Genomic DNA, 49,843 nt, shown 5'->3' with positions numbered 1-49,843 from the left:
GGTGGCAGCATGCGTATCCAGGCGACCATGGCCGACAGATAGATAAACAACAGCGGCTCATCGCTCAACACGAGCAGGCCATGGGCAATGGCGTCCTTGCCCAGTGTCAGCAGTTCATCAAGTTCGGTCTGGGTAACGTATTGCAGCCACTTCTCACTGTTCGTCTGGATATCCGCCAGCAGGCTGTACAGTTGCGTGAAGTTGTCCCAAAGGCTGTAAAGCGCCTTACCCATCCCTTGAAGAAACGCCTTCTCCAGCATCCTGCGTTGATCAAGCGGGTTGGCGTCTGTGTAGTCCTTCCACTGCGCTTGGAAGGTGCTTTCCCACGCTTCGCGCAGGCGAAACTCCAGCGCGTCAATCACCGTTTGATAAGACGCATACAGCGCCTTGACGTGATCGGTTGAAACGTTGGGATAGAAGCTGACGCGGTACTGCTGGTCGCGCTCACACTCGTTGATTTCGAGAATGCCGCTCGGGCCGATGGTCTTGTAGATCGGCTCGCCCAGTGGGCCGCCGTTGGGGTCGACGCGCTGCAGCACCACCGGCGTGTTGCCGATGGGTACGAAGCGCGTGCTTTGAAACATGTGCACCAGGGTCAACGTGCCATTGGCCTGGCAAGAAGCAACGGTGCTGCTCGGAAAAAGGGAGCGGTTGATCGGCGCTACCAGCGCCACTTCGTCCCCCACCTTGAAGACCTGCTCGACGTCCAGCGCTGAAAAGCTCCAGAAGCTTTCCGCCCAGTCATCGAACGTGTTCAGGCATTCCCGGAAATCACGAAAGACGCTCTCGACATCGACCGTCTTCACATCCATTGGGGTCAGGGCCAGCCTGCCAATGGCCGGGTTCAAGAAACAGCTCCAACAACAAGAAAATACATCTGCAATCCCTCGCACTGTGTAATCAGGCGAGGGACTTTGCAGATCTTTTCAGGGGTGGGGAGTAGAGCTTATCCGGTCGTTATGTGGGACGTTTCGACAACTTTCGTCTTCTCGCGACCCAGCACCAGGCTGCACAGTGCCGGCAGGAACAACAGCGTCAGCACCGTGCCCACCAGCACCCCGCCGATCAGCACGTAGGCCAGGGATGACCAGAACACCGACAACGTCAGCGGAATAAACGCCAGCGCCGCCGCCAGCGCGGTCAGGATCACCGGCCGCGCACGCCGTACGGTGGCCTCGATGATTGCCTCGTGAATCGGCATGCCGTGGTCCTGGTTCTGGCGGATCTGGTCGGTAAAGATCAGCGTGTTGCGCATCAGGATCCCACCAATCCCGATCAGGCCCAGGATGGCGTTGAAGCCAAATGGCTGGTTGAACAGCAGCAAGGTCGGCACGGCACCGATCAAGCCCAATGGCGCAGTGGCGAAGACCATGAACATCACCCCGAACGAGCGCACTTGGAACATGATCACCGTGAGGGTCAGCAGGATCATGATCGGGAACAGCGCGGCCAGGGCAACGTTAGCCTTGGCGCTTTCCTCGACCGGGCCGCCAATATCGATCTGGTAGCCGGCGGGCAGTTTGGCGATCAGCGGCTGCAGGTCTTTGTACACGGCCATTTCCACGTCGGGCGGTTGCACGCCGTCGACGATATCGGCGCGCACTTCCACGGTGGTCGCGCGATTGCGGCGCTTGAGGATCGGTTCTTCCATTACCGCCTGGAAATGCCCGACCTGGGCCAGCGGCACAGAGGTGCCGGCGCTGTTGGTGAGGGTCATGTTGTCGAGGTTGCCGAGGTCCTCGCGCTGGCTCCCCTGGGCGCGGGCGACCACGGAGACGGTGCGGTTGCCTTCACGCACTTCGGTGATCGGGTTGCCGCTGAGCAGGGCATTGAGCTGGGATTTCACCTCGTTGGGGGTGAAGCCCAGCAGGCGCAGGCGGTCTTGGTCGAGCACCAGCCGATAACCGCTGGAGCGCTCGCCCCAATCGAGGAAGGCGTCCTTGGTCAGTTTGTTGGCGGCGACGACTTTGCGCACGTCTTCGGACACACCACGCAACACATCCAGATTCGGTCCAGAGACCCGGAACACCACCGGGAACGGCACGGGCGGGCCAAACAGCAGTTGGGTTACGCGCACCCGCGCCGAGGCAAACTCACCCGCGGCAATCCGTTCCCGCATGCGCAGTTTCAAGGCGTCGCGGGCATGAGAGTCCGGGGTCTGCACGATCAGCTTGGCAAATGCCGGGTCCGGCAGTTCCGGGTTCAACGACAGGAAAAAGCGGGGTGCGCCGCCCCCCACATAGGTGTCGACCAGGGTGGTTTGCGGCTCTTGCAGCAGGGCTTTTTCCAGCTGCGCGGCCACAGCCTCGGTGCTTTTGAAGGCGCTGCCGGGCGGCATATACACCTCCAGAATCAGCTCGGAGCGGTCGGAGTTGGGGAAGAACTGCTTCTTCACCACGCCCATGCCCGCCACACACAGCACGAACGCGCCGACGACCAGCCCGGTCACCAGCCAGCGCCGCCGCACGCAGGCTTGCACCAGGCTGCGCAGTTTCTGGTAGTAACGCCCGGCGTAAATCGCATCGTGGCCGCCGGGCACCGGTTTGATCTGCGGCAACAGCTTTACACCCAGGTACGGCGTGAAGACCACCGCCACCAACCACGACGAAATCAGCGCAAAGCCGACGATCCAGAAAATATTGCCGGCATATTCCCCGGCCCCGGAACGCGCAAATCCTACCGGCAGGAAACCTATGATGGTCACCAGCGTACCGGTCAGCATCGGCGCCGCCGTGGAGCTCCAGGCAAAGGTGGCGGCGTGGATCCGGTCGAAGCCTTCCTCAAGCTTCACCACCATCATCTCGATGGCGATGATGGCGTCATCCACCAGCAAGCCCAGGGAAATGATCAGCGCGCCCAGGGTAATGCGGTCGAATTCGCGCCCGGTGAGCAGCATGATCACAAACACCACTGACAAGGTCAGCGGCACAGCCGCCGCCACCACCAAACCGACGCGAAAGCCCAGGGCCAACAGGCTGATCACCATGACTACAGCCAGGGCGACGAAGAATTTCAGCATGAATTCGTTCACCGCCAGGCTGATGTTTTTCGCCTGGTCGGAGACCTTGGCGAAGTTCACGCCCAGGGGCAGGTCGGCCTGAATCTTCGCTTCCTGGGCCTTGAGGCTCTTGTCCAGTTCCAGGCCGTTCCAGTGTTTCTCCATGATCACGCCAAGCATCAACGCCGGGTCGCCCTGGTGGCGGATGCGGTAGCTGGGCGGGTCTTCATAGCCACGGCTGACGGTCGCCACATCGGCGATGCGCAGCACGCGGCCGTTGACTTCCAGCGGCACGTTTTCAATCAGTGACAGGCTGTCGAACGCGCCGTCGATGCGAATATAGGCGCGAGCCCCGGCCGTCTCGACGAAGCCCGAGGGCGCTACGGCATTCTGTGCGGCGAGGGCGGCAAAGATCTGGTCCGGCTTGATGCCCAGGGTCGCCAGGCGCTCATAGGAGAACTCGACAAACACGCGTTGTGCCTGTTCGCCGAGGATGTTGACCTTCTTCACGCCCGGCAGGTTGAGGAGACCCTGGCGCAGTTCTTCGGCCATCTGTACCTGTTGCCGATGGGGCAAGTGTTCGGCTTCCAGGGCGTACAGCGCGAAATACACATCGGAATACTCATCGTTGAAGAAGGGACCGATCACGCCCTTGGGCAGTTTCGCGGCCTCATCGCTGAGTTTTTTGCGGGTCTGGTAGAACAGGTCCTGGATTTCACTGGGGCGCGTGGACTCCTTGTAGGTCATGCGCATCGATACGAAGCCCGGTTGGGCGATGGTCTCGACACGGTCGTAGTAGTCCAGTTCCTGCAGGCGCTTTTCCAGGCGATCGGCCACCTGTTCCTGCATTTCCTGGGCTGTTGCGCCGGGCCAGGCGGCGGTGATGGTCATCACCTTGACGGTGAACGACGGGTCTTCGGCGCGCCCCAGTTTGCCGAACGAGAAAATCCCGGCGGCGAGGATCGCAATGATCAGGAACAACGTGACCGCGCGATGCTTGACCGCCAGTTCGGAAAGGTTGATACCGCGCATGCTCAGTTGTCCTGTTTGCGGTTGAGGGCCAGCACCTGGGAGGGCAGCAGGCGCACGCCATCACCGCTGTGCAGCAGGTGTGCGCCGAGGGCAACGATGACTTGGCCGGGGCTTACGCCGCTGTCGAGCAAGGCGTCTTCCTGGCCAAGACTGGCGACTTTCACTGGCGCGAAACTGACCTTGTCATCTGCGCCGATCAGCCAGACGCCGGTACCTTGGCCTGAATCCAGCAGGGCGCCGATGGGCACCCGGGTTTGCTGCGCCTGGCCGTTGCCTTGCAGGCGTACGGTGATGGTGGAACCGAGGGCAAAGCGGTCGACTGCCCCGTGCAGGACGTAGCGGGCGCGGTAGGTGCGGGTGGTCGGGTCGGCGCTGGCGGACAGTTCGCGCAAGGTGGCGGTCACCGCCTGGTCCGGGGCCCCGAAGGGGAAGGCCAGGGCTTTCTGCGAGGCCTGGTCGCGCTGGTTTTCCGGCAGGTTGACGATGGCTTCGCGCGCGCCGTCATGGGCCAGGCGCGCGACGATTTGCCCCTCGGCGACCACCTGGCCGCGGTCCACTCGCACATCGGTAATGATGCCGTCGCCATCAGCCTTGAGCACGGAGTAGGTGCGGCGGTTTTCAATCTGGCTGGCGTCGGATTGTGCCGAAGCCAGCTCGGCTTCGGCGACGCGCAGGTTGGTTGCCGACTGGTCGAAGATCTGCCGCGATACGGCGCCGGTGTTGGCCAGGCGTTGGTAGCGGTTTTCGTCGTCACGGCGCTGGCGCAGTTGCGCCTGGGCGGCGCTGACGCGGTTCTTGGCCGAGCGCAGGGCCAGTTCGAAGTCGCCGATGTCCAGCACCAGCAGGGTATCCCCCCGGGACACGTGCTGGCCGGGATCGACCTTACGCTCGATGACTTTGCCGCTGACCCGGAAGCCCAGGTCGCTTTCGGTCCGCGCGGCAACCACGCCGGTATAGGCGCTTTGTTGGGTGCCGGCAGCTTCGACCTTGGCCGCAAGGACCGGGCGCGGCAGCGGGGTTTCTGCGGCCGTATCGGCCTTGCCGTTGCAGCCATTGAGGATGATCAACAGGGCCAGGGGCATGAGAAGACGCAAGGGAAGAGGGTGCATGGCGGGCTCCGGGGTTACCTTTGGGCAAAAAATTATGGACATAATTTTTTATGCATATTATGGTCGAAATATAAATTAATCCAGCCCCCGGATGCTCCTCATGACAAACGCCCCGGCGCCATCGCGAAGCTTGCTGTTTTTATTGGTGGCCCTGACGGCGCTGGGTGAAGTGTCGACCCAATTGATCATTCCCGGCCTTGGCGCCATCGAGCAGGCACTGGCCGCTCCTGCGGGCTCGTCATTGATGGCGCTGTCGGCGTTTGTCGCCGCATTCGGCCTCGGGCAATTGCTGTTCGGCCCGCTGTCGGACCGCATCGGCCGTCGGCCGGTACTGATCGGCGGTCTGGTGCTGTATGCGCTGGCGACCTTATCGATGTTGTTGGTCGATGACATCGAGCACTTCATCGCCGCCCGCGTGCTGCAAGGCCTGGGCGCCTGCGCCGCGTTGGTACTGGCGCGCACGGTGGTGCGTGATGTATGGAAGGCAGAAGCAGGGCCGGCGCTGGCACTGACCATGATCGGCATGCTCTATGCCATCGTGGTGGCGCCGATGGTCGGCGGCCTGTTGATCAAATGGCTCGGCTGGCGTGCGCCGATCATGCTGGCATTGGCGATTGGTAGCGTGGTGCTGCTAGTGGTCCTGCTGTTCTTTCGCGAGAGCAATCACTACCTGGACCCCAAGGCCGGCCACTGGCGCTCACTGGGCGGGCAATACCTGGATCTGCTCAGGGGGCGCCAGTACCGTGCGTTCGCCGTGGCGTTGGCGTGTACCTATGGCGCCATGTTTGCGGTGATCGCGGGCTCGTCGGCGGTGTTTATCAACCTGCTGGGCTTCAGCAGCCTTGAGTACGGCATCAATTTCGGCCTGATCGTGTCGATGTTGATCGTCGGTTCCACCTACACCCGGCGCAACATCATGCGCCTGGGCCCCCAGCGGATTGTGACAATGGGCGTGGCGATGGTAGCCGTTGGCGGGGTCTCAGCCGTGGTCATTTATGCGCTGTTCGGCCTGTCGGTGCTGGGTCTGGACATTCCGATTGCGCTGGTGACCCTCGGCGGCGGCCTGGTCTTGCCGGGTTCGGTGACGGGCGGGGTAATGCCCAACGCCCACCGCGCAGGCCTGGCAGCCGGGCTGATGGGGTTTGCGCAAATGTTCGGCGCCACCTGCAGCGGTTTGCTGTTGAGCCTGCTACGCGATGGCAGTGCCGCGCCGATGATCGTCATCCAGGCGTGCTTTACGGCGACGGCCTTTGTGGCGTTTCACCTGTTGCGTCAGCGTCAGGTCAACGGATTGTCCTATACATAGGACAGTTACAGCCGTATTTGCCGGCTAGTGCTCATCGGCCCGAGGTCTTATGGTGGACTCACTTTGGAGGGTCACCATGAAAAAACTCATCGGCATCTACACCAGTCCCCGCGCCCACTGGGTGGGCGACGGATTCCCGGTGCGCACACTATTTTCCTACGACACCATGGGCAAGCACATCAGCCCATTCCTGCTGCTGGACCACGCCGGCCCGGCCGACTTTCCTCCCACCGAGCAACGACGCGGCGTCGGCCAGCACCCTCATCGGGGCTTTGAAACCGTGACCATCGTCTACGACGGTGAGGTCGAACACCGTGATTCCACCGGTGCTGGCGGCAAAATCGGCCCTGGCGACGTGCAATGGATGACCGCCGCCAAGGGCATCCTCCACGAGGAGTTCCACTCCGCCGCCTTCGCCCGCAGCGGCGGGGCGCTGGAGATGGTGCAACTGTGGGTCAACCTGCCGGCCAAGCACAAAATGGCCGACGCGGGTTACCAGACCCTTGTCGACGGCGACATTCCGGTACTGCCGCTGGCCAACGACGCCGGACAACTACGCCTGATTGCCGGTGAGTTTGCTGGCACCCAGGGCCCCGCCCGCACGTTTACGCCCATCGACGTGTGGGACCTGCGCCTCAACGCCGGCAAAGCGGTCACGCTGGACCTGCACACAGGGCGCAACACCGCCCTGGTCATCCTGCGCGGAACGGTGCTGGTCAATGGCGAGGAAGTTGCTCGCCAAGGGCAATTGGCGTTGTTCGAGCGCGATGGCAGTCAACTCACACTGGAGTCCAATGACGACGCCAAGGTGTTGCTGCTAAGCGGCGAGCCCATCGACGAACCCATCGTCGGGCATGGACCGTTTGTGATGAATACCGAACAGGAGATTCATCAAGCGTTTGCTGATTTTCAATCGGGCAAGTTTGGGCAAATGCAGATATAACGGTCCGGTGTAATCTCGTGTGGGAGCGGGCTTGCTCGCGAATGCGGTGCATCAGTCACAGAAACTTTGACTGGCCGACCGCATTCGCGAGCAAGCCCGCTCGCACATTTCGGTTGTGCTATACCCGATAACTCCATTTCATGCGATCTTCTCCGCATTCGCCCTGGAGTCGCCTGGATGCCCTCACTTATCGCTGATCACCCGATGCTGTGCGCCCTGGCGCTGATCTTTATCGACATCGCCGTGTGGCGCTTGATTTCCGTCAACCTCGCCAACTGGAAGCTGGCGGCGCGGTTGGTGATCTTTGCGGTGTTCAGTGCCGTGCTGTTCAACGACGGCATGAACCCCATGCAACTCGCGCCTTATGCGGACAACACCGCCTTGCACCTGGCCGCGACGGCGTTGCAGATCGGCTGGTGGCTGTTCGCGGCGCGTACGCTCACGGTGTTGCTCGGGGCGGTGATGATGCAGCGTGTCGGGCATACCGGGCGCTTGCTGCAGGATTTGATGGGGGCGGTGATCTTCCTGATTGCGATCATTGCCGCCATGGCGTACGTGCTCGACTTGCCGGTCAAAGGCGTGCTCGCCACTTCCGGTGCGGTGGCGATCATTGTCGGCCTGGCATTGCAGAGCACCTTGAGCGACGTGTTTTCCGGGATTGTCCTCAATACCACTAAGCCGTATCAGCTGGATGACTGGATCTCCATCGACGGCACCGAAGGCCGGGTTACGGACATCGACTGGCGTGCCACGCGCCTGCAAACCTCCCAGGGCAGCATGGCGGTGATCCCCAATTCCCTTGCGGCCAAGGCCAAGATCATCAACTTCTCGCGCCCGGCGGATATGTTCGGCCTGGCGGTCAGCCTGCAGGTCAGCCCCCATGCGCGCCCGCAAACGGTGATCGAAGCGCTGGAGCGGGCAATGCAGGGCTGCCGGCCGTTACTGGCCAAGCCGGCGCCAAGTGTAGCGTTCAAGGCCTCGGCCAGTGGCGGCGTCGAATACGAAATCAGCGGATTCGTGCCGGCCATGACCCTCAAGCGCGAGGTGCGCAACCAGCTTTACGACTTGGCGTTCAGGCACCTGCAAGCGGCCGGGGTAGGGCTGCTGTCGGCCAGCGAAAGCACGGCGCCACCGAGCATGTCGGCTGCGCGCGCCTTGCTCGAGCGGTCGTCGATTTTCTCTACCCTGCGCCAGGAAGAGAAAGACACCTTCAGCCAGAACATGACGTTGCATACCTACCGTGCAGGCGAGATGATCCTGCCTGCGGGGGAGGTGAGCGATCACCTTTTTATCGTTGAGTCCGGGGTCGTGTCGGTGATGCTGACCAAGGGCGGGCACTCGTTCGAGGCCGGGCGCATGGGACCTGGGGAGGTGATTGGCGAGGCGGGGATCCTGTCGGACCAGGCCGCGCTGGCGGATTTCTCGGCCAAGACGTCCTGCACCTTGTATCGCATCGAGAAGGAATACCTGAAACCCTGCCTGGATGCGCGCCACGACATCAGCGAATCCATGAAGGCGTTGCTGGATTTCCGCCTGCATGCCGCGCAGGCCTTGACCCAGGAGGCGCCGGTGGTGCCGGTGAAGAAGGGGTTCCTGCAATGGTTGCGCAATCGCGGGTTGTAGCCGATCAAGGCGCCATGGCAATGCGGTAACGTTGGTCAAAATCGTCTGCCAACTGCGCCAGCGTCACGTCGCCCAGCCGTGCCAGCAACAGCGCCTGTGCCTCATCGAAGGCATCCGTCAGCGCTGCGTTCACCGCTTGTTCCACCAGGCACTCCGGGTGGTCGGTGGACAGGCCGATGGCGAATATCGACGGCGTGCCCAGGGCGTTATGGACGTCCAGCAAGGTGATTTCATTCAAGGGTCTACCCAGGCTCCAGCCACCCTGGTGACCCTTTTCCGAGCGTACATAGCCTTTTTCCTTGAGCAACCCAAGCGTGCGCCGCACCACTACCGGGTTGGTGCCGAGCATCTGCGCGATGGTCTCTGAGGTGGCGCGCTCCTCATGCCGGCCCATATGGATCAGCACGTGGAGCATGCGCGAAAGTCGGGTGTCGTTTCTCATCAATAGGCCTCAGGTCGATTCGCACGAAAGTATCGTTCGTAACCTAAAAAGTTGCGAGACTATTGACGCGGTATTTTTACGTAACTTATGGTGTGTCGTGAAAGCATTCGGATAACCGGATGCACAGGACTGGGGGTCACCTTCATGCTGTACGACGTCATAATCGTGGGCGGCAGTTATGCCGGCCTCTCAGCGGGCCTGCAATTGGCCAGGGCGCGGCGCCAGGTACTGGTGATCGATGCGGGGCAACGGCGCAACCGTTTTGCGGCGACCTCCCACGGTTTTCTCGGCCAGGACGGTCAGGCCCCGGCCGCCATCGCTTCGCAGGGGCGCAGCCAATTGATGGCGTATTCGACGGTCACTTGGGCCGAGGACCGCGTGATTCAGGCGAGTGGAGAATTACAAGGCTTCGCCGTTCGCACCGCATGCAACGGCACGTTTCAGGCCAAGCGCCTGATCCTCGCCACTGGGGTAGTGGACGAGTTGCCCGCCATCGACGGCCTTGAATCACGGTGGGGCAAGCACGTATTCCATTGCCCTTACTGCCACGGCTATGAGCTGGACGAAGGCCACATCGGTGTCTTGGCCACCTCACCCCTGGCCATGCACCACGCACTGATGTTGCCGGATTGGGGCACTACCACCTTATTCACCAACGGCGTGTTCAGCCCGGATGCCGAGCAACAGGCGCAATTGGATCGACGCGGGGTCAACGTGGAATGCGGTGCGGTACGGCGTATCTGTGGCGAGCGCGCCGACCTGGAGCTGCACGATGGACGGCTGTTCAGCCTCGATGGCATCTTCACGATGTCCCGCACCCGAATCAGCCCTTTGGCCCCGCAACTGGGCTGTGAACTGGCCGATGGCCCCACCGGTCCCTACCTGCACACCAATGACATGCGCCAGACGTCCCGGCCTGGCGTGTTCGCCTGCGGCGATACGTCACTCGCCGCTGGTTCGGTCGCGCTGGCCGTGGCGGAGGGTGTGCGCGCCGGTGTGGGCGCGCATTTTTCCTTGATCAACGGTTGAGGTACACCGGGCTGTCGCTGGACAGCGAGGCCTTTACCGCCAGTGTCATCTCGGTAATCAGCACTTCTTCGCGGTCTTCGCTCAGGGCTTGCAGCGTGAGGGCGACCACGTCCTGAGGCGTACTTTTGGGCGCTTGTACCTCGGCCACCATGTCGGTGTCGATGTAGGCGGGGTGCACGCCGATCACCAGGGTGTTCTGCTCGCGCAATTCGCCGCGCAAGCCATTGGTGAGGCCCCACTGGGCAGACTTGGACGTGCTGTAGCCACCGGCACCCGGAGGGCTCAGCCAGCTCAGTACCGACAGCACATTGATCAGCGCACCGCCGCCTTGTTTGGCCAGGATCGGCGCAAAGGCACGGCTGACGCGCAGGGTGCCGAAGGTGTTCACATCAAAGTGGTGCTGCAGGTTCTCGACGCTGTCTTCAGCCAGCAACGAGCCGTACTTCAGGAACCCCGCGTTGTTGATCACCACGTCGACGTCGGTGCACTGCTCGGCAGCGCGCTGCACGCTGGCTTGGTCGGTGATGTCTAGGGCCACCGGCGTGCTGCCGGGGATGCTCACGCTGCTCGGGTCCCGCGCGCCGGCATAGACCTTGGCTGCACCGCCGTCCAGCAAGGCGGTGACGAACGCTTTGCCGAGGCCGCGATTGGCACCGGTCACCAATACTACTTTTCCACGAATATCCATGATCAGCTCCAGGCGACACATTAGGTTTAATGATGAAACCGTTTTTATTCTGTGCCTTTTGGTCCTATAATGCAACCTAATTCTGCGACTGCTTGGAGGGCCGACGATGAAACGCAAATGCCTGGAGGGCAATGGCTGCCCGGTGGCCCGTGCCCTGGACGTAGTGGGTGACTGGTGGACGCTGTTGATCATCCGCGATGCGTTCGCCGGGGTGACGCGCTTTGGTGACTTTCAGAAGCACCTGGGCGTGGCAAAAAACATCCTCGCCACGCGACTGAAGGACATGGTCGAGCAAGGCCTGTTGCAAACCAGTGAAGTCGGCGCGCGCAGCGAATACCAGCTCACGGACAAGGGCCGCGCGCTGATGCCGGTGTTGGTGACCCTGGCGCAATGGGGCCAAACCTTCACCGAGCCTGAGGGTGTGGGGGGGCAACTGCTGGACGCACGCTCGCTCAAGCCGCTGCGCAAGGTCGAGATCGTTGCAGAGGATGGTCGAGTGCTGGGTATCGACGATATCGCCATCCAAACGACCGGGGCTTGACGCGCTTCAGCCGTCCACCAACTGCTGGAACAGCGGCGTCAGCAGGTCGATCAGCACCTGTGGATCGGCCTTGGCCAGCGCCGACAACTCCAGCATCTGGCGCATGACCTGGAAACCCGACACCAGGGCTATCACCAATGCGGCGCGCTCTTCGTGGTGGGCGCCCTTGAGTGCAGCGGCCATGGTTGCCTGATGACCTTTTTCCACTTGCTCGCGACCGATGATGGCTGCGCGTTTGCTGGTCGCCGAATGCAACATGATCAGGAAACCTTCCAATGGCTTGTTGCCGGCTTCGGTGATGCTGACCAGTGCGGTGGCGATGGTACGGCCGAGGTTTTGCGCGCTGAGGTTATCTGGCGTCAGGATGATCGGGCTGGCCATGGTGTCGGCGATCACTTCGGCAAACAGCGCTTCCTTGGATCCGAAGTAGCGGTTGACCAGCATCGCGGTCACCCCCGCGCCAGCGGCGATCTCGATCACCCCCGCGCCGTCATAGCCCGATTGGGCAAACGCCTTGCGCGCGGACAACAGGATGGCTTCGCGGGTGACGGCGGCATCGCGCCGTCGTGGAATCGGGTTGGGCATTGGCGTCCTGATAGGGCTGGTATCTGTGGGCGCGCAGGTGATGCGCGCCGACAGGGTACAGGGTCTATTTGCTGTCGAGGAAGCCCAGCACTGCGGCATTGAACAACGCCGGGTCCTGCAGGAACGCAAAGTGGCTGGTGTTTGGCAGAATCAACAGGCCGGCCTCGGGAATGGTCGCGGCCATGTATTCGGTGTGCTCACGCTTGATGGCTTCGTCATGGTCGCCGTCGGCAATCAGGATCGGGGTCTTGATGCTCTGCAGTTGCGCGTCGGTCCAGTTCGGCTGGCTGGCCCACATATGGCTGATTTGCTCCACGAACGCGTCGTACTCTTTAGGCGTCGGCGACAGCTTGGCGTACTCCTTGCCAGCGCGTTCGATAAAGGCGGCTAAGGTCGGGTTCTTTTCCACGGCGTCTTTTACACCCGAGGTCTGGGTGTTGGCGGCGAAGGCGAATACTTTGCCGATACGATCCGGGTGACGCAGCGCCAGGTCGATACCGATGATAGCGCCGTCGCTCCAGCCGACGATGTCGGCGCGGGGAATGTTCAGGCTGTCGAGCACGGCCACCACGTCGTCGGCCATCAGGTCATAACCGTAGGGTTTGTCATCCCGCGAACTGCGCCCGTGGCCACGGCTGTCGATACTGATCACCGTGTGCTTGGCCGCCAGCGCCTTGACCTGGTTGCCCCAGTAATCGGAGTTGGACAAGCCGCCATGCAGCAGCACCACTGGTGAGCCATGGCCGGTGCGGGTGTAGTAGACCTTGATGCCGTTGACGGCGGCGTAGCCGGTCTTTGCGCCCGCGACGGGGGCCGGCGTCGGCGGCAGGATTTCCCAGCGTTCAGCTGCTTGGACGGCGGAAAAAGACAGCATCAGGCAGGCAGCTGCCAACAGGCGACGTGACATAGCGGTTCCTTGTTTGCGATGAGTAGGGGCTGAACTCTAGCATCGGCTCCAGCACGGGAAATACGCATTTTTGCCTATCAACACTGGCTGGTTGAAAGAAAAAAATACAGTTATATCAATGGAATAAAAGCGTCTAAACGGCTTTTTGGGTAACCAGGCCATTGGCACAATCGATCAGCGTCTCGCTGGCTGGCAATCGCGGCATCCCAACCCTCATCGTAACCCGAACCGTTTTCCCCAAGGACCTTTTCTCCAGCGCTTGTGAATGAGGTGGCGTCGACGTGAGGGATGAAAATGGGATCAGCCTACCGTCGGATACACAATCGTTCGGGCAGGGTCATTTTGTTCAATACCCAGGTCGACATGCCCTTTACCGTGGCCTTACCGTCAAGGGTTCGAATAAAAGGGAACTGCAATGAGCTTGATCATTTCCATGGCTGCCTTCGCCCTGGCCACCTCCATCACGCCGGGGCCGGTCAATGTGGTTGCGCTGAGTTCGGGGGCGCGCTTCGGCTTTGTCGCCAGCCAAAAACACGTATTCGGCGCTGCGGTAGGCTTCACGTTGCTGTTGGTGTTGATTGGCCTGGGGTTGCACGAAGTGGTGGTGCGCTGGCCGATCTTGACCCAGTTGATCCAGTGGGGTGGGGTGGCCTTCTTGCTTTACATGGCCTGGAAACTGGCAGCGGATGACGGCCGGTTGGACGCCGAGGGCTGCGCCACGGCGCCGTCGATGTTGTATGGCGCGATCATGCAATGGCTCAACCCCAAAGCCTGGCTGGCGTGTGTGGCCGGCATGGGCTTGTTTGTGGCGGATGGCGATGCCGCACAAGTCTGGCTGTTTGCGGCGCTTTATCTGGTGATCTGCTACCTGTCGGTGGCGTGCTGGGCCTACGCCGGCACCTTCCTGCGTCGCTACCTCGGCAACCCTCAGGGCGTTCGCGTGTTCAACCGCTCAATGGCCGCGTTGCTGGTGGCCAGTGTGGGTTATTTATTGATGGCTTGAGCTGCTCGCGGTATTGCCCCGGTGTGGCGGCGAAATGCTGTTTGAACGTGCGCTGGAAATGCGCCTGGTCGGCAAAGCCCGCGGCCAGCGCAACATCGGCGATCAACTCACCCTGGCGCAATTGCGCGCGGGCAAACTGGATACGCTGGTTGACCAGGAACGCATGGGGCGTCAGCCCGTAATACTGCTTGAACGCACGGATCAGGTAAGACGGCGACAACTCGGCTGCCACGCAGATATCTTCCAGTTTCAGCGCGTCGGTGCAGTGTTCGCGGATGTAGTCCGCGGCCCGCACCAGCTTGTGGTTGACCTCGCGTACCGGCGTGTCGGAGGGGTTGAGGCGCTGTTGCACCTCAGTGAAGTAGCTCACCAGCGCACTCTGCTTTTGCAAGTGTTCGGCCTGTTCATCCACCAGTATCCGATACAGCTCCAGCAAGCCCTCGTAGAGCACGGCGTCCCGGGTGTAGGGCGTGTTGAATGGCCGGTAACCCATGTCCGTGCTGAAACCCAGTTGGTGCTGCAAGTCCGTCAGCCAGGGCGTGTCGACGTACACCATCTGATAGGACCACGGCTCATTGGCGATGGGATTGCAGGCGTGTACGTCGCCGGGGTTCATCAACACCACCGTGCCGGCGCTGATCTCAAAGGTGTCGGCGCCGTAGTGGTAATAGCTGCGTCCCGTGGTGACCACGCCGATGGAAAAATGCTCGTGCGCATGACGGCTATAGGTCACCTTGCGGCCATCGGCGATGGTGCGTGCTTCGATGAAAGGCAGGCGCTCGTCGCGCCAGAAGCGCGGCAAGCGCGAGAGGTGAGCAAGGCTGTTCGGCGGCATGGCGGCGGGTCCCTCCCTTGAGCGAGTGAAGGGATCATTGCACAGACCGTCACTGCCGTCAGCTCAGAAGTCCCATTTGGTCGCCAGTTGCAGGCTGCGGGGTTCACCGTAGAAACCGGTGCCAAAGTTGCCCAGGCCGGTGTAATACTTTTTATCGAACAGGTTCTTCACGTTCAGCGTGGTACTCAGGTGCTCGTTGAAGCGGTAGCGCGCCATCAGGTCCACCAGGTAGTAACTGTCTTGGGTGATGCGTGCGTACTGGCCGAAATTGACCGTGTCGCCCGGGTTGGGCTGGAACACGTTGCCGAAGAACTCGCTCTGCCAGTTCACGCCGCCGCCCACGGTGACATTCTCCAGTGCGCCGGGCAGGCGATAGGTGCTGAACAGGCGCACCACCTGTTGTGGCGTAGTGGTTTGCAGCACCGAGCTGTACACGTAGCCATTATTGGCATCGCGGGTGTGCTGGTAGGTGTAGCCCGCGGAGATGTTCCAACCGTCCAGCACCTCACCCGACAGTTCTGCCTCGAACCCTTTGGTGGTCGCACCGGCAATCGGGCGATACACCGAGTCGGTCTCGAAACCCGAGACGTACTCGGCGACATTGTCCTGCTCGATGCGGAACGCCGCGAAGCTGGTGTTCAGGCGGCCGTCGTAGAACGCGGCCTTGATCCCGGCCTCGTAGGTGTCGCCTTCGATGGGGTCAAGCAGCTTGCGGTCGGCATCCTTGCTGGTTTGCGGGCGGTAGATCTGGGTGTAGCTGGTGTACACCGACCAGGTGTCGTCGAGGTCATAGACGATCCCGGCATACGGCGTGACGACGCCGCCCTGGTGGTAGCGGGTGCGGTTGTCGGGCTTGGCTGGGTCGTAGAAATCGGTGGTGTCGGCGCCGCTGAAATTACTCACGCGGGTGCCAAGGATCACCGACAGGTCATCGGTAGGTTTCAGGCGCGTGGCCAGGTAGGCGCCCGTCTGGCGCTGCACGATATCGTTCTGGCCACTGCGCGGGATGTCCGGTTTGGCGTATTCGCCGTGCCAGTCGAAGATGCTGCCGCCCACGGGCGGGTAGACCGAGCCGTACACCGGCACATCCTGTTTCGAGCGGGTGGCCATGAAGCCCATGATCAATTCGTTCTCACGGCCGAACAGGCCGAACGGCCCACTGAGGTTGACGTCCAGGGTGTTCTGCACCTGATCGCCCTTGTACTTGCCCATGAACATGTACATGTTCTGGCCACTGACCGGGTCCGGGTTGCCGCCACTGGCAGAGGCGAGCAGGGTGTCGTGCTGGCTGCGCTTACGGTCGAGGCTGACCTTGAGCGACCAGTCATTGGCCAGCGTCTGCTGCACCGAGGCGAAGATTGTCTGGTTGTTGAAGTCGCGACGGCTCCAGTCGGCGGCCGGGTTGAACGAGCGCGGGAAGTTCGTGCGCGAGCCATCGCTGAAGTACATCGGGAAACCGGTCCAGCTGGCGCCCCGGGAGCGGGTGTCCTGCTGGTCGATGCCGAAGGTCAGCAGGGTATCGGGTGTGAGGTCGGCTTCAAGGATGCCGTAGGCAATGTCCTTGGTGTTCTGGTAGTGGTCCAGGTACGACTGGCGGTCCTGGTACACGCCGACAAAACGTCCGCGCACATTGCCGGACTCGGTCAGCGGGCCGGAGATATCACCTTCGGTGCGGTAGTTGTCCCAGGAACCGAAGGTCTGGGTCACCGAGGCTTTGAATGCCGCCGTGGGCTTTTTGCGGATCAGGTTGACGGTCGCCGAAGGGTCGCCGGAGCCGCTCATCAGGCCGGCCGATCCCTTGATGATTTCCAGGTGGTCATACACGGCCATGTCGGTGCTGGTGGTGCCGTAGTCATACACACCGTCGTAGGTGGAATTGACGCCGTCGTACTGGAAGTTGGTGATCGGCAGGCCACGGCTGGAGAACTCCCAGCGCTCGCTGTCGTAGTTCTGCACGCTCACGCCGGGGGCGCGGCGCAGGGTGTCGGCGATGTTGTTGGTGCCCTGGTCGTCCATCTGCTGGCGGGTGATCACCGTCACCGACTGCGGGGTTTCACGCATCGACAGCGGCAGGCCGGTGGCCGAGGCCATGGAGCCGGTGGTGTAGGCGTGGGTGTCTTCGGTGATGGCGCCCAGGTCCTGGCCGGAAATCGTGGTGGCGCCCAGCTCCAGCGCACCGGTGTTGGCCGGGATCAGCTCCAGCACGTAGCCATTGTTGCCTTGGGGCAGGGCTTGCAGGCCGCTGCCCTGCAACAGGCGCTGCAAGCCGGCCGCTGGGGTGTAGCTGCCGTTCAGGCCGGCGCTGGTCTTGCCCGCGGCGAGGCTGTTGTGGCCGGCGACGAAAATGCCCGACTGTTCGGCGAAGCTGTTCAACACACTGACCAGCGAGCCGGCGGCGATGCGATAAGCGCGTGCGGCTTCCTGGGTCGAAGGCGAGTCGGCGGCCTGCACCATCGGCGCGCCGAGGCAGAATAGCGAAGTGGCCAGCGCCAATGGGCGCAGCGCGAAGCAAGCAGGGTGCGACATGGAGGGTTCCCTTTGGATCAAATCGATCGGCGAATTGAAAACGTCTGCTGGGTTAACCGAACGAGGGTTGAAAAAGGGAACTGGCGGTTGAAGGTTTTTATTGCGGCCCGACTGATACCCACCACGGCAACGGCCGGTCGACCCGAATCGGCAGTGCCGCCTGCAACAGGTGCAGGGCATGATCGCTGTCTTTGAGCGGGAACGAACCCATCACCGGCAACTGCGCCACGGCCGGGTCACACCCCAGGTGGCCCAGGCGATAACGGTTGAGTTCGGCGATCAACTGACCGAGTGGCAAGTTGTCCGCCAGCAGCACGTCTCGGCTCCAGGCCTCGCGCGCCGGGGAGGCGGGCATAGTGGGCTTGAAGCCGTCGCGGGTGAAGGAGACTTGCTGGCCGGCTTCGATGATGCGCACCTGCCGGTCTTGGGGGGTGACTTGCACCCGGCCTTCGAAGACATTGAGCTGGGTCTGATCGTCGTCTTGCAGCACGCTGAAACGGGTGCCCAGCGCTTGCATGCGTCCGTGTTCGGTGTCGACCAGGAACGGCCGGCTGGCGTCCTTGGCCGTGTCGATCAACACCTCGCCAAAGCGCAGCAGCAGCAACCGTTGCGTCGCATCAAAACGGACATCCAGCGCGCTCAACGTGTTCAGCCATACATGGCTGCCATCGGCCAGCAACGCATCGCGGGTCTCGCCGCGGGTGGTTGCATAGTCTGCGCTCCAGCCGCCCACCAGCCGGGGCAGGGCGGTATTGCGCCAGCTGCCCCAGGCCAGCGCCGAGCCGCCGCACAGCACCAGCAGGGTCTTGAGCGTCTGGCGCCGCGAACTGCGCAAGGCGCGGCTGGCACACTGGGCCTGTTCCTGCAGCGGTGCAAAACGCTGGCTCACGCGCTGCACATACTGCCAGGCCGCCAGGTGTTCGGGGTTTTGCGCGACCCAGGCTTGCCAGCGCAGTTGCTCCACTGCGCTGGCCTGGTCCTGCAGGCGTACATACCATTGCGCGGCCTGCTCCAGGCTGGCGTGACTGAGCTTGCCGGGGGTGTTCATTGCACCAGCAGCCCGTCGAGTTCGGCTTCCAGGATCGCGCAATGCAACAGGGCCTGGGCCATGTACTTCTTGACCATGCGCTCGCCCACGCCAAGCTGCTCGGCGATCTGCTTGTAGGGCAGGCCATGCAACTGGGCGAGCAGGAACGCTTCGCTGACTTTTTTCGGCAGGCGCGCGAGCATGGTATCCACTTCCACCAGCGTCTCGACGATGATCGCCCGTTGCTCCGGCGACGGTTGCAGCGCTTGCGGCCGCTCGGCCAGGGTTTGCAGCCAGGCGCGTTCGAGCTGGCGCCGGCGCCAATGGTCAATGCACAGCCCGCGAGCGATGGTGGCCAGGTAGGAGCGCTGGCGGACTGGGTCAGTCTCGGCCAGCGGGCGGCTGAGAATGCGGATAAACGTGTCGTGGGCCAGGTCGGCGGCATCCCAACGATCGCTCAAGCGCCGGCGTAGCAGGCCGAGCAGCCAACTGTGGTGAGTGCCGTAGAGGTGAGTAAAAGAGGTCGACACACTGCCCGCCCAGCCAAAAAAAGCGTGTAAATAAGAATTGGTCGCGATTAAAGCAAAGCGTCGGGCTGCGCGCAAATGATATTGGTTTGCTATCGGGGCTGTGGTGGTCGTAGAGATCATCTCGGCTGATAGCTGAGCAGGGCACCGTGTGGAGGGGCGCCGAGTTGCAGCGCCTGTCTATCCAGGAGCGCTTCACCGGCCAGGGTATCGGCTATCAACTGCTACAAATGGCGGAACAACCTGCGGTACTCGGTGGCGCTTGGTTGCTGTGGGCGACGGGATGGGTGGGCAATGAGCGAGCGCTGGGGTGTTACCCCAGGCGTGGGTGCGCGTTGCTCGGTTCGCCGAGGTACAGCTTCCAGGGCGACACCCATGAGAACCGCTTGTTCGGCACAGCGCTGGCGTTCACAGCGGTTTAGACAGAAACACCCGGCTGCTGCCTTCTGGCTCACAGGGCAATTCCCCGAATTTTATCCAGCCGTGCTTCTCATAGAATCCTGGCGCCTGGAAGCTGAGGGTATACAGCACCGCGTTGCGGCACCCTCGGCGGCGAGCCTCGTCTTCGAACGCTTGCAACAGGCGACTGCCCAAGCCAGAACCACGCAGGTGTTCGGGCAGGTGGAAGAGGTCGAGGAAAGCCATGCCCAGCGTGGTTTTACCGGTGATGCCGCCGACAATCTGATGCGTTTCGGGGTCTTTGATCAGTACTGTCAGCGGCTGGCGATCGTTGTAGCCGGTGATGCTTTCGTTGAACGCGGCCAACCCGCTGCCAAGAATACGCTCGGCCTCGGCGTTGGGCTGGTCGCTGATTTCAATGGGTGGCGTGTTCATCTTCAGAGTGCCATCACCATCTCATGCCACGCCATGCCACCGTGGTCCGATGGCGAAGGTCGCACATAGTCATAGCCCATGCGTTCGTACAATGGCACGTGCCGTTGTTTGCACATCAAGTGAATCGTGTGCTTGCCCATCGCGCGCATGCGCTGCACAAATTCGTTCATCAGCAACGTGGAGTAGCCCTTGCCCTGATGCAGCGGGTCGACCACCACCGACATGATCACCACATTCGGCGCCTCGGCCGAGTGACCCACCAACTCCTTGAACGCCTCGTCCGACATCACCACCTCATGGGCGCAACCGCAGTTGATAAAACCCACCACTTCGCCTTCGGCTTCCAGGATCAAGAAGCCCTGGGGGTACTGCGCAATGCGCGTGGCAATCTTCTCCAGCGTTGCGGCTTCGTCGCCTTCGTAGGCAGTGATCTCGATGTCAAAGCAACGCGCGGCGTCGGTGGGGATGGCGTTGCGCAAGGTGAGGGCGGGCATGGGCGTTTCCTGGGGCGTTTAGCGAAAGGCAACATCATAGACAAACCTCTACGACGAGCACCACTAATCCCCGCTCGCCACAACAACCCATCCTCCCACAACCAGGGGGCGTGTGGCTGATCACTCAAAAACCAGAAAACCCGCCTAGGCGGGTTTTCTTGCCACTCAAGGCAGCTCAGACCTTGGCAGGCGGATCACACGCCAGCCACCCACTTCCCACCCTCCATCCGGCGCTTATACGCGCTGTCCCGACTCGCCAGCCAGAAGTACAACGGCGACGTCACCACCAACCCCACCACCCAGGACAAATCCGCCCCGTTGATGTGCTCCGAGATCGGGCCCACATACAGCGGTGTATTCATGAACGGAATCTGCACCACGATGCCCACCGCATACGCCAGCAGCGCCTGCGGGTTATACCGCCCGTAAATCCCGCCATCCACGCGGAAGATTGACGCAATGTCGTACTTGCCCTTATGGATTGCATAGAAGTCGATCAGGTTGATCGCTGTCCACGGCACCAGGACCACCAGCAGCACCAGCACCATGTCGACGAAGTGGCCGATGAAGTCTTTCGAGGCGAACACGGCTGCAATCGCACAGGCCGCCAATACCAGGATCGAAATCACTGCACGGCTTTTGGCCGTTGGAATCCAGCGGTACGCGAAGGTCTGTATCAGGGTGATGATCGACAGCACTGCGCCGTACAGGTTGAGGGCGTTGTGGCTGATCACGCTGAGCAGGAACAGCACCAGCATCAACGGGCCGATGGCGCCGGTGGCGAGTTTGACCGCGTCCATGGTGTCCATGCCGATCGGCGTGGCGAGGACGGCGACGGCGCCGAAGATGAACGACAGGCTCGAGCCCAGGGCCGAGCCGAGGTAGGTGGTCCAGAAGGTGGACGCTACCGGCACGTCGGCCGGCAGGTAGCGCGAGTAGTCGGAGACGTAGGGCGCGAATGCGATTTGCCACAGCGCCGCCAGGGACACCGTCGCCAGCCAACCGGAGATGTTGAATTCACCGCGAGTCAGGAAGTCCGTGGTCTGCACGTGGGTAAAGATATAGCCAAACCCCAGCACGATCCCGGCGCCCAGCACCCAGGTGCCGATGCGGTTGAGCACGTGGATGAAGCGGTAGCCGATGATGCCGATGATTCCGGAGCCGATGGCACCGATCACAATGCCCACCGGTACGGGCACGGCGTCGACCACACCGTGCAAGGATTTACCCGCCAGCACGATGTTGGACGCAAAGAAACCCACGTACATGACACCCGCAATCACCACCACCAGCAGGGCGCCGAGGGAGCCGAACTGGGCGCGGCTCTGGATCATTTGCGGGATGCCCATTTGCGGACCCTGGGCCGAGTGCAGCGCCATCAACACACCGCCGACCAAATGGCCAACGAGGATGGCGACAATGCCCCACACCAGGTTGAGGTGAAACAGTTGCACACCCAGTGCACCGGTGACGATCGGCAACGGCGCGATATTGCCGCCGAACCACAGGGTGAACAGGTCCCTTACCTTTCCATGGCGATCTTCCGGGGGCACGTATCCAATCGTGTGTTTTTCGATAAGCGGGGCGGAGGATGTTGCAGTGGTAACCATGACGAGCTCCAAGGCAAGGTGAGTACGTTGACGTACTTCGCTGCGCGCCACCTGCGCGGCGCTTTGTTGTTGGAGTGATCATCTGCAATGGGCGCGGGGAGGTAAATTAGTAAGTTTGTTGCTATAGACCTTAAAAAATATAGCTCGCGCTCCGGCGCGCTCCGGTATGTTGCCTACACCTGTCTTGCGGGCGAAGTCCCACGTTTCTGGAGGCCCCGATGGCTGCCTATAATCTGCGCCAACTCAGATATTTCGTTACCACGGCCGAATGCGGCAGCGTCGCCGAGGCCTCGCGCAAGCTGTATATCGCACAGCCGTCGGTGTCCACGGCAATCAAGCAACTGGAAGACAGCTTTGGTGTGCAGCTGTTTATTCGTCATCACGCCCAGGGGGTGTCGCTCACTCCCAGCGGCGCGCGTTTCTATCGCAAGGCGTTGGAGCTGTTGCGGGTGGCCCATGAGTTCGAGCAAAACGCTCTGGCGGACAATGACGTGGTGGCGGGGCAGATCGATATCGGCTGCTTTGAAACGGTGGCGCCGCTGTACCTGCCGCGCTTGATCGCCGGCTTCAAGGCACGCTGGCCGGGGGTGGAGATCCGGATTCGCGATGGCGAGCAGCAGGAGCTGGTGCAAGCACTGACGGCGGGCAGTATCGACGTAGCGATGCTCTTTGAGCACGACTTGGGCGGCACCATCGAAACCACGCCGCTGATGCCGCCGCAGCAGCCTTATGCGCTGTTGCCGGCGGATCACCGCTTCGCGCAGCAGGCCAAGGTGTCGTTGGCGGATCTGGTGCTGGAGCCGATGATTTTGCTCGACGTGCTGCCCAGCCGCACCTACTTCGTGAGCATCTTCGAAGAGCGCGGGCTGACGCCGAATATTGTGTTCAGCTCGCCATCGATCGAGATGGTGCGTGGCATGGTGGGCCGGGGCTTCGGGTTTTCGATCCTGGTGACCAAGCCGTTTACCGAGTACACCTATGACGGCCAGAAAGTGGTGTGCGTGCCGCTGGCAGAAACGGTCACGGGTTCAGGCTTGTCGGCGGTCTGGTTGCGGCGCGCGCCGTTGACCAAGCCGGTGCAGCTGTTCGTCGACTACTGCCGCGAAGAACTCGCCCGCTTGCTCGGCTGACTCAAGGCCGATAGGTGCTGGCCATGCGCCTGACCAGCTCTGCCATGCGCGGTGCGCCCAGGTACCCGCCAAATACCTCGCATTTCATGGCGGCGGCAACACTCGCTGCGCGCACGCTGTCGGCGAGGGCCCAGCCGTGGGCCAGGCCATAGGCGTAGGTGCCGTGCCAGACATCGCCGGCGTTGAGGGTGTCGACGGCGCGAATGCGCGGTGTCGGAAAGTGCTGCACCTCGGTGCTCGAAACATCCCGCTGCCAGATCAATGAGCCGCGCTCGCCCAGGGTGACGCCGATCACCTTCGCGTCCGTGTGGGGCGTCAGGGCCAGCAGCGCGTCTTCGGGCTTGGCGTTGTCGGCCAGCAAACGCAGCGCCGGTTCTGAAAACAGCAGGTGGTCGGCCAAGGGCATCAGGGCCTTGAGGTCTTCCACGGCGGCGACATCCGCATCCAGGACAGTCGGTACCCCCACCCGTCGGGCTTCGGTCAGCGCCGCGCGAGCGCCTTCTACCCAGCGCATGTCGGCCAGTACCGCAGCGGCCCCGGCGATGTCGTTGAGCGGCAGCCAGGTGGGGTCGGTGTCCAGTGAGGGATCGATGTAGGGCACCACGAGGCGCTCGCCGTCGCGGTCCACCAGGATGGTCGAAAACGGGGTGCGGCCCTCGGGAACCTGCCGAATACACGCGGTGGAAACGCCGGACCCGCTCAGGCTGTCGATGAACATCCTGCCGGTGGTGTCGTCACCGATGCGTGCCCAGAGGGTCACCGGGCCGCCCAGGCGCGCGATGCTGACCGCAGCGGCCGTCGCCATCCCGGAGGCAGCTTGGATCGCCTGGCGCGGCAGGATCTTGCCGCCACGCAGCGGGATGTGATCGATGCTGAAAATGGTGTCCCACACCGCGCAGCCCACACAAATCACGCGCTTATCCGACATGCAGCCGCTCTCCCGCAAGGGGGCCCTGCGCCGTATCGAGCGCACGGATCCTGGCGCGGAAGTGTTCCGTGCCCGCGACGAGTTTATCGAGCACGGCATCCAGCGCCCAATAGCGCTCCCTGACGTCGTAGTCGATCACCCGGCAGTGGATGGAAGCAAAGGTGCCGATACGCTGGTGATAGATTTTGGCCAGGGCAGGGTAGCCCAGGCTTTCCGTGGTGGCGGCCAGCACCAGGAAGGTCGCGAGCTCCTCGGCGAGTTGCGGGTCACGCGCGCTTTCCAGGCGTAGCCAGCGGTAGAGGTCCGGGTGAATGTTGGTAAACACACCATTGAAGCCGGCGGCCCCGGCTTTCATCGCATCCCAGGCGATCGCCGCATTGGCGTTGAGTATGCGCAGGGATGAACCGCGGGCCATGGCAACGCGGCGGGTGACCACGTGCAGGTCGCAGCTCACGTCCTTGAGCATGATGAAGCGCTCGCTGATGATGCAGGCTTGCAGTTCTTCATCGCTGAGCAGGCGTCGATAAGGCGCCGGGCATTCATAGAGGCCCAGTGGCAAGTCTTCCGGCAGCCGGGCCAGCAGGTAGTGCAGGTTATCCAGGAACACAGGGGTGCCCTGGCCTTGTGGGTCGAGGTGGTTGGTGACCAGCACCACCGCGTCAGCGCCGCTGGCAGCCATTGCATTGAGTTCGTGGACCTGGGTGTCGAGGTTGTCGCTGATGTGGCCGGAGACGACCACGGGAACCCGCCCCGCGACCTTTTGTACGACGTGCCGGGCAAGCTGGGTGCGCTCCTCAAGGCTGAGCCACTGCATCTCGCTGGACTGGGCCACCGCGAACAAAGCGTCGCAGCCATGGCCCAGGTACCATTCGATCAGGCGGTCGACGCCGGGGAAGTCGATTTTGCCGGCGTCGTCGAAAGGCGTGAGCATCACCGGGACGATGCCTTCGATGACAGGTTGGGCGTCGTGTGGCATGGAGGAGTCCTCTGGGTAAATGTTCATGGATGAGCCGCCACGGTGGCATCGGCCAACGGCGTTGATGGGGTGTCGGGGATGGGGTTGCGGACCAGGAACAGGTAAGACATGGCGCCCACCAATGCGATGGCGGCTCCGGTGAGCAGTGCAGGTACAAATGACCAGGTCTGGGCAATGAACCCAGTCAGGATGGGCGCCAGCGCGCCACCCAGGAAGCCGCCGAAGTTCTGGATCGAACCCAGCGATGCCACGCGATTGCCCGGCGCCACTGCCGTGGCCAGCGACCAGGCACAGGCCGAGGAGGCATTGGCCAGGAAGATCACCACGCAAATGCAGGCCACGGCGATCACGTTGCTGTCTACCAGCGCCGCCGGGACAGTGAAGACGACCATGCCCAGCATCGCCACGACCATGGCATTACGACGCCCCAGTACGGCGGTTTCGCTGCGCCGGGTGATGCGGTCGGACACCCAGCCGGCGACCAGTGCGCCGATAAAACCACAAAGAAAGGGAATGGCAGCGGCCACGCCCGTCATCTCCAGGCTCATGTGCCGGGCCGTGCGCAGGTAGCCAGGCAACCAGGTGAGGTAGACCCAGTTCAAGTACACCGACCCCATGAAGCCGATCATCATGCCCCACGTCGTCGCATGGCCGAACAGCGAGCGCCAGTCGGCAAACGTGACCTTGGGGGCGACGATGTGCGGCGTGGGCTCATCACTGTACAAATAACGACGCTCTTCCTCGGTCAGGGCCTCCTTGACCGGGTCGCGGTACACCGCCAGCCAGACCACCGCCACTACCAGGCCCGCGGCGCCAGTGAGATAGAACGCCCAGCGCCAGTCGAGTGCCGCGATCAACGCCGAAAGGCACAACGGCGCCAGGGCAATGCCCAGCGGCGACGCTGAGTTGAAGATCCCGGTCGGTGTGCCGCGAGCACGCAGAGGAAACCAATTGCTGACTACCCGCGCGGCAGAAGGAAATTGCGGCGACTCGCCAATACCCAGCAGCACGCGGGCCAGGACGAACCAGCCAAAGCTCGACATGAGGCCGCCAGCCGCCTGGGCCAGGGACCACAGCACAAGGCCGCCGCCCAGCAGCCAACGCGGCCCGACCCGGTCTACCAGGGCACCGACCGGTAGCTGGCACAGTGCATAGCTCCAAGAGAACGCCGAGAGCAGGATGCCCATTTCGCCAAGCGACAGGCCCAGGTCGGCGCGCACGAATTCATTGGCGACAGCCAGGGTGCCACGGTCGAGGTAATTGATGATGCCGCTGAGCACCAGGAGGCTGAGGGCGAGGGTTTGTTGGCGCCGAATGCGCGGTGGCGCAACCGGGTGTGCAGAAGTCTGGCTCATGATCATGTCTCTTTTTATTGTTTTGAGCGCTTGTGCATGCCTGCGCGATGGCCTGCCTACAGGTTGGCGCAGAGCGTTATGTAATCGTTTGTCATATCCGTTGTTAGGTTAGCCAGACGCTTTAGCTGTAACAGTTAATGACCAGTTTAGGCAGGGTCTAAGGGTCTTTTTTGTTTTTGTCTAGCGCTTACATCCTAGGTTTCAGGCTCGCTGGCTGTCAACGATTCGTTGACGGCAAAAGCTGCCCGGCTTAGGTTGTGCGCAACGCTTACTTTTGACCTGAAGCCGCTCATGCCTGCCCCAGACGCCCCGACCCTCGATACCCCTCATCACCTTGCGACCCAGGAACCGGTATTGGCCGACGTTGCCCGCGTCGCCAAGGTGTCCACCGCGACGGTCTCGCGCTATTTGAACGAGCCCCAGCGTGTCAGCGAGAAAACCCGCGCCAAGGTCCGAGCGGCCATCGACCAACTGGACTGGGTGCCCAACGCGGCGGCGCGGTCCCTGGTGTCAAGGCGCTCGTACACCATTGGCGCGATTGTGCCGACACTGGAGCATGAAAAATTCCACCAGCAGTTGCAGGCGTTCCAGAATCGCTTGGGGGCGCAAGGGTTGGCAGTGTTTGTCGCATGCTCATCCTACGATCCGGCCGAGGGGTATCGGCAGGCCAGGGGGATGTTGGCGCGCGGCGTCGATGCGCTGGCGTTGCTGGGCGACGATTATCCCGATGCGCTCTTTGAGCAGTTGGAGGCCAAAGGCACGCCTTACGTGGTCACCTTTGGCAAGCGCGCCGGGTCGCGACACCCTTGTGCCGGGTTTGACCATGGGCAAGCCTACGCAATGATTACCCGGCGCCTGCTGGCGTTGGGGCACCAACGGTTTGGCATCATTTTCCAGTCGGTGGCCGACAACGGCCGGATTCACGCCCGCCTGCAAGCGGTGCACGCCACGCTCGCCGAGCAAGGGCTTGCCCTGCGGCCCCAGCACCAGGCAATCCGCACCGAGAGCCTCAACGAGGGCCGCGTGGCCTTCGCCCGAGCCAGCCTCAAACACATCATGAGCCAGCAACCGCCGCCCACCGCGATCATTTGCGGCAATGACATGCTTGCCTTCGGCGCGCTGCTGGAAGCCCAGGCACTGGGCATCGCCGTGCCCGGCCAACTGTCCATCTGTGGGTTCGACGACATCGAGATCGCTGCCCATAGCCATCCTGCCTTGACGACAGTCCGGGTGCCGGATCGGCAGATAGGCGAAATGGCGGCGCAGTACTTGATCGAACGCCTGGCGGGGCGCGCCTGTGACGGCCCCCCGATGCTGGAAGTGCAGTTGATCGAGCGCGGGTCGACGGGCATCGCGCCAACGCCGACCTTGTCATGAACGCCTGGATGCGTTAGCCAGCAACCGCCACGAGTAGCCGTTGCAACATGGCATCGCAGCCTTGCAGCTGTGCCACGCTGACGAACTCATCCGGCTTATGCCCCTGGTCCATGCTGCCCGGCCCGCACACCACCGTGGGAATGCCCACCGCATCGAACAGGCCGCCTTCGGTCCCAAACGCCACTGTGCCGAATTCTCGCGAGCCACAGAACGCTGCAATCAACTGCGCGGCCTGGCTGCGCTCATCCGTGACCAGCCCGGGGTACGCCGACAACTCGGTAAAGCGGATCGCACTCTGCGCACTCACGGCTTGCATGCGCGGTAACACCTGCTGCGCGGCGTAAGCCTTGAGCGCCTCAGCCACCTCGGCCGGATCCTGTGACGGCAGCGCACGCACTTCGAAATCAAACTGGCAGTCTGCCGGCACGATATTCAGCGCCTTGCCCCCGCTGATCACACCGGTCTGGACCGTGCTGAAGGGCGGATCAAAGCGGGGGTCCTGGATGGCTCGCAACCGCTGCCCGATGTGTCCCAGTTCATTGATCAGGTCTGCCGCATGCTCGATGGCATTCACTCCATACGGCGCATAGGCCGAATGACAGGCCTCGCCGTGCACATCACAGCGCATCGCCAGCTTGCCCTTGTGGCCAAGCACCGGCTTGAGTTCGGTCGGTTCGCCGATGATGCACAGCATGGGTTTGACCGGGCGTTGCTCCAGGACCGCGAGCAGCGAGCGCACGCCCAGGCAACCGACTTCTTCGTCATACGACAGGGCGATGTGCACCGGCATCCGCAGCGGTGCCTCGACCAATGCCGGCACCAGCGCCAAGACGCAGGCGATATAGCCTTTCATGTCGGCGGTGCCCCGGCCAAACAGCTTGCCGTCGCGTTCGGTCAACGCGAACGGCGGCACTGTCCAGGGTTGGCCGTCTACCGGCACCACATCGGTATGGCCCGACAGCACAATGCCCGGTGTGTCTACGGGGCCAATGCTGGCGAACAGGTTGGCCTTGCTGCGCTCTGGGTTATAGACCCGCTCGCAGGCCACGCCAAACCCTGCCAGGTAATCATGCACGAACTCGATCAGTTGCAGGTTGGACTCACGGCTGGTGGTATCGAACCCCACCAGTGTCTGCAGCAGGTCGCGGCTGGCACTCATCGGTCGTCTCCGGCCACGCCGTAGCCGGGCGAGCGATCCGGGGCGAGGGCGCGATCGATGTAGTCCTGCACTTGTGGGCGATAGGCGTCCCAAAGCTTTTGCAGCGCGAGTATCGGCTGTTCATCGGCCCAATCCACCCGCAGGTTGATAATCGGCCAGGTCAGTTCGCCCACCACCACGAGCGCGGCGGAATGCACCGGGCCGGCTTCGCCCCCGGCGGCAATGGCGGCATGCATCGCTGCCAGCAGCCGGTCCGCCAATTGGCCTTCACCGTGCTCGAAGGCGCCGACCATTGCCTCGATCACGGCGCGATCGGCAAGCATGTTGCCTGCCGCCACGCACTGCTCGCCCGACACCGCGTTGTGGGTGCCGAGGGTTTCGCTGCCGCTGAAATGCACACTGCGACCCAGGTGATCAATCGCCGTCAACTGCCGGTACTGGCTATAGCCGTTGCGAGTCAGGGCCGTGTCGATGGCCTCGGCGGGTGCCAGGCCTTGTTCCAGCAGGTCAAGCACGTCCGGGCCCAGGGCCGGCAAGGTGATGTTCTGGGTCGACACCGCCCCCACACCCGGCCGCAGCCACGGGCAGCGCGCGCCCACGGCAATGCTCGATGAGCTGATGGCAATGCCCAACTGGCCGGTATCGGCGCAGCGGCCGACGATTGAAAAAGTCATGTGCGGCTCCTTACTCGGGAATAACGGCGATCACATCGATTTCCATCAACCATTGCGGCTGGCCGAGGGCCGACACCACCAGGCCTGTGGAGATCGGGAACACGCCCTTGAGCCACTTGCCGACTTCCTGGTACACCGGCTCGCGGTAGCGCGGGTCGATCAGGTAGGTGGTGGTCTTGACGATGTGGCTGAGGTCGCTGCCGGCTTCTTCCAGCAGTTGCTTGACGTTTTTCATCGCTTGCTCGGCCTGGGCGCGCGGGTCACCCAGGCCAACCAGGTTTCCCTCGAAATCGGTGCCCACCTGGCCGCGTACGTACACGGTATTGCCGGCGCGCACAGCCTGGCACAGGTCGTTGTCCAGGCTCTGGTTGGGGTAGGTTTCCTTGGTGTTGAACATGCGGATGCGAGTGTGAGTAGGCATCAGAAAAACTCCGGTAATAAGGTGATCAGGCGCTGACAGTGGAGGGGCGAGCCACCGGGGCGGCGTTGCGGTATTCAAGGTATTGACGCTGGATGGCGATGTGGTCGGCGACGTATTTGGCGTCGTGCCAGACACCCCAGATAAACGACGAGCCACGGCGCGATTGCCACGGCAGGCCGAGGAAGTAGATCCCGGCTTCGCTGGACACGCCACGCTGGTGCTGGGGCTTGCCGGCCGCGTCAAACGCAGCGACTTTCAACCAGCTGTAGTCCACTGCGAAACCCGTGGCCCAGATGATCGAGGTGACACCGGCCTTGGCCAGGTCCAATTCCAGGATCGGGTTTTTGATGCAGTCTGCGTCGGGAAACACCCGGCGGGCTTCGGGTTCCAGCGGCAGGTCCAGGCCGTTGCGCTCGATATAGGCATCGGCGGCGTCCAACAGGGCCAGGTAGTTCTCATCGCCGCGTGCGAGGTTTTCCACCAGGTTCGGCTGGAACGAGGCGACGTTGCCATTGAATGCCTGGGTCAGGCCAACCAGGGTCATGCCTTGCTGGGCCAGTTCACGGAAGTCGATGGTCTTGCCGCCGTGTGCGCCGCTGACCGCAATGGTCACGTGCTCGCGGCCGGGCTTCATTGCCGCCTGGTCCCATTCGCCCAGCACGCCCAGCCACCAGCAGAAGTCGCGGTTGCGGTAGGCGCGCGGCGGACGATCGTGCGCCCCGACCGAGAGGTATACCTGGCGCCCGGATCGTTGCAATTCATCGGCGATCTGCACGCCGGACGAACCCGCGCCCACCACCAGCACGGCGCCGGCCGGCAGTTGCGCAGGGTTGCGATAATCGGCGGAGTGGATCTGGTGCAGCACCGTGTCCTTCGGCGCGATGGCCGGAATGACCGGCTTCTGGAACGGCCCGGTTGCGGCAACCACTCGGTTGGCTTCGATCACGCCTTCGCTGGTGTGCACGGTGAAGCCGGGACGACCGACATTGCGGACCACCGACAGCACGTCGACGCCGGTACGGATCGGTGCGTTGAACTTGCGGGCATAGGCTTCAAAGTAATCGGCCACGCGTTCTTTTGGCGCAAAGCCGTCCGGCGCGACCGTATCGAATTCCAGGCCGGGAAACCGGTCATGCCAGGCCGGACCGTTGGCCACCAGCGAATCCCAGCGCCCTGTGCGCCAACGCTCGGCGATGCGGCTGCGCTCCAGCACCAGGTGCGGCACGCCTTGCTTGCTCAGGTGTTCGCTCATGGCCACGCCAGCCTGACCGGCGCCCACCACCAGGGTGTCTGTTTTTGTTAGTGCTTCAGTCATGTCTCTGTCCTTGCGTAATGCAGTTGGATTCAGCGTTGGCATGACTTCAAGGCTAGGGGGAGGGCGGTTATTAATAAAATATTATTAAGCTGTGAAGTGAGCATAAATATCGGATGCAGAGCGCTGTGGCGCGTCACAAAAATGTGCCAATCTGCCTGGCCATTCCAGCCAGGCCCAGCCCATGTTCCACATCCGCGTGATGACCTCGACCGACTACGACGCCGTCCTCACCCTTATGCAAGGCACCCCCGGCATCTCCCTGCGCGACGCCGACTCCCGCGACGCCACCGAGCGCTACCTGGCACGCAACCCCGGCATGAGTTTTGTCGCCGAAGCCGAAGGCCAGTTGATTGCCTGCGTGATGTGCGGCCATGACGGGCGTCGTGGGTACCTGCAGCATTTGCTGGTGCTGCCGGAGTATCGCCGCCAGGGTATTGCGCAGGCGTTGACGCAACGCTGCCTTGATGCGCTGGCGCAACTGGGCATCCACAAATGCCACCTCGACGTGTTCAAGACCAACACCCGCGCCGCCCGCTATTGGCAAGGCCAGGGCTGGCATCTGCGCACCGATATCGACCGCTATTCCTTCACCCGCCCCGGCGATGAAAACGCCTAGAACTCCCCGGAATACTTCACCGCGGCCGCGGCCCGCGACGGCACATCCAGGGTGCGCAACAGCGACGACACATGGATACGCACGGTAAACGGCGAAATATCCAGGGCCTTGGCGATTTCCTTGTTGGTCTTGCCCTGGGCGATCAGGCGCAGCACGTCCTGCTGGCGGGCGGTGAGGGTGTGGGTGTCCAGCGGCAGCAGGCCTGATGGCGCGAACTTGACCAGCACTTCACCGTCGCGGATGGCGAGCAACGCCTGGCCGATCTCGTCGGGAGCAATGTTCTTGCCGATGAAGCCGTCCGCGCCCAGGGCCATCACCTGATCGATCAGCGCCGGGTCATCCACCATCGACACCACGATCAGCGTGGTGCGCCGTAACTGCTGGCGCAGTTCGGCCAGTTGGCTCATGCAGGTCAGGCCGGGGAAGCGCAGGTCGAGAATCAGCGTGTCGATCTCACTGCCCTCGTGGATCAGCGCGCGCACGCCATCGAGGTCGCCGGCTTCCTGCACCAGGGCATCCGGCAGCAGGCGCTGCACCGTGCGCAGCATGCCCTCGCGAAACATCGGGTGATCATCGGCGATGATGATGCGGCCGGTCATGGGGGGCTCCTCCCTGGGGCAGCGGTGTGTCGTGGCATGCTACCTTACCACCGCGCACGAGGCCTGCCTGTGGCGCATGATGGATTTGTTGATTGCCGCACAAGGACGTAAACCATGAGTGTTGAGACCAACTCCGAACTCGACCAGGCCAACCTGCGCATCGTGGTGGCCACCATCGCTATCGTGTACATCGGCACGCTGTGCTTCCTGCCCGGACAGTCGGTGGACACCTATCTGCCGGTGATCCTCTATATCGTGCTGTTCCTGTTGGCTTCCATCGCGCTGCGCCAGGTGATCGCGCGGTGGCCCGGGCATTACCCGGCGCGGCGGATCCTCGGCATGCTCCACGACTACACCGGCACCTCGTTCGGCATGGTGATCGGTGGCGAAGCCGCACTGCCGCTGTATGCGGTGATGGTGTGGGTCAACCTGGGCAACGGCATGCGCTATGGCTCGCGCTACCTGGCGATCGCCACTGCATTGGCGTTGCTGGCGTTGTTGGTGGTGTATCGGCTCACGCCGGTCTGGCAGGCGCAACCCTTCATGGTGCTGATGCTGATGATCACCAGCACGGTGATCCCGGTGTACGCGCATATCCTGCTGGAGCGCACGCGCAAGGCGTCCGAGCAAGCCATTGCGGCCAACCTGGAAAAATCCCGCTTTCTCGCCCAGGCCAGCCATGACCTGCGCCAGCCCATCCACTCCATCGGCCTGTTCACTGCGTGCCTGCGCGAAGCCCGGTTGGGCGATGAAGAACGGCGCCTGGTGGACAACATCGACCGATCGTTGCTTAACGTGTCGCAATTGTTCCGCTCGATTCTTGACCTCTACACCCTCGACAACGGTCGCCTGCTGCCCAAATACCAGGCCGTGCACCTGGGCGAATTCCTTGCCGACCTGGTGCGCCAGAACGCCGAGGCCGCGCGCTGGGCCGGTGTGGAACTGCGCCTGCGGCCGTGTGCACATTGGGTGCTGGTCGACCCGGCGCTGTTGGCGACCATGGTGCAGAACGTACTGTCCAATTGCTTTAAATATGGCGCGCACCGCCCGGTACTGATCGGCGTGCGCATTCGCGACAGCGGCTTGGCGGTGGAGATTCATGACCGGGGCCGGGGGATTGCCGAGGAGCATCTGTCCAAGGTCTTCGAGGAGTTTTATCGGGTACGCCACCTGCGAGACAAAGACGTCGAAGGCGTGGGCCTGGGGCTGTCTATCGTCAAGCGCCTGGGGCAGTTGATGGGCGTGCAAGTGAGCCTGCGTTCTCGGGTTGGCCACGGCACCTCCGTGAGCCTGCATGGCCTGACCCTGGCCACCGCGCCGCGCGCAATGGCACCGCGCGACGATACGCGCCAGGCCGGGCTGCTCACCGGTTTGAAGGTGTGCCTGGTGGAGGATGACCACAACGTACTGCTCGCCACCCAGGCGCTGCTGGAGCGCTGGGGCTGCGAGGTGCAGGCTGAGTCGTCGGGGCGTGATCTGGTCAGCGACTGCGACATCATCGTCGCCGACTATGACTTGGGTAACCACGCCACCGGTATCGAATGCATCGATGCCCTGCGGGAACAGCGCGGTTGGGCGGTTCCGGCACTGATCCTCACCGGGCATGATGTGGAGAAAATCCAGGCCGCCTTGCACGACCGTCAGATCGCCATTCTCTCCAAGCCGGTGCGTCCCGCCGAACTGCGCGGGACCTTGCGGGACCTGAGCCAAGAGACGGTTACTGGGTGAAACCCTGCAGTGCGTTGCCCCGTGCGCCTTTGGGCTGGCAGTACGCGGCAGGCTTCATCAGGCCAAAACTGGCCACCGTGAACAGGCCACCGCTGGCGCCACTGGGCACGGAGCAGTTGTACTCACCGGACGCGGCGCTGGCGATGTAGTAGGTGGTCATCGAGTCGCTGCGCACATTGGAGATACGCTTGACCGGCTCGCCCAGGTTGGTTTCCGACAGGGTCTTGAGGTGGTCTTCGCTGGGTTTGACATTGCTGCAGCCGGCGACGCCGATGATCAGGGTGGCCAGCAGTGCGAGGCGGGTAACGGAGGGTTGCAGTTTCATGGTGATTCTTCCTTGGGGTTGTTAGGGTTTTTCCAGCGCGCAACGACCCCTCGCGCAATGAATGCGCGGTGTGTTGGGAACGTTGGAAGTGCCGTGGAATATAGCGCCGCAGGGACGAGGGGTCGATTAGCACAAGTGTGCTAGTGGCAGGATGATTTCATGTAGGGAGATTCAAATGCTGGAGATAAGACGCGCCACCCCCGCGGATGCCCAAGTGGCATTCGACATCCGCTTGCAGGCCATCCGCGGCCAATGCATCGGCGCCTACACATCCGAGCAAATGATGCTGTGGACGCGGGGTAAAGCCGAAGACGGTTATGGCGCCCTGATGGATCAACCGTTTTACCTGGGGTGGGTGAACGGCGAGGCGGTAGCTACCGGAATGCTCGACTTGGCCAATAACGAAGTGGGCGCGCTGTTTGTGTTGCCGGATCACACCGGGTGCGGTTATGCCAAGGCGATGCTGGCGTTTCTGGAGGACCTGGCGCGTGAGCTGGACATGTCAACGTTGGTGCTGGACTCGACGTTGAATGCGGCCAGTTTCTATCGGGCGTGCGGTTATGTGGGCGACGAGCAGGCGATGTATCACTCGCCATCGGGCTTGCAGTTGGCCTGTGTCCCGATGAAAAAACACCTGGATGCCTGATTGAGCAATGCTTGGCAGGTGGGAGCTGCTTTATCGGCAGAATTTGAGCCGAAACAAAGATCAACTGTGGGAGCTGGCTTGCCTGCGATAGCGGAGTGCCGACCGGCATTGCTGTAGCTTGACCCACCGCTATCGCAGCCTCGCTAAAGCTCGACAGCTCCCACAGAAGATCTGCTTTGTAGACGCAAATTTGAGCCACGACGAAGCTCAACTGTGGAAGTCTCACTGCGAGCGAAAAGCCGCCCGCAATTGCGCGATCACCTGATGGACTGGTTTTCCCTCAACCTGCGGCGGTGTAGCGCTTTCCCCAAACTCCCGCCACACAAACAGGGTCAACTCGGCCCCATCGGTCAATGCCTGCGCCTGGCCCTGTGCGCCAAAGGCTTGCAGCAACCGATAGCGCTCATCGCGCCAGAACGCTTCCTCCACCCAGTCGTACACGGGGATGAAATGAAAGTGCAGCGGGAATCCCGGCATGTGCCCATACCGGCTGATGTACAGCCACTTCGGTTCCAACTGCGCCTCCATCACCCGCTGAGTCGTCGCCAGCAAACCACCCAGTTCGGCCAGCGCCGCTTCCGACATGTCAGCCAGGGAGTGGATCGGTGCCTTGGCGCCCAGCATCAGGTAACCGGGCAATGCGGAAGTCAAATGGTGGTTGAGCAGCCAGTGTCGGGTTTCGTGAAGCACAAAGGCAGGGCCGATCTGCATTGGTGTATCCCTTAGCGTGGTGGCGGCAGAATACCCGCATAGGGCAGAAGCTGTTTAGTGTGGATTGAGCGATTGCTCGTGGTACATGCCTGCTGGATAGCGAGCAAACGCCGGAGGAATTGGCGAAGTGTCATTGCCTTTGGACTAGGCCCCGTCGGAGTTCTGTGGTGAGCGGCGCACGCCCGCTCACCACAGCACACCTCAGTGCATCTTACTGTGATCCATTCCATCCAGGCCACGGGCAGGGGCCGTCACGTCAATCGCCTGCTTCTCGCCCTTGGCGTTCTGCACGGTCAGGGTCAGCGGCACCTGGTCGCCTTCCTTGATCTGGCCGGTCAGGCCCATCAGCATCACGTGGTAACCATTGGGGTCAAGGGTCACGGCCTTGCCGGCCGGCAGGGCCACCGAGTCCACCGGGCCCATGCGCATCACGTCGTCCTTCATGCTCATTTCATGGATCTGCACGTCCTTGGCCACCGGCGACGCCACGCTCAGCAGCGTGCTGTCGCTGTCGGCGGTGACGGTCATGAACGCACCGCTGGACGGTTGGCCCGGCACGGTGGCGCGTACCCATGCGTCGGTCACTTGCACCTGGGCACTGGCGTGCGCCGCAAGGCCCAGCAGGGTCATGCCGATGAGGGTGTGCTTGAGGTGTTGAACGGCAGTCATTAGCAGACCTCCATGACGGTGAGCAGGTCTTCTGCGCACTCTTTAGCGGTAAGGGATGCCTGCAGGCCCAGGCGCAGGTTGCCACGGGTGTCGAACACGAAACTGGTGGCGGTGTGGGACAGTGTGTACGTGTCGCCGGCCGGGATCTTTTCATAAAAGATCCCGAATTCCTTGGCCGCCACGGCGATTTCTTCCGGGGTGCCGTACAGCGCTTCAAAGCTGGGGTCGAAGGCCTTGACGTACTTGTCGAGAATCTCCGGCGTGTCGCGTTCCGGGTCCAGGGTGATAAACACCACCTGCATGATTTCGCCGTCGCGGCCCATCAGCTTCTTGGCCTGGGCAGCGCGCGCCAGCGTGGTCGGGCAAACGGCGGGGCACTGGGTAAAACCGAAGAACACCACCGGCATCAGGCCACGGTAGGAGCTCAGGGTGACGGTTTCGCCGTCGGTGTTCTTGAGCTTGAAGGTGCGACCCATGATCTTGTCGCTCAAGTCCTTGCCGTACTTGAAGTTCAGCTTGGGGCTGTAGTCACAGCCGCCCAGCAGGCTGCCCAGGCCCAGCAGGCCCATACCGGTCAGCACTTTGCGGCGGGTGAATAACGTACTCATCAACTGCGCATCCTGTGAAACGCCTGCAGTGCTCTGGATCGAACCATCAGGCTTTGAGGGTGCCAAGTCTACCAACCCTGGCCATGCCACGTAATCTGCGACGTTCTGCCACAGGGGCATGCGGCGCTTCATCCTTTTGCGGCTCTGGTGGTAGAGTCGCCGCCATGAAATTGAGCCACCCTGACCGTTCCCTGATCGCCTGGGCCCTGTACTTCTGCGTGCTGATGAACCTGTTCGTCTGCGGTTTGGGGCATGGGCAGATGATGGGCCAGGCACTCAATGGTATCGGCGGGTCGTTCTGTTCGGTGGACGGCAGCCAGCCGCCACTTTCCGACAAAGGGTTGGGCAGCCCATCCTCCGGCAACATCTCGAACTACTTTACCTGCCCCGTCTGCAACGCCCTGACGGTCGCGTTGGTGTTCCTGGTGGGACTGGCCTGGCTGCTGGGCCTGGAAAAGCCCCCACATCCGGGCCATGAGCGACGCAACAAGGCGCCGCCGCGTTATTCCTGGCCCTCGGCCAACCCCCGCGCTTCCCCTGCATCCTGACGTATGCCCTGGGCCTCCTGAGACCGGGAGGCATTCCATCGTCAAGACTGTGAGTGCGCTTCATGAACCACCTGTTGCCTGCAGGCGCCCGCCGCCTGGTCAGCAAGGCGTCCCGTCGCCTGCACGCCGACCCTGCGCCGCCTGAATACCCCAGCAATTCCCGCAATTTCGTGCACCTGGATGCACGCCTGTTGCCCTATTGGCACACGCTGTTCGATATCTGCCCGGCGCTGCTCAAGCTCGACCCACCCGAGGGCCTGGACCTGTTTCGCAGCTTCATGACCTGGGCCTATCGCAATCGGCCGCCACAGGATTGGACCTATCACCTGCATGTCTGCCGTTGGCTGTTGGGCTCGTCGTACCGATCGCAGATCGACGACGAGCCGATCGAGGCCTTGATGGCAGCGGCAGCCGCGCGTTGGGTCGACACGGATGACAGCCAGGCCCAGGGTGTGGTCCTGGCCTGGCAGGGAGCAACGGTGTTCGACTGGAAGGGGGCTCCGCTGGCGGGCGCCGAACAGCAAGCGTTGCCAGGCTTGGAGTGGGACTTTGCCTGGTGCCCATTGAATGCCCGTGGTGAGTTCAGTCGCTGGTTGCCGGTGCCCTGAGGGGCCGGCGAACCCTCGCGGCAACGTCCGTCACGGCGATCGGGTTTCGGTCGTAGAGCGTCACGGCCGCGTACCAGGCCATGCCGATTTCCTGGGCGAACACCCCTTGGTTGGCGTGCGGCGCCATGCCGCGCCTGTTCGTTGATCGCGGTCAAGGGATGACGCGGCAACAGTTCCCACACTGTGACGAACGTTCTGGAGGAAGACGCCATGCCCTTGTCCCTTGCGCAATTGCTTCGCCGTCGAGACGCGTCTTTTGCGTGTCAGTGCGCGGATCCTGGATCATGGACGATCTGATTCAGCACCGTGTCGTCTGCACCGAAATGATTGCCTTGTCCCAGGCCCTTGGACGGGTGACCGCCGAAGAGGTGTTTTCACCCGTCGATGTGCCAGGTCGCGACATCAGCGTCCTGGACGGCTATGCCCTGCGTGCGGTTGACGTGCCGGAGCTCGGCGGCTATCTGCTGCTGGTCGGACCCGACAGCCGTGATATGCCATTGCAGGCCAGGCAAGCCGCACGGGTATTGACCGGCTCGCCGCTGCCAGCGGGTGCCGACAGCGTGGTGGCCCTGCAGCGCTGCCGAGTGTACGGCCCACGCATCTGGTGCCCGCCGTTGCGCATGGGTGAACACATCAGCAAGCGTGCGCACCTGCTGCAACGCGGGCAGCCTGTGGTGAGCGCCGACAAGCGCTTGGTTGCCTGGGACATCGACCTGCTGGCAGCGGCGGGCTTTCCCCGGATCAAGGTCTACCGATCGTCAACTGCCTGAGCGGGGCTTTTCTTTGCTGGGTTTGTGAGTGTCCGCCGGTTTGGCCGGTTTACTCGGCTGCTTGTCCGTGTCTTCGGTTTTCTTGTCGCTGTCGGAGGGGCTGCTGGGGTAGGTTCCCGGCGGCAGGGCGGAGCCAGGGGCGCTGTCGCTACTCAAGGCGTTGGAGGACGGTTCGGGATTGTCGCCAAATGCGGCGAAAGCGGGGCCGCAGAGCAGGGCTGACAGGCCGACGATGAGCAAAATCCTTTGGGACGATGTGGTCTTCATGACGCAATCCCCTATGGTGTGGGTGTATCAAGAGCCTGGAACAATTCCAGGCTCCGTCAGGCCGCGATCAAGCCGCCATCGACTTGGTCGACTGCAATTTTTTATGCGCCGCCTTCATTGCTTCCATTTCGGCGCCCAACTCTTCAAGCAGCGCTTTACCCAGCAGCTTTTTAGCCTGCGGGAACATCTCGGTTTCTTCTTCCTCGATGTGATGCTCCAACAATTCCTTGACCACTTTGACGCGGCCGGAAAACTCCGTGGTCGAAGGCTCGGTCTGCTTCAGGTCCGGCAGCACGAGCGAGTCGACTGTGCGGTGCTCCTCCTTGGCCTCGTGGTACATGATGTCCTGCTCCTTGCCGCCGGCCTTCCTGAACGCAGGGTAAAGGATTTCCTCTTCCAGTTTGGTATGCAGGCTGATTTCCGCTTCCAGCTTGGCCAGCAGCTCTGTGCGTTTTTTTACTCCGCGCTCGGTGGACTCACTCAATTGAGTCAACAGGGTCTTCACGCGTTCGTGGTCGGCTTTGAGCAGATCAATGGCATTCATGGGTGACACCTCACGGGAACCAAGGGCATGTCGAAATGCACGCCTCGTCCAGTAACGGTTGCATCAGTTGTACCAACTTGAGCTATCGGTGATTCATCAAGTAATTCAAAGGGCTGCGAGGGTAGGGTGGCCATGCCTGTCGTGCAGGTTGCATGGTTGGCGTTGTGGCGCGTTGCATTCCACCACCCCGGGATATTTGCGCAAATTTTAATGAACCCTCGCGGCCGATGCTTGACCTAAGGAATACGACCTAGGAGGTGAAGCATGGAAATTCAATATATCTGGATCGGGCTGGCAGTGGTTCTGCTGCTCTTGGAGTTGTGGGCGATCAATATCGTACTGCGCAGCACCGGGGGCTGGGAGACCAAGGGGCTGTGGCTGGTGGTGCTGATCTTTGTGCCGTTGGTGGGCTTGATAGCCTGGGCGATGTTCGGGCCGAAACGCGAAATGCCAGAGCATCGTAAAAGCTGAAGCATAAGCAGATAAAAAACAGGCGCCCTCGAGGCGCCTGTTTTCGTTCAACGGTCAACTACTCAGCCCGCTACGGCCTTGGCGATTGCCTCATTGAATGCTGGCAGATCGTCCGGTGTGCGCGAAGTGATCAAGGTCCAGCCATTGGCCTTGCACTCCTTGACTTCGGTATCGACCCAGCCGGCAGCGCCGGCGTTTTCCAGATCGATGCGCACGCTCTTGTAGGAGGTGAGCGTCTTGCCTTTGATCACCCCTGCATCGATCAGCGCCCAAGGGCCGTGACAGATGGCAGCCACGGTTTTACCGGCTTTGACGAACTCATTGATGAGCGTTTGTGCCGCCGTATCCTGGCGCAGGGTGTCGGCATTGACGGTGCCGCCGGGGATGACCAGGGCATCGAAATCAGCGCCGGAAACCTCGGACAGTTTCGCGTCGGACTCCACGGTCTTGTCCTTTTCGGTGTCGCCGACAAAGGTCTGGGTGGTGCCACCTTTGCTGGAAGCGTGAGTCACCGTGGCGCCATGACCGCGCAAGGCTTCCAATGGCTTGAGCAGTTCATCGCGCTCGATGCCGGTGTTGGAAGTGATGACCAGAATCTTCTTGCCGTTGAGGTGTGAACTCATGATCGAGTATCTCCTGATGGGTGAGCGAAGGATGGGATATGGGAGAGTTGATCCGGCACGGGCGGCAAAGGTTTAAATTAATTTGCGCTTATTTCTCGGGCGGTTGGCGCGGGCAATTTCCTTGAACTATCCAAACCGGCAAGCCTCTGCTGCTTAAGTGCTCGCCCTTTCTGCGAGCCTTCATTTCACTGGAGACAGACTATGACTGCCGATAAAACCCCTGCACCTATCAGCTCTGAAGAGGCCCAGAAGGGCACTGATAAAGCCACGAAAGGCCACACCCTGGAGCGCCCGAATCCCAAGACCGAAACCGTCGACAAGGTCGTGACGCCGACCTCGATCAAGGAGACTGAGCGCCAGACCGATGCCATCAACGAACAGGCCGCCAAGGCCGAGCGCAAGCTGGGCCACTGAGCATGGCTCGTTCTATCACCGCGTCAGAGTTGGGCATTGAACTCAAGCCCGACGATGACAGCGGCCTGTTCAAGTGGTTTATCGCCAGTTTCCTCATGGGCAAGCGTATCCAGGCACCCATTGCCGCGCAGGCCTATAAGGAAATCGTTGAAGAGCAGGGCCGCGACACGGCGCGCAAGTTGCAACATTGCACGTCGCGCGAGTTGGTGGCCATGCTCGGACGCGCGCATTACGTGCGCTATGACGAAACCACCGCGCAACGCTTGCTCGACCTCAGCGCCAAGTTGAACGCCGAATATGCCGGCAAGATCACTCATATACTCAATGCCAGTGAGAGCCGCGCGGACTTCGAAAAACGCCTGGGGGCATTCGACGGCGTGGGGCCCAAGACCATCGAGATTTTCATGCGCGATGCCGCCAAGGTGCTGTTTTGACAGCAACCTTGTTTGTGGGCTGCGCCGGTTGGAGTTTGCCGCGTGAGCAGTGGCGGGCATTTGCCGCCGAGGGCACGCATTTGCAACGCTATGCTTCGCGCTTCAATGCGGTCGAGATCAACAGTTCGTTCTATCGCCCGCACCTGCCCAAGACGTATGCGCGGTGGGCACAATCGGCGCCGCCAGGCTTTCGCTTCTCGGTCAAGGTGCCCCAACGCATCACCCATGAATTGCGCCTGCAAGGCTGCGAAGCTGCACTCGACGAGTTTCTTGGGCAATGCCGTCAACTGGGCGCCCAACTGGGTTGCCTGCTGGTGCAGTTACCACCTTCGTTGAGCTACGAACCGGGCGTGGCCAACGCTTTTTTCACGGCGCTGCGTCAGTGTTTTGCGGGCGCCGTCGTGCTTGAGCCTCGGCACGCGAGTTGGCTTGCTGCCGAGGGGATGTTGCAGGACCTGCAGATCGTGCGAGTGGCCGCTGACCCGCCGGTGATTGCGTCGGGAGATACTCCCGCCGGTTGGCAAGGTGTGCGTTATTGGCGACTGCACGGAACGCCGCGTATCTATCACAGCGCCTATGGGCCCGAGCGGGTCCAGGCGTATGCGCGCTTGTTGAGCGCGTCCGTTGAGGACGGCATCCCCACCTGGTGCATCTTCGACAACACCGCCAGCGGCCTGGCAACACCTGATGCGCTGTGCCTACTCGACCTCTACCCGCAGCACTTCCAAGCCTAGCTGTTCATACGCCTCCACACTCGGCACATGCCATTCGGTGATCAGCGTGTGGATACGGTTGCATGGCGCCACGACGAAGGGCTCCACGGCACCGAGTTTGTCTGCCATGGTCACCGCCACCACGTGGGACGCGCTGTCGAGCAAGGCTTGTTTGACGGCCACCTCATCAAAATGCAACGAACTGATGCCCACTTGCGGGTGCAGCGCGCACACGCCGGTGAACAGCAAGTCGGCCTTGATGCCCTGGATCAGCCGCACGGTTTCATGACCGCTGGTGGACAGGGTCGCCGGGTTGAGTTGGCCGCCGGCGAGTATCACGGTCACATCGGGATGATCGGCCAAAGCGATGGCAATCATGGGCGACGGCGTGACCACGGTCAGGCGGATGGAGCGCGGCAATGACTGGGCGATCTGCAAAGTGGTGGAACCGGAATCGAACAGCACGATCTGGCCATCTTCTACGCGGTCAGCGGCCAGTCGGGCGAGGTGGCGCTTGGCCTCGTTGGTCTCGCCGACGCGGGTGAAGAAGTCTTTGCCGGTGTCCTTTGGCCGGGGCAGGGCACCGCCGTGTACGCGTTGCAGCAGGCCTGCGGCGGCGAGTTCACCGAGGTCGCGGCGGATGGTGTCCTGGGACACGGCAAAATGGTCCACCAACTCCGAGGCGGTGACTTTACCGTCGCGCTCCAGCAGCAATAGGATCTTCTGTTTGCGCAAAGAAGGCAGGTCGATGGCCTGATGAGTGTTGTGCATGATTGTGCGTCTTTTTGCGTGTTTATGCGAGATTAGTCGCCCGACGATCTAAACGCAATGGCTGGTTGTGCGGCCGGTGGGCGGTTACTCTCAGCATTCAGTTCAGGGAGAGGTGACCTAGATGTCGTTGATTACAACCATCGAAGACTTACGCAAGCTTGCGCAGAAACGTGTCCCACGCATGTTCTACGACTACGCCGATTCCGGCTCCTGGACTGAGAGCACCTACCGGGCCAATGAAAGCGACTTTGCCAGCATCAAATTCCGCCAGCGCGTGGCGCGCAACATCGATGAGCGTTCGATCCGCGCCAGCATGATCGGCCAGGACATGGCCATGCCGGTGGCGCTGGCACCCACCGGCCTGGCAGGCATGCAGCATGCCGATGGCGAGATACTCACCGCGCGCGCCGCTGCCGCGTTTGGCCTGCGCTACACCTTGTCGACCATGAGCATCTGCTCGCTGGAAGACATCGCCGAACACGTTGGCAAGCCCTTCTGGTTCCAGCTGTACGTGATGCGCGACCGCGCCTTCATCGAGCAATTGATCGAGCGCGCCAAGGCAGCCGGTGTGGATGCGTTGGTGTTGACCCTCGACTTGCAGATCCTTGGCCAACGCCACAAGGACCTGATCAACGGCCTGTCGGCGCCGCCAAAACTGACCTTGCCAAATATCCTCAACATGGCCACCAAGCCGCGTTGGGTAATGGGCATGCTCGGCACCCCGCGTCGCGGCTTTGGCAATATCGTCGGGCATGTCAAAGGGGTGGCCGACATGAGTTCGCTATCGTCCTGGACCGCCCAGCAATTCGACCCTCGCCTGAGCTGGGACGATGTGGAATGGATCAAGAAATGCTGGGGCGGCAAATTGATCATCAAGGGCATCCTCGATGTGGAAGACGCACGCCTGGCAGCTAACGCCGGCGCCGACGCATTGGTGGTAAGCAATCACGGTGGTCGTCAGCTGGATGGCGCACCGTCGAGCATCAGCCAATTGCCGGCGATCGTCGCGGCGGTGGGCGAGCGCATCGAGGTGTGGCTTGATGGCGGCATTCGGTCCGGCCAGGATGTGCTCAAGGCGATGGCGTTGGGTGCGAAAGGCACCATGATAGGGCGGCCGCATTTATATGGTTTGGGAGCGATGGGTGAGGCCGGTGTGACCAAGGCGCTCGAGATTATCGCCCGTGAGTTGGACGTGACCATGGCGCTGTGCGGCTATAACGATATACGCACGGTGAATCGCGAGATTTTGTTGCCGGGCACATTTCCAGAAAGCATTTACTGAGCAAAAAAAACGTAAATAATTAAAAAGAGTTGTCCACGAAAACCGTGGGTATCTCTGTGGATAACTTTGCGAAGCCCCGGCAGGGTTGGCGATTTGAGCCAAGATCAATATTTGATCAACTTCTGATCTGGCCCAGCATGGGCTGGGTTTGCGCTTGACAGGCATGCGCGAACCCAGTCCCGAAAAGCGTTTTCAGGAGTCGCCGTTGCGACCTGTGGAGTGCGTGACAACCTGGGCCGGCATCTTCGCTTGCATCAGTTTGTCCAGCGCCTGGCCATAACTGCGACCGGCCAGGCTCATGCTGTTGTTATGGCTGGCGCCGGGCACCAATAACAGCCGCTTGGGTTCCTGGGCGGCTTCAAATAATGCTTGGCTGAAACGCGGCGGCACGTAGCGGTCCTCAAGGCCGTGCACCACCAGCAGCGGCATACGGATGTCGGCAATCTTGTCGATGGAATCGAATTTCTGCGACAACAACCAGCGCACTGGCAACGAGGTATTTGCCACGGCCGTCGCCACATCCGCCAGCGAGGTAAAGGTGGACTCGATCACCAGCCCGCGCACTGGCAACGGTGTCTGCTTGCCCAGCTCGGCAGCCAGGTCGATGGCCACCGCGCCGCCCAGGGAATGTCCGTAGATCAGGCGTTTTTGCGGATCGGGTTGCAGTACCTGGAAACGCTCCCAGGCGACGCGTGCATCCTCGTACACGGTGGTTTCCGACGGCAGCTCGCCGTGGCTCTGGCCGAAGCCGCGATAGTCGATGGCCAGTACTGAATAGCCCAGGGCGTGCAGTTGCTCGATGCGAAACAGTTGCCCGGTCAGGTTCCAGCGCACGCCGTGCAGATAAAGGATTGCCGGTGCGTCCTTGTTGTCCGCCGGGTACCACCAGCCATGAATATTCTGCCCCGATTTGAAACTGGCGGGCTTGAGTTCGAATTCCTGCACGGCCTTGGGCAAGCCGCTGTACCAGCTGGCCGTGCCCGGTTCGATGCGAAACACCAGTTCGCGCTCCTTGTGTTGCAACACAGCGCACCCTACCGGCAGGCCAACGATCAACAGCGCCATGCACAACAGGGGAAACCAGCGCAGGCTCAGGCGCGAGAGAAAACGAGAAGACATGAAGGTTCCAGGAAAAAGGTGAAGCAGCGGTTTTACCAGATGGCTTGCGAGGGCAGGAATTAATTCGACAGCCGTAAATGGGGATTGCTTGCAAAGTGTTACAGCATTGAACAACGCGTACGAGGGTTGTTAGGGTAGGCGGCTGAACAGGAGAGCTAGCACATGGATTTCACAGGCAAAACCGCAATTGTCACGGGCGGCGCACGCGGCTTGGGACTCAGTTACGCACGGGCGCTGGCGCAGGGCGGGGCGCGCGTGGTCATCAGCGATATCGGCGCTGACAATGCGGGTGCGGGCCGCGACGGCTTGGTGGTTCAGGCGGCGGCAGAAGCCTTGCAGGCAGAAGGGCTGACGGTGATCGGGCATGGTGGCGACCTGTCCACCCACGAGGGTTGCCAGCAGTTGATTGCGTTCACCCTCGAGGCCTTCGGGCAACTCGACATCCTGATCCACAACGCCGGCTGGGTGGGTTACCAGAACATCACCGACCTCGATGCCGCGTTCCTGCAACGTGCGATGGGCATCAACCTCTATGCCCCGCTGTGGCTGTGCAAGCACGCCTGGCCGCACCTGCTGCGTTCATCCGCGCCACGCATCATCCTCACCACCTCCGACCGCGCCATGTACGCCCAGTATGAGCAGACCGGCCTGGTGGCCTACAGCGCCGGCAAGATGGCGCAACTGGGCATCATGAACGCGTTGAGCCATGAGGGCTTGGAGGCTGGGATCAAAGTCAACGCGGTCTCGCCGGTCGCCAAGACGCGCATGTGGGGTGTGACCGACGCGCCGGACGAACTGAAGCCGGAATGGGTGACGCCGGGGGTGGTCTTTCTCGCATCCGCGCAGTGCGAGGACACGGGGTACATCCTGCGGGCCAGCAACGGCCAATTCACCGCCACGCGCTTCACGGAAAACCCAGGGGTGCAATACCCCCGTGACCTGGCTCGAATCAAGGCAAGCAATGCGCAAGAGGTCGCTGCTGCCTGGGATCGCATCAAACAACCGCAGGCATTTTCTTGAGAAAACCGAGCATGGACAACAGCCCCGTTCGCATCACCGCCGAAGAGACCCTTTCGGAAAACTGGTACCTGCTGAAAAAATACAGCTTCGACCTGCGCCGCCGTGACGGCAGTTGGCAAGCCCAGACCCGCGAGGTGTACGACCGGGGCAACGGCGCGACTATCCTGCTGTACAACCGCGCACAGCGCACGGTATTGCTGATTCGCCAGTTTCGCATGCCGACGTTCGTCAATGACTACCACGGCTACCTGATCGAGGCCGCAGCCGGGCTGCTGGATAACGCCAGCCCCGAAGAGCGCATTCGCCTGGAAGCCGAAGAAGAGACCGGCTACCGCGTGGGCCACGTGGAGAAGATTTTCGCGGCGTTCATGAGCCCGGGGTCGGTGACGGAGCGGATTCATTTCTTCATGGGCGAATATCAGCCAGGGGACCGCGTGAGTGCTGGCGGCGGCCTGGAGGAGGAGGGCGAAGATATCGAAGTGCTGGAACTGGGCTTTGATGAGGCGTTGGCAATGGTGCAAAACGGCGAGATTGCCGATGGCAAGACCATCATGCTGTTGCAGCACCTGGAATTGCGGATGCTCAAAGAAGGCTGGTGAACCTGCTTATTGTAGTGAGTAGGCTTGACCTGTGCTGGGCTGCAGAGCAGCCCCACAACAGACGATGCCGATTTACCTGAAAACATCCATCGCCTGGACTGGAGCCGCTGCGCACCTAAAGAGGCCAGCCAGTTTTTAAAAGAGGTCAATCTGTTCTTGTGAATCGTTTGTCAGGTTTTCCTCCTCATAGTCAAATATATGAACGGTATTAACTGCGTTGTAGAGAATCAGACCACTTAAGCCGGTAAGCGATCTGTTCATTGATATCGTTTGTGAGGTTGTTTTCTTCGTAATCGAATATACGGACGAGTTCTGCATCGGGGTCGCCCACTGTTACCTCATAAGCAACTACTCCGCTTGACATCTGTGAGACCATTGCGGAAGGGTAAACATTTATTTTTGAGCCCTTACAGAGAAAGGTTATTTCACTAAATTTTCTTATTTTTAATCCAAGGCACGTATATATGTCTGTGTCGGAATATGTTTTTTGCATGCCGTCAGCGAATGTTATGGAAAGCGTTGACGTCGTTCTGTCGAGTTCAAGCGTAGCTGTCTCTCTTTGCGCGTTTTTGATGATGGTGATATCGAGCTTTTTCATGAGTTATTTCTATCTGGGTTGACTAGTGAGTAGCCTTTATGTGTTCCATCATCATGAACGGGTGTGGCGCCTAGAATATCCTTGGTGTCTATACCGTTTGGTATAGCAATTTCATGCTCTTTTTTATAGTCTGAAAAATTGCCTAGCTTTTTGTTGACATCCCGTCTTGGGATTTTTCTTAGGGTGTAAAAATAGCCTTCCTCGAGTCCAAAGGATGTTGCGAACATCAGCCTTTGCTCTCGTACTACTGATGTGCTGACAAAATTGCTTGGTGGGCTCGCATTATTTGCGTGTGCAAGTAAAGGTTTGTACTTTTTCCTCTGCTATTAAAGCCGGTTTCAAATATTTCGTCTGGGTGTCTTGAGTCTCCTCGATATAAATATGCTTGCTTTTTACTTGACACTGGTAGCGAGGAAATACCCTCGTCTACCGTTACCTGTGTGTTTGGATTTTCTGTGGTTGTGTGTGACTTACAGCTATTCGCATTCGGGCACGTGCTTAAGCCTAATGGGTCTATCCATCCTGTGGGATTGAGCACGTACTGGTAAGCATTGATCCCTCCCGCCAACTTCGCCGGGTCCGGCGTCAGTGAGTGTAACGCTTTAGAGTAGAGGGGCCGGGCAGTCGTCAACGTCTAATGAGTTCAGGGCCTCTAAAGTGTGTTTATTTATGTTTCAAGTGAGTGTCGGTTTTTATGGTGTTGGCGTCTTCCTGATATTTCTTAAGGCAGTTGAGCAGTGTTTTCATGAAGCCCCTCTTGTCAATTATATTGTCTTCAAAGTAGGTGTCGAATAAATAAAAGACAGATTCAAAATCGTTGTTTGCGGATAGGAAGTGCTGAATGGTTTCGATGAACCACTCTTGCTCGTCCTCTCTGTATGAAAGAAAGTCTGGCTTTGTCAGTTCGTCAAAAAGCTCTGAAAGTTCAGTTTCATTGTTTATGTCTTTTGAGACTATTATTTCTTCTCGTTTCAGATCCTTGGTGTTTTCTATGCTGTAGGTGAATAGCAGGCCTTGAAGTATTTCTAAGTCTGGTTTTTTGTTCATTTGTCAAACTCCGAGTAGACAGTTATCGGCTGGCCATCAGTATTTAAATGTACAACTGCCTTTGTTTGTTTTCCATAGGTCATTCTGTCTCTTTTATACCCTTCGCCGACTATTTTCCCCATGTGCATTGGTTTTGACGCTAAAGATCGACCATTAAGTTTGAAGATCAAAATTGCTCGATCAATCGCATTGAGCTGATCTCGGTGGCTCAAAAAGTGCGTAGCTGCACTGGGAGGCCGTGGTTCTCCCGTTCTTCTCCCCCTGTCGAAGGTTTCAATTTCCCCTGTGGTAGGGTTTCTAGCGGTCTTTACCCGCTCCAGTTGAGATTCTAGTGACGTTTGGGCGCCGTGCTTTTCTAAAAAGTGCGCCCCCGGAATTGATGCCTCGAGCTCCGATAAACGCCGATGAGCATTTGATTCGGCAAGCACATCTATTTTTGCCTGTCTTTCCGCGCGAATCACTTGCGGTAACGCAGGCTCTCCGTGATCAGCGCTCTTTGTTGGATTCTGAGCGTTGGTACTTGGTTTGCAGCCATCTCCACCTGGGCACGAGCTTAGACCCGACGGGTCTACCCATCCTGTGGGATTGGGCACGTACAGGTACGCATTGATCCCACCCGCCAACTTCACCGGGTCCGGCGTGAGGTAACGACCAACATCCGGATTGTAGTAGCGATGGCGGTTGTAGTGCAGTCCGCTTTCTTGATCGAAGTATTGGCC

55 protein-coding genes and 3 pseudogenes are annotated in these 49,843 nt (G+C 61.2%); 22 read left to right on the top strand and 36 right to left on the bottom strand.

Features of this window, described 5'->3' with window-relative positions; genetic code table 11:
• From CQ002_RS26710 to CQ002_RS26700, 3 genes and pseudogenes are all read right to left on the bottom strand, one after another.
• Window positions 1-812, bottom strand: a pseudogene (locus CQ002_RS26710) (type IV secretion protein Rhs); the annotation flags it as partial.
• A 134-nt stretch (window positions 813-946) separates the two neighbouring features.
• Window positions 947-4,030 carry an efflux RND transporter permease subunit gene (locus CQ002_RS26705; protein WP_034106406.1) on the bottom strand — a complete coding sequence of 1,028 codons (3,084 nt, stop codon included), beginning with the start codon at window positions 4,028-4,030 and terminating at the stop codon, window positions 947-949.
• A gap of 2 nt (window positions 4,031-4,032) precedes the next feature.
• A complete protein-coding gene (locus tag CQ002_RS26700; protein ID WP_069077526.1) occupies window positions 4,033-5,139 on the bottom strand; it encodes an efflux RND transporter periplasmic adaptor subunit in 1,107 nt (368 codons plus the stop codon).
• 100 nt (window positions 5,140-5,239) lie between these two features.
• On the opposite strand from CQ002_RS26700, the gene CQ002_RS26695 reads away from it, so the two are divergent.
• The 3 genes from CQ002_RS26695 (at window position 5,240) to CQ002_RS26685 (ending at window position 9,011) form a co-directional block, all read left to right on the top strand.
• A complete protein-coding gene (locus CQ002_RS26695) occupies window positions 5,240-6,445 on the top strand; it encodes a multidrug effflux MFS transporter (protein WP_105162443.1) in 1,206 nt (401 codons plus the stop codon).
• A gap of 76 nt (window positions 6,446-6,521) precedes the next feature.
• The gene (locus tag CQ002_RS26690) at window positions 6,522-7,388 is read left to right on the top strand and encodes a pirin family protein (RefSeq protein WP_105162442.1); all 867 of its coding nucleotides are present in this window, start codon (window positions 6,522-6,524) and stop codon (window positions 7,386-7,388) included.
• Between the two features lie 177 nt (window positions 7,389-7,565).
• On the top strand, window positions 7,566-9,011 hold the full coding sequence (locus CQ002_RS26685) for a mechanosensitive ion channel domain-containing protein (RefSeq protein ID WP_034106398.1): 1,446 nt from the start codon (window positions 7,566-7,568) through the stop codon (window positions 9,009-9,011).
• Window positions 9,012-9,015: 4 nt separating this feature from the next.
• On the opposite strand, the gene CQ002_RS26680 is transcribed toward CQ002_RS26685, so the two are convergent.
• Complete coding sequence (locus CQ002_RS26680) at window positions 9,016-9,453, bottom strand: Rrf2 family transcriptional regulator (protein ID WP_034106396.1); 438 nt, start codon at window positions 9,451-9,453, stop codon at window positions 9,016-9,018.
• Between the two features lie 144 nt (window positions 9,454-9,597).
• Between CQ002_RS26680 and CQ002_RS26675 the strand changes: the two genes are divergently transcribed.
• Window positions 9,598-10,482, top strand: a complete 885-nt coding sequence (locus CQ002_RS26675) for an NAD(P)/FAD-dependent oxidoreductase (RefSeq protein ID WP_105162441.1) — start codon at window positions 9,598-9,600, stop codon at window positions 10,480-10,482.
• Here the strand turns inward: CQ002_RS26675 and CQ002_RS26670 are convergent.
• Window positions 10,472-11,170 carry an SDR family oxidoreductase gene (locus CQ002_RS26670; protein WP_034106418.1) on the bottom strand — a complete coding sequence of 233 codons (699 nt, stop codon included), beginning with the start codon at window positions 11,168-11,170 and terminating at the stop codon, window positions 10,472-10,474. The two genes, CQ002_RS26675 and CQ002_RS26670, sit on opposite strands and share 11 nt — an antisense overlap.
• Before the next feature lie 106 nt (window positions 11,171-11,276).
• Between CQ002_RS26670 and CQ002_RS26665 the strand changes: the two genes are divergently transcribed.
• Window positions 11,277-11,711 (top strand): helix-turn-helix domain-containing protein, encoded by a 435-nt coding sequence (locus tag CQ002_RS26665; RefSeq protein WP_034106392.1) that lies wholly within the window; start codon window positions 11,277-11,279, stop codon window positions 11,709-11,711.
• A gap of 6 nt (window positions 11,712-11,717) precedes the next feature.
• Here the strand turns inward: CQ002_RS26665 and CQ002_RS26660 are convergent, their stop codons facing one another.
• Together CQ002_RS26660 and CQ002_RS26655 are read right to left on the bottom strand one after the other, a co-directional pair.
• Window positions 11,718-12,296 carry a TetR/AcrR family transcriptional regulator gene (locus CQ002_RS26660; protein WP_177431182.1) on the bottom strand — a complete coding sequence of 193 codons (579 nt, stop codon included), beginning with the start codon at window positions 12,294-12,296 and terminating at the stop codon, window positions 11,718-11,720.
• A gap of 64 nt (window positions 12,297-12,360) precedes the next feature.
• A complete protein-coding gene (locus CQ002_RS26655; RefSeq protein ID WP_105162439.1) occupies window positions 12,361-13,203 on the bottom strand; it encodes an alpha/beta fold hydrolase in 843 nt (280 codons plus the stop codon).
• A gap of 415 nt (window positions 13,204-13,618) precedes the next feature.
• Between CQ002_RS26655 and CQ002_RS26650 the strand changes: the two genes are divergently transcribed.
• Complete coding sequence (locus tag CQ002_RS26650; RefSeq protein WP_105162438.1) at window positions 13,619-14,206, top strand: LysE family translocator; 588 nt, start codon at window positions 13,619-13,621, stop codon at window positions 14,204-14,206.
• Here CQ002_RS26650 and CQ002_RS26645 read toward each other — a convergent pair.
• The 4 genes from CQ002_RS26645 to CQ002_RS26630 form a co-directional block, all read right to left on the bottom strand.
• Window positions 14,148-15,041 carry an AraC family transcriptional regulator gene (locus CQ002_RS26645; protein WP_105162437.1) on the bottom strand — a complete coding sequence of 298 codons (894 nt, stop codon included), beginning with the start codon at window positions 15,039-15,041 and terminating at the stop codon, window positions 14,148-14,150. The genes CQ002_RS26650 and CQ002_RS26645 overlap by 59 nt on opposite strands.
• Window positions 15,042-15,104: 63 nt before the next feature.
• Window positions 15,105-17,567 (bottom strand): TonB-dependent siderophore receptor, encoded by a 2,463-nt coding sequence (locus CQ002_RS26640; protein WP_105162436.1) that lies wholly within the window; start codon window positions 17,565-17,567, stop codon window positions 15,105-15,107.
• A gap of 97 nt (window positions 17,568-17,664) precedes the next feature.
• A complete protein-coding gene (locus tag CQ002_RS26635) occupies window positions 17,665-18,615 on the bottom strand; it encodes a FecR domain-containing protein (RefSeq protein ID WP_034106380.1) in 951 nt (316 codons plus the stop codon).
• On the bottom strand, window positions 18,612-19,124 hold the full coding sequence (locus tag CQ002_RS26630; protein ID WP_069077540.1) for a sigma-70 family RNA polymerase sigma factor: 513 nt from the start codon (window positions 19,122-19,124) through the stop codon (window positions 18,612-18,614). The genes CQ002_RS26635 and CQ002_RS26630 overlap by 4 nt, the downstream gene beginning before the upstream one ends.
• 158 nt (window positions 19,125-19,282) lie before the next feature.
• Here CQ002_RS26630 and CQ002_RS26625 point away from each other — a divergent pair.
• Window positions 19,283-19,543: pseudogene (locus CQ002_RS26625) on the top strand (GNAT family N-acetyltransferase); the annotation flags it as partial.
• Here CQ002_RS26625 and CQ002_RS26620 read toward each other — a convergent pair.
• The 3 genes from CQ002_RS26620 to CQ002_RS26610 all read right to left on the bottom strand — a co-directional run bounded on the left by CQ002_RS26620 (window position 19,530) and on the right by CQ002_RS26610 (window position 22,059).
• Window positions 19,530-19,955: a GNAT family N-acetyltransferase gene (locus tag CQ002_RS26620; RefSeq protein WP_034106378.1), complete on the bottom strand. Its 426-nt coding sequence runs from the start codon at window positions 19,953-19,955 to the stop codon at window positions 19,530-19,532. The pseudogene CQ002_RS26625 and the gene CQ002_RS26620 overlap by 14 nt on opposite strands.
• Window positions 19,956-19,957: 2 nt before the next feature.
• Complete coding sequence (locus tag CQ002_RS26615) at window positions 19,958-20,449, bottom strand: GNAT family N-acetyltransferase (protein WP_034106376.1); 492 nt, start codon at window positions 20,447-20,449, stop codon at window positions 19,958-19,960.
• A gap of 194 nt (window positions 20,450-20,643) precedes the next feature.
• Window positions 20,644-22,059, bottom strand: coding sequence for a cytosine permease (locus tag CQ002_RS26610; RefSeq protein WP_034106374.1), 1,416 nt, complete (start codon window positions 22,057-22,059; stop codon window positions 20,644-20,646).
• 218 nt (window positions 22,060-22,277) lie between these two features.
• Here CQ002_RS26610 and CQ002_RS26605 point away from each other — a divergent pair, with 218 nt between their 5' ends.
• On the top strand, window positions 22,278-23,189 hold the full coding sequence (locus CQ002_RS26605; RefSeq protein ID WP_025857480.1) for a LysR substrate-binding domain-containing protein: 912 nt from the start codon (window positions 22,278-22,280) through the stop codon (window positions 23,187-23,189).
• Window position 23,190: 1 nt separating this feature from the next.
• On the opposite strand, the gene CQ002_RS26600 is transcribed toward CQ002_RS26605, so the two are convergent.
• Genes CQ002_RS26600 through CQ002_RS26590 form a run of 3 tightly spaced genes read right to left on the bottom strand, consistent with a single transcriptional unit; the run spans window position 23,191 to window position 26,448 of the window.
• Complete coding sequence (locus tag CQ002_RS26600) at window positions 23,191-24,117, bottom strand: PfkB family carbohydrate kinase (protein ID WP_105162435.1); 927 nt, start codon at window positions 24,115-24,117, stop codon at window positions 23,191-23,193.
• Window positions 24,107-25,093: a dihydrodipicolinate synthase family protein gene (locus tag CQ002_RS26595; protein ID WP_105162434.1), complete on the bottom strand. Its 987-nt coding sequence runs from the start codon at window positions 25,091-25,093 to the stop codon at window positions 24,107-24,109. The genes CQ002_RS26600 and CQ002_RS26595 overlap by 11 nt, the downstream gene beginning before the upstream one ends.
• Before the next feature lie 23 nt (window positions 25,094-25,116).
• Window positions 25,117-26,448: an MFS transporter gene (locus CQ002_RS26590; RefSeq protein WP_105162433.1), complete on the bottom strand. Its 1,332-nt coding sequence runs from the start codon at window positions 26,446-26,448 to the stop codon at window positions 25,117-25,119.
• A 291-nt stretch (window positions 26,449-26,739) separates the two neighbouring features.
• Here CQ002_RS26590 and CQ002_RS26585 point away from each other — a divergent pair, with 291 nt between their 5' ends.
• The gene (locus CQ002_RS26585; RefSeq protein ID WP_105162432.1) at window positions 26,740-27,825 is read left to right on the top strand and encodes a LacI family DNA-binding transcriptional regulator; all 1,086 of its coding nucleotides are present in this window, start codon (window positions 26,740-26,742) and stop codon (window positions 27,823-27,825) included.
• 13 nt (window positions 27,826-27,838) lie between these two features.
• Here CQ002_RS26585 and argE read toward each other — a convergent pair whose 3' ends face one another.
• From argE to CQ002_RS26565, 4 genes are read right to left on the bottom strand one after another with little or no spacing between them, the layout of a single operon-like run.
• Window positions 27,839-28,984 (bottom strand): acetylornithine deacetylase, encoded by a 1,146-nt coding sequence (gene argE, locus CQ002_RS26580; RefSeq protein WP_034106365.1) that lies wholly within the window; start codon window positions 28,982-28,984, stop codon window positions 27,839-27,841.
• Window positions 28,981-29,658, bottom strand: coding sequence for a DUF1028 domain-containing protein (locus CQ002_RS26575; RefSeq protein WP_098466722.1), 678 nt, complete (start codon window positions 29,656-29,658; stop codon window positions 28,981-28,983). The genes argE and CQ002_RS26575 overlap by 4 nt, the downstream gene beginning before the upstream one ends.
• Before the next feature lie 10 nt (window positions 29,659-29,668).
• Window positions 29,669-30,079, bottom strand: coding sequence for a RidA family protein (locus tag CQ002_RS26570; RefSeq protein WP_034106361.1), 411 nt, complete (start codon window positions 30,077-30,079; stop codon window positions 29,669-29,671).
• Between the two features lie 25 nt (window positions 30,080-30,104).
• Window positions 30,105-31,436 (bottom strand): flavin-containing monooxygenase, encoded by a 1,332-nt coding sequence (locus CQ002_RS26565; protein WP_371919475.1) that lies wholly within the window; start codon window positions 31,434-31,436, stop codon window positions 30,105-30,107.
• A 139-nt stretch (window positions 31,437-31,575) separates the two neighbouring features.
• Here CQ002_RS26565 and CQ002_RS26560 point away from each other — a divergent pair, with 139 nt between their 5' ends.
• On the top strand, window positions 31,576-32,010 hold the full coding sequence (locus CQ002_RS26560) for a GNAT family N-acetyltransferase (protein WP_034106357.1): 435 nt from the start codon (window positions 31,576-31,578) through the stop codon (window positions 32,008-32,010).
• On the opposite strand, the gene CQ002_RS26555 is transcribed toward CQ002_RS26560, so the two are convergent.
• On the bottom strand, window positions 32,007-32,609 hold the full coding sequence (locus CQ002_RS26555) for a response regulator transcription factor (RefSeq protein WP_034106355.1): 603 nt from the start codon (window positions 32,607-32,609) through the stop codon (window positions 32,007-32,009). The two genes, CQ002_RS26560 and CQ002_RS26555, sit on opposite strands and share 4 nt — an antisense overlap.
• 114 nt (window positions 32,610-32,723) lie before the next feature.
• Between CQ002_RS26555 and CQ002_RS26550 the strand changes: the two genes are divergently transcribed.
• A complete protein-coding gene (locus tag CQ002_RS26550; protein WP_105162431.1) occupies window positions 32,724-34,337 on the top strand; it encodes a hybrid sensor histidine kinase/response regulator in 1,614 nt (537 codons plus the stop codon).
• Here the strand turns inward: CQ002_RS26550 and CQ002_RS26545 are convergent.
• The gene (locus tag CQ002_RS26545; protein ID WP_034106350.1) at window positions 34,327-34,662 is read right to left on the bottom strand and encodes a hypothetical protein; all 336 of its coding nucleotides are present in this window, start codon (window positions 34,660-34,662) and stop codon (window positions 34,327-34,329) included. The two genes, CQ002_RS26550 and CQ002_RS26545, sit on opposite strands and share 11 nt — an antisense overlap.
• Window positions 34,663-34,837: 175 nt before the next feature.
• On the opposite strand from CQ002_RS26545, the gene CQ002_RS26540 reads away from it, so the two are divergent.
• Window positions 34,838-35,308, top strand: coding sequence for a GNAT family N-acetyltransferase (locus tag CQ002_RS26540; protein ID WP_105162430.1), 471 nt, complete (start codon window positions 34,838-34,840; stop codon window positions 35,306-35,308).
• A 222-nt stretch (window positions 35,309-35,530) separates the two neighbouring features.
• Here the strand turns inward: CQ002_RS26540 and CQ002_RS26535 are convergent, their stop codons facing one another.
• The 3 genes from CQ002_RS26535 to CQ002_RS26525 form a co-directional block, all read right to left on the bottom strand.
• A complete protein-coding gene (locus CQ002_RS26535; RefSeq protein WP_105162429.1) occupies window positions 35,531-36,019 on the bottom strand; it encodes an HIT family protein in 489 nt (162 codons plus the stop codon).
• A 201-nt stretch (window positions 36,020-36,220) separates the two neighbouring features.
• A complete protein-coding gene (locus CQ002_RS26530) occupies window positions 36,221-36,688 on the bottom strand; it encodes a copper chaperone PCu(A)C (RefSeq protein WP_034106344.1) in 468 nt (155 codons plus the stop codon).
• Window positions 36,688-37,296 carry an SCO family protein gene (locus CQ002_RS26525; RefSeq protein WP_034106413.1) on the bottom strand — a complete coding sequence of 203 codons (609 nt, stop codon included), beginning with the start codon at window positions 37,294-37,296 and terminating at the stop codon, window positions 36,688-36,690. The genes CQ002_RS26530 and CQ002_RS26525 overlap by 1 nt, the downstream gene beginning before the upstream one ends.
• Window positions 37,297-37,460: 164 nt before the next feature.
• Between CQ002_RS26525 and CQ002_RS26520 the strand changes: the two genes are divergently transcribed.
• The 3 genes from CQ002_RS26520 to CQ002_RS26510 all read left to right on the top strand — a co-directional run bounded on the left by CQ002_RS26520 (window position 37,461) and on the right by CQ002_RS26510 (window position 39,222).
• Entirely contained in the window at window positions 37,461-37,844 is a 384-nt protein-coding gene (locus tag CQ002_RS26520; RefSeq protein ID WP_034106342.1) for a DUF2946 domain-containing protein, read from the top strand.
• 62 nt (window positions 37,845-37,906) lie between these two features.
• The gene (locus tag CQ002_RS26515) at window positions 37,907-38,452 is read left to right on the top strand and encodes a putative natural product biosynthesis protein (RefSeq protein ID WP_105162428.1); all 546 of its coding nucleotides are present in this window, start codon (window positions 37,907-37,909) and stop codon (window positions 38,450-38,452) included.
• Between the two features lie 284 nt (window positions 38,453-38,736).
• Window positions 38,737-39,222: a hypothetical protein gene (locus tag CQ002_RS26510; protein WP_052211120.1), complete on the top strand. Its 486-nt coding sequence runs from the start codon at window positions 38,737-38,739 to the stop codon at window positions 39,220-39,222.
• Here the strand turns inward: CQ002_RS26510 and CQ002_RS26505 are convergent.
• On the bottom strand, window positions 39,211-39,489 hold the full coding sequence (locus tag CQ002_RS26505; RefSeq protein WP_034106338.1) for a hypothetical protein: 279 nt from the start codon (window positions 39,487-39,489) through the stop codon (window positions 39,211-39,213). The two genes, CQ002_RS26510 and CQ002_RS26505, sit on opposite strands and share 12 nt — an antisense overlap.
• Window positions 39,490-39,556: 67 nt before the next feature.
• Complete coding sequence (locus tag CQ002_RS26500; protein ID WP_034106336.1) at window positions 39,557-40,033, bottom strand: hemerythrin domain-containing protein; 477 nt, start codon at window positions 40,031-40,033, stop codon at window positions 39,557-39,559.
• A gap of 264 nt (window positions 40,034-40,297) precedes the next feature.
• Here CQ002_RS26500 and CQ002_RS26495 point away from each other — a divergent pair, with 264 nt between their 5' ends.
• Window positions 40,298-40,504: a PLDc N-terminal domain-containing protein gene (locus CQ002_RS26495; protein ID WP_034106335.1), complete on the top strand. Its 207-nt coding sequence runs from the start codon at window positions 40,298-40,300 to the stop codon at window positions 40,502-40,504.
• Between the two features lie 62 nt (window positions 40,505-40,566).
• Here CQ002_RS26495 and CQ002_RS26490 read toward each other — a convergent pair whose 3' ends face one another.
• The gene (locus CQ002_RS26490) at window positions 40,567-41,127 is read right to left on the bottom strand and encodes a type 1 glutamine amidotransferase domain-containing protein (protein ID WP_098466714.1); all 561 of its coding nucleotides are present in this window, start codon (window positions 41,125-41,127) and stop codon (window positions 40,567-40,569) included.
• Between the two features lie 201 nt (window positions 41,128-41,328).
• Between CQ002_RS26490 and CQ002_RS26485 the strand changes: the two genes are divergently transcribed.
• Genes CQ002_RS26485 through CQ002_RS26475 form a run of 3 tightly spaced genes read left to right on the top strand, consistent with a single transcriptional unit; the run spans window position 41,329 to window position 42,709 of the window.
• On the top strand, window positions 41,329-41,541 hold the full coding sequence (locus tag CQ002_RS26485) for a hypothetical protein (protein WP_034106331.1): 213 nt from the start codon (window positions 41,329-41,331) through the stop codon (window positions 41,539-41,541).
• A 2-nt stretch (window positions 41,542-41,543) separates the two neighbouring features.
• Window positions 41,544-41,975 carry a hypothetical protein gene (locus tag CQ002_RS26480; protein ID WP_034106329.1) on the top strand — a complete coding sequence of 144 codons (432 nt, stop codon included), beginning with the start codon at window positions 41,544-41,546 and terminating at the stop codon, window positions 41,973-41,975.
• Window positions 41,972-42,709 (top strand): DUF72 domain-containing protein, encoded by a 738-nt coding sequence (locus CQ002_RS26475; RefSeq protein ID WP_105162427.1) that lies wholly within the window; start codon window positions 41,972-41,974, stop codon window positions 42,707-42,709. The genes CQ002_RS26480 and CQ002_RS26475 overlap by 4 nt, the downstream gene beginning before the upstream one ends.
• Here the strand turns inward: CQ002_RS26475 and CQ002_RS26470 are convergent.
• On the bottom strand, window positions 42,674-43,459 hold the full coding sequence (locus CQ002_RS26470) for a DeoR/GlpR family DNA-binding transcription regulator (RefSeq protein WP_034106328.1): 786 nt from the start codon (window positions 43,457-43,459) through the stop codon (window positions 42,674-42,676). The two genes, CQ002_RS26475 and CQ002_RS26470, sit on opposite strands and share 36 nt — an antisense overlap.
• A gap of 121 nt (window positions 43,460-43,580) precedes the next feature.
• Between CQ002_RS26470 and CQ002_RS26465 the strand changes: the two genes are divergently transcribed.
• Window positions 43,581-44,741 carry an alpha-hydroxy acid oxidase gene (locus CQ002_RS26465; RefSeq protein ID WP_069077558.1) on the top strand — a complete coding sequence of 387 codons (1,161 nt, stop codon included), beginning with the start codon at window positions 43,581-43,583 and terminating at the stop codon, window positions 44,739-44,741.
• Between the two features lie 192 nt (window positions 44,742-44,933).
• Here CQ002_RS26465 and CQ002_RS26460 read toward each other — a convergent pair whose 3' ends face one another.
• Window positions 44,934-45,860 carry an alpha/beta hydrolase gene (locus tag CQ002_RS26460; protein WP_034106324.1) on the bottom strand — a complete coding sequence of 309 codons (927 nt, stop codon included), beginning with the start codon at window positions 45,858-45,860 and terminating at the stop codon, window positions 44,934-44,936.
• Between the two features lie 162 nt (window positions 45,861-46,022).
• Between CQ002_RS26460 and CQ002_RS26455 the strand changes: the two genes are divergently transcribed.
• On the top strand, window positions 46,023-46,880 hold the full coding sequence (locus tag CQ002_RS26455; RefSeq protein WP_105162426.1) for an SDR family NAD(P)-dependent oxidoreductase: 858 nt from the start codon (window positions 46,023-46,025) through the stop codon (window positions 46,878-46,880).
• Between the two features lie 11 nt (window positions 46,881-46,891).
• The gene (locus CQ002_RS26450; RefSeq protein WP_105162425.1) at window positions 46,892-47,479 is read left to right on the top strand and encodes an NUDIX domain-containing protein; all 588 of its coding nucleotides are present in this window, start codon (window positions 46,892-46,894) and stop codon (window positions 47,477-47,479) included.
• A 208-nt stretch (window positions 47,480-47,687) separates the two neighbouring features.
• On the opposite strand, the gene CQ002_RS26445 is transcribed toward CQ002_RS26450, so the two are convergent.
• The 5 genes and pseudogenes from CQ002_RS26445 to CQ002_RS26435 all read right to left on the bottom strand — a co-directional run.
• Complete coding sequence (locus CQ002_RS26445; RefSeq protein WP_105162424.1) at window positions 47,688-48,077, bottom strand: hypothetical protein; 390 nt, start codon at window positions 48,075-48,077, stop codon at window positions 47,688-47,690.
• A pseudogene (locus CQ002_RS28235) lies at window positions 48,074-48,352 on the bottom strand (enterotoxin A family protein); the annotation flags it as partial. The gene CQ002_RS26445 and the pseudogene CQ002_RS28235, both read right to left, overlap by 4 nt.
• Window positions 48,322-48,480 (bottom strand): hypothetical protein, encoded by a 159-nt coding sequence (locus CQ002_RS29005; RefSeq protein ID WP_158260148.1) that lies wholly within the window; start codon window positions 48,478-48,480, stop codon window positions 48,322-48,324. The gene CQ002_RS29005 and the pseudogene CQ002_RS28235, both read right to left, overlap by 31 nt.
• A gap of 260 nt (window positions 48,481-48,740) precedes the next feature.
• Window positions 48,741-49,124: a hypothetical protein gene (locus CQ002_RS26440; RefSeq protein WP_034106320.1), complete on the bottom strand. Its 384-nt coding sequence runs from the start codon at window positions 49,122-49,124 to the stop codon at window positions 48,741-48,743.
• On the bottom strand, window positions 49,121-49,843 hold a 723-nt coding region (locus tag CQ002_RS26435), incomplete at its 5' end, for an RHS repeat-associated core domain-containing protein (RefSeq protein ID WP_146117488.1). The genes CQ002_RS26440 and CQ002_RS26435, both read right to left, overlap by 4 nt.

The organism is Pseudomonas sp. MYb13, from assembly GCF_002980075.1.
Taxonomy (GTDB): domain Bacteria; phylum Pseudomonadota; class Gammaproteobacteria; order Pseudomonadales; family Pseudomonadaceae; genus Aquipseudomonas; species Aquipseudomonas lurida.
The sequence above is the reverse complement of the archived record's forward strand: the minus strand, read 5'-3'. Positions and strand labels throughout refer to the sequence as shown.

Coding starts and splice junctions, on each gene's coding strand:
- CQ002_RS26705 (WP_034106406.1), bottom strand. CDS start 4,030: ATGCGCGGTATCAACCTTTCCGAACTGGCGGTCAAGCATCGCGCGGTC.
- CQ002_RS26700 (WP_069077526.1), bottom strand. CDS start 5,139: ATGCACCCTCTTCCCTTGCGTCTTCTCATGCCCCTGGCCCTGTTGATC.
- CQ002_RS26695 (WP_105162443.1), top strand. CDS start 5,240: ATGACAAACGCCCCGGCGCCATCGCGAAGCTTGCTGTTTTTATTGGTG.
- CQ002_RS26690 (WP_105162442.1), top strand. CDS start 6,522: ATGAAAAAACTCATCGGCATCTACACCAGTCCCCGCGCCCACTGGGTG.
- CQ002_RS26685 (WP_034106398.1), top strand. CDS start 7,566: ATGCCCTCACTTATCGCTGATCACCCGATGCTGTGCGCCCTGGCGCTG.
- CQ002_RS26680 (WP_034106396.1), bottom strand. CDS start 9,453: ATGAGAAACGACACCCGACTTTCGCGCATGCTCCACGTGCTGATCCAT.
- CQ002_RS26675 (WP_105162441.1), top strand. CDS start 9,598: ATGCTGTACGACGTCATAATCGTGGGCGGCAGTTATGCCGGCCTCTCA.
- CQ002_RS26670 (WP_034106418.1), bottom strand. CDS start 11,170: ATGGATATTCGTGGAAAAGTAGTATTGGTGACCGGTGCCAATCGCGGC.
- CQ002_RS26665 (WP_034106392.1), top strand. CDS start 11,277: ATGAAACGCAAATGCCTGGAGGGCAATGGCTGCCCGGTGGCCCGTGCC.
- CQ002_RS26660 (WP_177431182.1), bottom strand. CDS start 12,296: ATGCCCAACCCGATTCCACGACGGCGCGATGCCGCCGTCACCCGCGAA.
- CQ002_RS26655 (WP_105162439.1), bottom strand. CDS start 13,203: ATGTCACGTCGCCTGTTGGCAGCTGCCTGCCTGATGCTGTCTTTTTCC.
- CQ002_RS26650 (WP_105162438.1), top strand. CDS start 13,619: ATGAGCTTGATCATTTCCATGGCTGCCTTCGCCCTGGCCACCTCCATC.
- CQ002_RS26645 (WP_105162437.1), bottom strand. CDS start 15,041: ATGCCGCCGAACAGCCTTGCTCACCTCTCGCGCTTGCCGCGCTTCTGG.
- CQ002_RS26640 (WP_105162436.1), bottom strand. CDS start 17,567: ATGTCGCACCCTGCTTGCTTCGCGCTGCGCCCATTGGCGCTGGCCACT.
- CQ002_RS26635 (WP_034106380.1), bottom strand. CDS start 18,615: ATGAACACCCCCGGCAAGCTCAGTCACGCCAGCCTGGAGCAGGCCGCG.
- CQ002_RS26620 (WP_034106378.1), bottom strand. CDS start 19,955: ATGAACACGCCACCCATTGAAATCAGCGACCAGCCCAACGCCGAGGCC.
- CQ002_RS26615 (WP_034106376.1), bottom strand. CDS start 20,449: ATGCCCGCCCTCACCTTGCGCAACGCCATCCCCACCGACGCCGCGCGT.
- CQ002_RS26610 (WP_034106374.1), bottom strand. CDS start 22,059: ATGGTTACCACTGCAACATCCTCCGCCCCGCTTATCGAAAAACACACG.
- CQ002_RS26605 (WP_025857480.1), top strand. CDS start 22,278: ATGGCTGCCTATAATCTGCGCCAACTCAGATATTTCGTTACCACGGCC.
- CQ002_RS26600 (WP_105162435.1), bottom strand. CDS start 24,117: ATGTCGGATAAGCGCGTGATTTGTGTGGGCTGCGCGGTGTGGGACACC.
- CQ002_RS26595 (WP_105162434.1), bottom strand. CDS start 25,093: ATGCCACACGACGCCCAACCTGTCATCGAAGGCATCGTCCCGGTGATG.
- CQ002_RS26590 (WP_105162433.1), bottom strand. CDS start 26,448: ATGAGCCAGACTTCTGCACACCCGGTTGCGCCACCGCGCATTCGGCGC.
- CQ002_RS26585 (WP_105162432.1), top strand. CDS start 26,740: ATGCCTGCCCCAGACGCCCCGACCCTCGATACCCCTCATCACCTTGCG.
- argE (WP_034106365.1), bottom strand. CDS start 28,984: ATGAGTGCCAGCCGCGACCTGCTGCAGACACTGGTGGGGTTCGATACC.
- CQ002_RS26575 (WP_098466722.1), bottom strand. CDS start 29,658: ATGACTTTTTCAATCGTCGGCCGCTGCGCCGATACCGGCCAGTTGGGC.
- CQ002_RS26570 (WP_034106361.1), bottom strand. CDS start 30,079: ATGCCTACTCACACTCGCATCCGCATGTTCAACACCAAGGAAACCTAC.
- CQ002_RS26565 (WP_371919475.1), bottom strand. CDS start 31,436: ATGCCAACGCTGAATCCAACTGCATTACGCAAGGACAGAGACATGACT.
- CQ002_RS26560 (WP_034106357.1), top strand. CDS start 31,576: ATGTTCCACATCCGCGTGATGACCTCGACCGACTACGACGCCGTCCTC.
- CQ002_RS26555 (WP_034106355.1), bottom strand. CDS start 32,609: ATGACCGGCCGCATCATCATCGCCGATGATCACCCGATGTTTCGCGAG.
- CQ002_RS26550 (WP_105162431.1), top strand. CDS start 32,724: ATGAGTGTTGAGACCAACTCCGAACTCGACCAGGCCAACCTGCGCATC.
- CQ002_RS26545 (WP_034106350.1), bottom strand. CDS start 34,662: ATGAAACTGCAACCCTCCGTTACCCGCCTCGCACTGCTGGCCACCCTG.
- CQ002_RS26540 (WP_105162430.1), top strand. CDS start 34,838: ATGCTGGAGATAAGACGCGCCACCCCCGCGGATGCCCAAGTGGCATTC.
- CQ002_RS26535 (WP_105162429.1), bottom strand. CDS start 36,019: ATGCAGATCGGCCCTGCCTTTGTGCTTCACGAAACCCGACACTGGCTG.
- CQ002_RS26530 (WP_034106344.1), bottom strand. CDS start 36,688: ATGACTGCCGTTCAACACCTCAAGCACACCCTCATCGGCATGACCCTG.
- CQ002_RS26525 (WP_034106413.1), bottom strand. CDS start 37,296: ATGAGTACGTTATTCACCCGCCGCAAAGTGCTGACCGGTATGGGCCTG.
- CQ002_RS26520 (WP_034106342.1), top strand. CDS start 37,461: ATGAAATTGAGCCACCCTGACCGTTCCCTGATCGCCTGGGCCCTGTAC.
- CQ002_RS26515 (WP_105162428.1), top strand. CDS start 37,907: ATGAACCACCTGTTGCCTGCAGGCGCCCGCCGCCTGGTCAGCAAGGCG.
- CQ002_RS26510 (WP_052211120.1), top strand. CDS start 38,737: ATGGACGATCTGATTCAGCACCGTGTCGTCTGCACCGAAATGATTGCC.
- CQ002_RS26505 (WP_034106338.1), bottom strand. CDS start 39,489: ATGAAGACCACATCGTCCCAAAGGATTTTGCTCATCGTCGGCCTGTCA.
- CQ002_RS26500 (WP_034106336.1), bottom strand. CDS start 40,033: ATGAATGCCATTGATCTGCTCAAAGCCGACCACGAACGCGTGAAGACC.
- CQ002_RS26495 (WP_034106335.1), top strand. CDS start 40,298: ATGGAAATTCAATATATCTGGATCGGGCTGGCAGTGGTTCTGCTGCTC.
- CQ002_RS26490 (WP_098466714.1), bottom strand. CDS start 41,127: ATGAGTTCACACCTCAACGGCAAGAAGATTCTGGTCATCACTTCCAAC.
- CQ002_RS26485 (WP_034106331.1), top strand. CDS start 41,329: ATGACTGCCGATAAAACCCCTGCACCTATCAGCTCTGAAGAGGCCCAG.
- CQ002_RS26480 (WP_034106329.1), top strand. CDS start 41,544: ATGGCTCGTTCTATCACCGCGTCAGAGTTGGGCATTGAACTCAAGCCC.
- CQ002_RS26470 (WP_034106328.1), bottom strand. CDS start 43,459: ATGCACAACACTCATCAGGCCATCGACCTGCCTTCTTTGCGCAAACAG.
- CQ002_RS26465 (WP_069077558.1), top strand. CDS start 43,581: ATGTCGTTGATTACAACCATCGAAGACTTACGCAAGCTTGCGCAGAAA.
- CQ002_RS26460 (WP_034106324.1), bottom strand. CDS start 45,860: ATGTCTTCTCGTTTTCTCTCGCGCCTGAGCCTGCGCTGGTTTCCCCTG.
- CQ002_RS26455 (WP_105162426.1), top strand. CDS start 46,023: ATGGATTTCACAGGCAAAACCGCAATTGTCACGGGCGGCGCACGCGGC.
- CQ002_RS26450 (WP_105162425.1), top strand. CDS start 46,892: ATGGACAACAGCCCCGTTCGCATCACCGCCGAAGAGACCCTTTCGGAA.
- CQ002_RS26445 (WP_105162424.1), bottom strand. CDS start 48,077: ATGAAAAAGCTCGATATCACCATCATCAAAAACGCGCAAAGAGAGACA.
- CQ002_RS26440 (WP_034106320.1), bottom strand. CDS start 49,124: ATGAACAAAAAACCAGACTTAGAAATACTTCAAGGCCTGCTATTCACC.